Below are 57,671 nucleotides of genomic sequence, written 5' to 3'. Positions count from 1 at the left end.
TTTCGATCGATCGCGCAAGCGCCGTGCATCGTGCTTCTCGGTACCGCCGGACTCGCCGCATGCACATCCCTCTCCCGGACCTTATGCATTGCCCCCGATGGGCCGAACACCGTCTCGATTGTCGCAGACGAAAACAGCAATCGCGATCGCGCCGTTGCCGTCGACCTCGTCTTCGTCAGCGATGCCTTACTGGCAGGGGAAATCGTTAAACTGAACGCAAGCGATTACTTCGCGAAGCGGACCCAACTCGAACGCGACTATCCCGGCGCAATGCGGATCACATCGTGGGAACTGGCTCCAGGACAGACCATCTCCGACGCTGCCATCGATGCCCCCTGTGCCGTTGATGCCACGCTGGTTTTCGCGAACTACGCCAGCCCTGGGGACCATCGCCAGCGTTTGGAGGACGGGCCGTCGCGTTTGCTTCTCGAATTGGGGGAGACGGATTTTGTCGTCGACAATGACAAGATGATGCCGAACCCAGCCCAGGCAGCAGCGACGGGCAGCTAATGAACGACGTACGAGGCATTCCGGAAAGCGTTCAGTGGCACGAGGGCATGCTGCTGTCGCCGCAGCATTTTCAGCAGGCGACGCGACGAGCCGACGCGCTTCTCGCCTATCTCGTCCTCGCCGCCGCGCCCTATGGTTGGGGTATCCGGCGACTCGTCATCGACTCCCGGGTCCTGTTGGACGGCATCTTCCGCTTGGACGCCGTCGAGGCGATTTTGCCAGACGGCTTGGTTGTCGTTGAGCCACAAGCGGACTCGCCGCCGCTCCAGCTCGATTTAGGCAGCGTCGAGCACGACTTCGCCGCGACACCGGCGACGGTCCATCTGTGCGTCGCCGCATGGTCCGATACACCCGCCGACATGGGGGGTGTGCCGAGGTTTCGCTCGGTAGAATCTCGCCCCATACGCGATGAGAACACGGGCGACGGCGCGATCGCGATTCCGCGACTACGGCCCGCGACACACCTGTTTCTGACCGACGCGCCGACGCGTTCCCCCCCCAATCTCTACACGAGCATTCCAATCGCTCGTATCGCCTTTCGTGACGATGGGTTCGCACTCGATTCGTTCATACCGCCAGCCCTGACCGTCGACCGTGACGGACACCTGTTCGATCTGGTCGATAACGTCGTCCGCCGATTACGTGAAAAGACGATGGCGCTGTCCGAACGTTTGCAGGGCCCGGTCGCTGAAGCCGATCAGGCGGTAGCGAGCGAGGGTTGGACGATTGTCCGTGCGATGGCGCAGGGGCTGTTTAAGCTCGAAGGGCTTCTGAGCAGTGGCGTGGCCCATCCGTTTTCTCTCTATCTCGCGTTGTGTGATGCCGTTGGCGGTCTCGCCTGCATCGACGGCCAGCCGTGCCCGCCACACTTGCCGCCTTACGTGCACGCCCATCCCCTTCCGGCATTTCGCGCGATCGTGGACTTCATTGATGGACTTCTTTCGCGCGTGCACGAGCCGTACCGGGCCATCCGCTTCAACCGCGATGACGACCGCTTCCAACTTGTCCTGCCGGTGGACTGGCTTTCGGGACGCACGCTCGCAGTCGGCGCGCGCGCTGCAGCCGGGCAGGGCCTACCGTCGGTCGCCGAATGGATGTCCGATGCGTGGATCGGCTCGACGTCGCGCATGCGGGGCATCCGCGAGCGGCGAATCCTGGGTACGGCCCGGCGCCCGGTCGAGCGAATTGAAGAGCTTGGACTGATGCCGCCCCGCCATGTGCTGTTGTTCGCCGTCGATGTTGATCCCGCATTCATTGTCGCGGGCGAGACCCTCGAAATCGCCAGCCCACAGGGTCGCGACGCGCCGGGCCATCCCAGCGAACTCATTCTCTACGTCCCGCCCGATCGCACGCCTTCCGACAGAAGACGGGACGAGGACGCCTGACAATGGAGCCGTTGCTCGCCCCCGATCTGGTGCGCGTCGGCACGCAGTTCCGCAGGTTTTACGGCGAACTCGTGTCCGCGCAACGATTAGCCGAGACCGGAGACAGCGGCGCGAGCGATGGCATCGTCGTTGCTGTTGGCGATCGCGACGCAGAAACGGTGGCGCGGACGATCTTCGCTCGCTTGCATCGGGTGCTGGGCGAACTCGGCTACGGAGCCTATCGGATCGGCAGGCCGACCGCCCTCGACATCGATGTCGGCTACATCATGGCTGCTCTCGCTGATGAGACGCTGCTGCACCGAGTGAAATGGCCGGGACGCGACCGATGGCAGTCGATGCTGCTCGAGGATGCGCTCTATGGCAGCCGCATTGCGGGGGAGCGAATTTTTGAGGCGGCGGAAGAGTTGGCGCATGGCAGCTCCGTTTTCCGCTCGGATATTGCCCTCGCCATTCTTCTAACCCTGCAGCTCGGCTTTCGTGGCCGGTATCGCGGAATCAACGATGAGGGCGCGCCCGCCCGCTTGCGCTCGCGCCTTTACGAATTGCTCTGCCATAGGCCCTGGAATGAAACGCTTGAGTGGCGGACGAGCTTCGCCGCCGCGTACCAGCCGACCCTCGGCGAAGACCACGCCGCGGGCTTGCCAAGGTTGCGCCCCTGGCTCGCGGCGATCGCCGTGACCGTCTGCGGATTCCTTCTCGTCAACCACATGATCTGGAGAAACGCCACCCACGATATCGTCGAGCGGGCCAGCCAGGTGGTTGAAGAAGGGGCCAAGATTGAAGGTTGGGGCGATTGAACGACACCACGCACCTCGTTCGCGTACTGCTACAAGCGGCGCCGCTCGTCGCCAGCGTCCTCGCCGTCCTGCTCGTCGTCGTCCTGATCATCATCATTTGGCAATTTCACCGCCGCTCGCCCGCCGGCCCCGGCGAGGCGCCGAGCACAGCCGTACCGTCAAAGCGCGAACGCGCTTTGAACATTCGCCGCGGAATCGACATGGTAAAACATGTAATCCACCGCGTCGAAGCGATGACCGGGGCGACCGACCGACTCTACGCGCTGCCGTGGGTAGCTGTCATACCGGTCGGCGGCGCTCGAGGCGAGGACATCGTTGACGGACTCGACCCGGCTCCGGGTGAAGCGCCGGGACTATCGGCCGACTCGATACCGGCCAACGCGCGAATTGGAATTGATCTTCGGCTCTGCCGTGGCGGTGTTGTCATCGCCGTCGACGGCGATGCCACGGCAGATATAGCATGGCTGCGCAGGTGGAAGGATGCCATTCGCGCGCTGCGGGATCGGCGTCCAAACCGGCCGCTCGATGGCATCGTCCTCGCCATTCCGGCCAGCGCGCTGACCGGTGAGCGTGGGGCATTGCACGATCGGTTAGTTTTGCTGGGCGAACAGCTCTATCAGGCCCTGTGGTCGCTGCAGACACTGACCGGCCTGAGGACGCCCGTCTACCTCGTCGTTACCAGCGCTGAGACGCTTGCAGGATTTCAGCCATTCGCCAGCGCCCTTCCGGCGGATGCGCGCGACGAGATGCTCGGCTGGTCTTCACCCTACGCGCTCGATACCGCCTTCTCACCCGCGTGGGTCGACGAAGGGATCGCCACCATCGTTCATGGCCTGTCCTCCTTACAGCTACAAATGATGATGGCGGAAGAGGAGGCCGAGACCGCCGATCGACTGTTTGTTCTGCCAAGCGATGTGGCGCGTTTGGCGGACGGCGTGAAGCTGGTGCTGACCGCCATGCTGCGAACGAGCGCCTATCATGAGGCTTTTCTGTTCCGCGGCTTTTATTTGTCGGGACGTCAACCGGTCGTCGGACCAGTCTCCTCCGGCGATTCCGAAGCGGTGGGCCGTGTTCAGGGACGGCCGGACTTTGTGCGGACGCTGTTCGCTGAGAAGGTATTTCGCGAGTACCGTCTTGCGCGGCCAGCGCGCGGTGCGCTGACGCGCCGTCAGCGTCATGTGCGCTGGGCGAAAGCGGCTCTGGCCACCGCTGCCGTTCTTGGCGTGTTTTCAACGCTCAACGTCCTGGGGACAAAGCCGCGGGTCGACAGCGTGCGGGACCTCGTGGATGCACTGCGCACCGAAGTTGGCCGCGTTCGAGTCGCCCTCGAGGTGAGCACGCAGACGGCAGATGTCGAACGCGTCGTGGCGGCGCGGAATATCGCCAAGGCGATGAGCCATGTTTCCGTCAGCAGTATTGAATCAATCGCGGCGCCGACATCCCTGCTGACAGGCGCTGATGCGAAGGTCGAGCAAGCGATCGCCGACGCCTACGACGCCGTGATCCTAAGAGCGATCTGGAAAGGCCTCGAAGCCAAGCTCGATGACATCGTCACCGACGCGCGGGCCGTCGCATCGGAGTCTTCGTCGAACAGTTCCGGCGCGGCAGCCGCGGCTGCGATCGACCACTTCGCGCGGCACGTCGAAGCACTCTCTCGCTTTGATCACTTCCTCGCAGAATATCAGGCGCTACGCGAAAATCAGAACGTCGACAACCTTGCATCTTTGGTCGAATATACTTTCGATATCAGCCTGCCGGCGGGGTTTCGCAGCAATTACCATCTTTATCAACAGGCGCTTGGCCAGATCCAGAACGTCGAGATCCCTCGTGGTGAATTAAGCAACCGCGCTGCACCACACTTGGACTTCGCGGTCAGAAGTGTCTTCTCTGCGGTTTTCGAGCACAGCGCCCTCGCCTCGTCCCTGACGTCTCTTAGCCAGGAGACCCGGGAAACTGCGGCTTTCGGAGGAACCGCCTCGAGGCGTCCGGCCGACGAGCGACTCGCTCAATTGCGCGATCTGCTGGCATCGATCGATATCGAGCTTTCGTCCGGCGCGTACGAATGGCTCGGCAGAGACGATCTCGATCTCAGTCCTGCAGTCGCTTCAAATCTCGTTTCCCTCGCCCGCTTGTCTTTCATAGCTCCCGAGTTTGTCGAAACCCTTCGTGCCGAGGGGCGCGAGCGCATGGCGAACGAGCGTGCGGCGTTGCTGGACACGCGCGCGTTTGATAACGAGCCAATCATCACTCAAAACGATGGCCAGCCGGTACTTTCGAAAAGCATCGTCGCCGTCAAAAACGCGATCGACGAGTTATTCAAGCAGCCTTTCGCCCGAACCACCAGCGCCGCGGGAATCGCCTCGGATAACCCAGCCGGTGGCCGCTTGATGTGGGATTCGCAAGAGCTACGCGAAGCCTCAACCGCGGCACAAGGATATCTCGTTAGCGCAGCCACGACGGTCACGCATCTTCCGCTCGGTGCCAAACGCGCGATTCAAGCGGCACAACAAGAGCTTCTGTCACGTTACGTCGATAACCTCGTTATCAACGCGGGCCGCGCCGGTGCTGGCAATTCGGCCGAGAGCCTGCGATTCGAAGGTGGTGGGTTGCGAGCCGAGGTCGTTAACTTTGCCGCGACGTCGCCACTGATCGCAAATCTGCGGGAAACTCTAGATATTCTTGGCTTCAGCGCTCCCGCCAATCGGCTGCGTCAGGCCGCAGGTGCGCAGGCCGCCCGTTTGCTACGGGAAACCGATTCTCGCCTCGCTGTTGAGGCGCCCTATCGACCGCGCGATCCGGCGTTCTCCAACTGGAATGGCCGCGGACCTGTAGCCGAACCAGCCTACGGCGCATCGAGCATCGCTGACCTTGCGGTGGTGATGGCGCTGCGGCGCGAGTACGTCGAACAGCTTGCCCGAGACTACGCGCAACCGGCCGTCGCGTATCTCGATGGTGAGGCGCGCGCCCGTTCGACACAGGGCGACACCTTGGCGGCGAAGTGGATGCTGATAATTCGCGCCCTGCAGCGCTATGAGCAGCGGGAACCCGGAAACTCCATCGAGCGCCTGGAACAGTACATCCTGGCTGGAATGGATCAGCTTAACCTGGACAACTGCCTTGATGAGACGAAGGACGACGAATGGGGAGCGGATTTTTTCAGTGAACGACTTGCAGCGCTGAAAAAATCGATCGCGCTGCGCTGTGAGAGCTTAAAGCACGCCGATGTGCAGGCTCGTTATGGCCGTCTGCAAGCCGCTTTTCGCGATACGCTCGCGCTGCGATTTCCGTTCGTTGGCGTTGGTGGCAGCAGCGGCAGTGGATCTGCCTTCGACTTTTCCGGTTATCCCGCCGCCGATCCGAATGACGTGCGGCGATTTTTTATAAACTTCGGCGCCGATCTCCGCGCGCTTCCATCGCTGCTGCGCGATCCACGGCTGTTTGATGCCGCGGCAGGCCAGATGGCGGCGGCATTCCTTGACCAAATGGCTCGGGTGCGCGACGCGCTCGAGCCGATGCTGGCCGAACCGGGGCTGGACCGGCCGCTTGTCTATGATCTGTCAAGCGAATATCGCACCAATCCCGAGCAGTCTGTCGGTGGCAATCAGATCCTTCAGTGGTCCTTGCGCGTCGGTGATGCCCGACGCAACGTTACCGCTGACCCGCTCGCCTGGACGATTGGTGATCCAGTAACGGTCTCGCTGCGGTGGGCGATGAACGCTCCACAAGTGCCCGTCGCAGCAGAGAGTGGAGCGAGTGTCACAGGCACGACGGCGACCTTTGCCTTCAACGATCCGTGGGCGTTGTTTTCGCTGATCGCGGCACACGCCCCTCCAGCACCGGTGATGAGCACGCTTGCGGATCGGCGATCGGAAGTCCTGCGCTTTACGATCCCGTTGCGCCGCAATCCTCTGGCGGCTTTAGGTGGCGAAGATGTGGACAGCGCGGTGGTCTACATGCGGCTCGGACTGACAGCGGTCATTCGCGTCGCCGGGCAGCCGGATCGACGCGAACCGGTGGCGATGCCGTTTTTCCCGCCCTCGGCTCCGGATATCGTGCCGGCAACGCGGCTGAGCGGCGCCCCCCGGACAGGCGGTGAGGGATGACGGCGGTGCGCAACCTCGCACGCGCGCCATCGAACCCCGCATTCACCTTCGATGTGAGGCGATTGGTCGAGCCGATCCCGGGCCCCCGGGCAACTGGCATCGGCGTGCGCTACGCCGGCGATTATGACCGGATCGAAGAGGCGCGCAGCCGCGACGATCCGGCCCTGCCGCAAGGGGTCTGGCAATACGAGCTCAAGCGCGCCGACTGGCAAGAAGTCGTCCGTCTATGCGCCAAAACGCTCGAGACCCGATCGAAAGACCTTCAGGTGGCTGCTTGGCTCGTCGAAGCGCGTATGCATCAGCGTGGCTTTTCGGCACTGGCCGAGGGCCTCGTTCTGCTGGAGCTGCTGTGCGAACGCTACTGGAGCGAACTGTTCCCTGCCCTGGACGAGGAAGACCCGCAAGCGCGTTTCGCGCCATTCGACTGGCTGAACGAAAAATTGCCGCCAATTCTCTACCAGCTGCCGCTCACCGTCGATGATGACGGGCGACCCGGATATGGATGGTCTGATTACGCCAACGCGCAACGGCTCGAAACCTTGCGTCAGCGCGACGCCAAGCAAGCGGATCGCGCCGAGGCACGTGGGGCGATTAATCTTGCCGCCGTCCAGGCTCGAATCGATTCAACGGCACCGGCCTTCTATCAAGAGACCGTGCGCGCGCTTGACGATGCGGATCGGGCTCTCGCCAGCTTGGGGCGGTTGCTCAGCGCTCGCGCTGCGTTCGACGGCGCCCTGATCGCCGTGCGCGCGGCGATCGGCGCACTGCGGGGTTTTTGTCGCACCATTCTCAAGGAACGAGGCACCGGGATGCCGGATCCATCGATCGCTCCGACAGCGGAGCCTGCGGCTAACGGTGTGGACCATCCAGATGCGGCCTCCGCATTGGCGGCGGCGAGCGCCGGCGATGCCGTGGAAGCCTTCGCTAGTACGTCACCAGCATCGGCCATCCGCAGCCGTGACGAAGCATACCGAATGCTCGCCGAAATTGCCGACTTCCTGCACCACGCCGAACCACACAGCCCGACGCCCTACCTCATCCGCCGCGCTGTGAGTTGGGGAAACATGCCCTTGCATGAATTGCTCATCGAGCTTTCCCGCGGTGGGCGGGACATGTCGCTGCTCTTCGAACTGCTCGGATTCAGTGAGCCGCCAAGAAAATAGCTAGTCGGAATAGACTGCGGAAACAAACGATCACAATCGGGGTATTTAAGGCTAGTAAGAGGCAAAAAATGAGGATAATGTTTGTATAATTGCACAGCATGGCACTCTCTGCTCTAGCTATTGACATTACGTGATTTGGCGTTCACTGGCGACGCGGTTCGGGTTCTAACGCGTCGATGAAGGAGGAAGTGCAGGATGGCCGAGAGTTTGCAACACGTCCTGTCGCGCGTTCGCCCACCACGGGTGCAGATTACCTACGATGTCGAAACGGGCGGCGCGATCGAAAAGAAGGAGCTACCTTACATCGTCGGGATCATGGCCGATCTTTCAGGGGTGCCGGCCGAACCGTTGCCGAAAGTCAAAGATCGCAAGTTTGTCGAGATCGATCGCGACAACTTCAACGATGTCATGTCAGCGTGCTCCCCTCGACTGCCAATCCGCGTGAACAACCGTCTAAAACCCGAGGCTGGCGACATGTTGAATGTCGAGCTGACATTCAAGTCCATGGATGATTTCAATCCTGCCAACCTCGTCAACCAAGTCCCGGCGCTGCGCAAGCTTTACGAGGGACGACAGAGATTGCGCGATCTCTTAACTAAGCTCGATGGCAACGACGAACTTGACGCCCTCTTGCGCCAGGTTGTGGAAAATACCGAAAGCCAGAGCGCGTTACGGGAACAGGTGGGTCCCGTGGAGGACGGCGACGGCGCCACCCCCGCTACCGATGATGCCAGCCCTCAGGCTTAGCCCGCAGAACCACTCCAGTAGACAGAGCCCGATCCTCACGTCCGGCTGTGAGTGAATGATGAGAGAGACAGGAGGCCATTACCATGGCGGAAGAGACCGAAAGCGCGCAGGCAGTCGATGGCGCAGCGGAAGCGACCTTGCTCGATCGCATTATTACCGACGGTAAACTCGCCCGCGATGAATCGCAGCGCATTTACGCGCGCGATCTGATTGGCGAGTTCGTTAATGACGTGCTCGCCGACGGCAAGCGCGTCAGCCCGGACGTCGTCGCGCTGATCAACGATCGGATTGCCGAGATCGACGATCTGCTGAGTGATCAGATCAACGAAATCCTCCATCACGCCGAGTTCCAGAAGCTCGAAGCGTCCTGGCGCGGACTCAATTTCCTGGTGATGAACTCCGAGACAGGAACAAAGCTCAAGCTTCGCCTGCTCAACATCAGCAAATCCGATCTTCTCAAAGACCTCGAGCGGGCCGTCGAGTTCGACCAGAGCGCGCTGTTCAAAAAGATATACGAAGAGGAATACGGCACCTTCGGCGGGCATCCGTACAGCATGCTTGTCACCGACTACGAGTTCGGTCGGCACCCTCAGGACATCGCTCTGCTTCGCAAGCTGGCGGAGGTGGCGGCGGCGGCGCATGCACCTTGCATCGCGGCCGCAAGTCCGCGTCTGTTCGACATGGACGCCTTTACCGAAATGTCGATCCCGCGTGACCTCTCCAAGATTTTCGAAAGTGCCGAGCTGATCCAGTGGCGGTCGTTCCGGGCGAGCGAGGACAGCCGCTATATCGCGCTGGTCCTGCCGCATGTGCTGATGCGCCTGCCTTACGGCCCGGAAACGGTGCCGGTCGAGGGGATGGGCTTCGTCGAGGACGTCGACGGCCACGACCACAAAAAATATCTTTGGGGAAACGCCGCATACGCGCTGGCCGAGCGCATCACGCACGCGTTCTCTCTTTACGGCTGGACCGCGGCGATTCGCGGCGTCGAGGGGGGTGGCAAGGTCGAGGGCTTGCCGGCGCACACCTTCCAGACCGACGAAGGCGACATCGCGCTGAAGTGCCCGACGGAGCTCGCGATCACCGATCGGCGCGAAAAGGAGCTGAGCGACCTCGGCTTCATTACGCTCGTCCATTGTAAGAACACCGATTACGCGGCGTTCTTCGGCGGCCAGACGACGAATAATCCCCGCCTTTACAACACGCCGCAGGCAAACGCGAATGCCCGTTTGTCCGCCATGCTGCCCTATGTGCTCAACGCCTCGCGTTTCGCCCACTACGTCAAGGTGATGATGCGCGATAAGATCGGCAGCTTCATGACGAAGGAAAATGTTCAGACCTACCTGAACACGTGGATTATGGACTATGTCCTCGGCAAGGACGATGCCGGTCAGCCGCTGAAGGCACGCTATCCCCTTCGCGAGGCGCGCGTCGATGTCAGCGATGTCGCGGGAAAGCCCGGCTCCTATAACGCCGTCATCTTCCTTCGTCCGCACTTTCAACTCGAGGAATTGAGCGCGTCGATCCGTCTCGTCGCCGAATTGCCGGCGGCAGCCGCATAAGCACTGCTGCTGCGAAGTCCGCACCGCGAACGCAAGGAGGTCTCCGATGGCCACCAACATGTTTCTCAAGCTGGAGGAGCCCACGATCGAGGGCGAGGCCTCCGATTCCAGCCACGACAAAGAAATTCAGGTCCTCTCGTGGAGCCATTCGTTCAACCAGCCGACGTCGCCGACACGCAGTTCGGCTGGCGGCGGCACGGTCGAAATGGCCAATCACTCGGACTTCTCGTTTACAAAGTACACCGATGCAGCGACGGACGATCTTCTCAAGCAATGCTGGAGCGGCAAGACGATCGGCAAAGGGACGTTCACGTCCTACCGCTCGGACGGCAACAACACGCCCGTCAAATACCTTGAGATCATCATGGAAAACGTCATCGTTTCCAACGTCAGCCTCGGCGGTGGAACCGGCGACATTCCTACGGAGACGATCGCGTTAAGCTACGGCAAAGTGACCTATAATTACATTCCCCAAAAAGAGACGGATGGCACTGGCGAAGGCGTTCAACCCGTCTATCACGACCTGATTAAGCAGGAGGTTGGCTGATTGCTATGGCGGGTCCCCGTCCGATCACGGGTGTGCCGACTCCTCTGTTCGACCGGATGATGAATGATAAAGGATGCGACGGCGAAGACCACGGTGCGCCGAGCCGTATCCTTGACCGGCCGTCACTGCTTGCGTCCGTTGCCCGGGAGCTTGAACGCCTTCTGGGCACGCGCGCATCGGTCGATGCGGCGACGCTCGCCCGGCGTCACCCACGCAGCACGCTTGATTATGGCATTCCCGATCTGTCGTTTTTCCAACTGGCTGGGCCGGACGGGGCGGCAACGATGGCGCGGCACATCGTTGCGGCGATCGCCGCGTACGAGCCACGGCTAAAGCGGCCAAGGGTGACGATTGAGCCTTCCGTCGATCGGCGCGACGGCGCCGTCGCCCGTATCGAGGGAAGCCTCGCCATGGGCTCGGTGATCGAGCCCGTGGTCTTTCGCGTCGCCCTGGGTGTCAGCTCAATTTCCGGAGCCATCGATGACGAGTGAAGCCGCGGAAGAACACCGTCGCTATTATCTTGGCGAGTTGGAATATTTGCGCACGGCGGGCGCCGAGTTCGCCCAGCAGTACCCCCAAGTGGCCGGTCGCCTCGATCTCGGCGACGAGGGCTCCTCCGATCCGCAGATCGAGCGACTGATCGAGTCCTTCGCTTTCCTGGCCGCCCGGTTGCAGCGCAACATCGACCGGCAGTTCCCCGACATCGCCGCTGCGCTCTTGGATGTCCTTTATCCACAGCTCACGGCGCCGATCCCGTCAATGGCAATCGCCGAATTCGTCGCCGATCCGGAACAGAGTCGCTCTCTGCAGGGTCTATCCCTGCCAGCGAACCTGCCAATGTATGCCACGGCCGAAGATGGCCTCGTTTGCCGTTTTCGCACCTGTTATCCGGTCACGTTCTGGCCGGTCGAGGTCGCCGACGCCGACTTCGTCTCACCTGGGGCCTACGCGTTCCTCGACGATCGCTCTGACGTCGCCACGGTGCTTCGCCTGCGCGTGGCTTGCCTTGGCAATCGCACGTTCAGCGAGTTCGCGCCGCCGTTCCTGCGTTTTCATCTGCACGGGCAACTCGCCCGGACCGGTCCGCTCTATGAATTGCTGTTCAACGCGACGTCGCAGCTTGCCATTCTTCCCGAAGAAGCGGCATTGGTCGCGCCGGGCGAACGAGTCACCCAAAGGCCAACCCTCGTCGCCGCAGACCGCATTCGGCCCGTTGGTTTTGCAAGTGAGGAGCCGGTCCTGCCCTATCCGCCGCACGCACATCAAGGCTTTCGGCTGCTGCAGGAATACTTCACCTTCCCTGAGAAGTTCCTTTTCTTCGACATCGAACGGCCGGCCGAAGGCGGTGCGCTCGGCACCGGCGCACGCGCTGACCTGCTGTTTCTGTTCACAGAGAAGCCGCGACAGGCACTGATGTTCGATCGCACCACATTTCGTCTCGGGTGCACGCCGATCGTCAATCTGTTCCGCCGAATTGCTGAGCCCATCCGTCTCGACGAAACTCAGCTCGAATATCGGCTCGTGCCTGACGTGCGTTTCGAGCGCTCGACAGAAATCCATACCATCCTCGACGTGTCCGCCAGCCTCACGCCTGAACGCAGTTCCTGCGCCTTTCGCCCGTATTTCTCCTTTACCCACGCTGATGATCAGCAGGCGCCCCTCGCCTACTGGTCGATGCGCCGTCAGCCGACGCTGCGGGCCGGCCTGCATGGCAGCGATACGCTGATCTCGTTCCTCGATCTCGATTTCCAACCGATGAGCCCTGCCTCGAAAGTCGTGTTCGCGCACACCTTGTGCACGAATCGCGGCATCGCCGAACAGATGCCGGCGGGCACGCCATTGCACATCGAGGTTGACGCACCCGTAAGCACGATCCGCTGCCTCAGTAAGCCGACGCGGCAGCTCATCCCCCCTTACGCTGGCGAAACTCTGTGGCAGCTCGTCTCGCATCTGTCGCTCAATCACCTTTCGCTGGCAGGTGGCCCCGAGAGCCTCGCGGCACTGCGTGAAATCCTCAGCCTTTACGCGGGGTTGGGTTCAACGCGGGTGGCTGAGCAAATTGCCGGCCTGACCGCGCTGTCAACACGCCGTGTCGTCCGGCGGATCGGTGCGGATGCTTGGCGTGGCCTGTGCCGTGGAACCGAGGTCACGCTCGAATTCGACGAAACCCGCTTTGTCGGCGCCAGCGCATTCCTGCTCGGGGCCGTTCTCAGCCGCTTCTTCGCCCTTTATGCTGCGGTCAACTCGTTCACCCAGCTGGTGGTGACGAGCAGGCAGCGTGACGGAGTCTGGACCGAATGGCCGCCGTTCTGCGGAGAAACAGCCGTCCTCTGATCGAGCATCTGAATAGCGAGCCGCAAGGCTTCCATATCCTGCAGGCACTGCGATTGCTCGAACGGCTGCATCCCGGTTGCGTTCCGATCGGCAGCGGTGGCCACCCGGCGCTCGAAGCGGTTCGGTTCGTCTCTCAAATCGACATGGCGTTTCCGGCAAGCGACATCGATTCCCTTGAATTCGCGCGTGGTGCGAGCGCTTCGGCAGGCGAAATGACGCAGAGCGCCGCACCACAAACGCGTATGCGCGTCAATTTTCTCGGTCTTGCCGGCGCATTTGGTCCGCTGCCGTCGTCGATCAGTGAGCGGACGATGGCAACGGCGCGCGCGGGGAATACCGCTACGCGCGATTTTCTCGATATCTTCAACCACCGCCTCGTTTCGCTGTTCTGTCGTCTGCACCGCAGCCGGCTTGTCGCCATGCAGCCGGGACTGCCCGCCGAAGGCCACACCGCCGCGGTGCTGTTCGCCATCCTCGGTCTCGGCACCGCCGGTCTGCGGCAGACGCTGCCGCCCGTGCGTCACAGCCGGATGGGCGGCGCCGAGCGAAGCCTGCTGGCACCAGCGGGACTCCTCGCTCGACGTCCCGCCAGCCTGCACGCCCTGGAGCGCCTCGCCGCACACTATCTCGACCTGCCGGTGCGTGGCGCCCCGCTGCAGGGCCGCTGGCTCCACCTCGATCCGGGACAGCGCACGGCGATCGGGTACAGTGGACGCAACCGCGCGCTCGGCACCCAAACCGTGCTGGGCGGGCGCACCTGGGATCAGCAAGCGGCGCTCCGTCTCGACCTTGGTCCGATGCCGCTATCGCGCGCCCTTGAGTTTCTGCCTCGCGGAAGCGCCAACCGTTCGCTTCGCGCGCTGCTCGGATTTGCGGTTGGCGACAGCGTCGACGTCGAACTGCGGCTGATCGTGGCCAAAGAGGAGGTCGAGCCGGTACGGCTGTCCCACCGCCAGGGGGCACGGCTGGGCTGGACATCGTGGCTGGGCACGCGCCCACGCCAGCAACATGGCGTCGTGGCGCTACGTCTTCCGTGTACGACACTATCGAGCGCCAGCGCCGAAGTGGGGAAGACATGCCTGAGTTGAAGGCGCTGATCGGCCGGCTTAATCCGCATTGTCGGCGCTCGTTGGAGAAGGCGGCCGAGCGCTGCCTGCGGGAGACCCACTTTACGGTTGAGCTTGAGCATCTGCTGCTCGAACTCATTGCCATACCCGATACTGATGTGGTGCGGGCACTCGCGACCTACGACGTTGATAGGGACGCACTTGTCGTCGACCTGGAGCAGGCACTCGACCGGTGCAAGCGCGGCAATGTCCGCACACCGGCGTTATCACCGCACGTAAGCACGGCGCTCGCCGAAGCTTGGTCTATCGCATCGCTCGACATGAGCGAGACGCAGGTCCGTTCGGGGGCTCTGCTGTGCGCGCTGCTGGATGGCGAGGCGTTGCGCGGTCTCTTGCTCAACGCCGTCCCACTGCTTTCGCGCATCCCTCGCCACCGGTTGATCGAAGATTTACCGGAATTGATGCGCGGGAGTATCGAAGACACCGAGCGGGCAGCGTCCGATCGTGATGAACAGGCTAGATCCCGGCCTGGGAGCACGGGCGATCTCGCGCGCCGCTCGGCGACGCCGGCCCTTGATGCTTACACCCACGACCTGACCGCCGACGCCCGTGACGGACGCATCGATCCGATCGTCGGGCGCGACGCGGAAATCCGCCAGGTGATCGATATCCTGATGCGGCGCCGACAGAACAACCCGATCCTCACCGGTGATGCCGGCGTCGGCAAGACGGCGATTGTCGAAGGATTTGCCCAGCGGATCATCGCCGGCCAGGTGCCGCCGTCGCTCGCCCACGTTACCGTGCGCACGCTTGACCTCGGACTGCTCCAGGCCGGCGCCGGGGTCCGTGGCGAGTTCGAACATCGATTGAAACTGGTCATCGACGAAGTTTCGGCATCCACGCACCCGATCGTTCTGTTCATCGATGAAGCGCACACGATGATCGGTGCGGGCGGCCAGGCCGGCCAGGGAGACGCGGCCAATTTGTTGAAGCCGGCCCTTGCCCGCGGCAGTTTGCGTACGATCGCAGCGACCACCTGGGGCGAATACAAACGGTATATCGAAAAGGACCCGGCGCTTGCCCGGCGCTTTCAGGTGATCAAGGTCGCTGAGCCGCCCGAGGACGTTGCCATCGAGATGTTGCGCGGAGTCAGCGCCGCACTGGAGGCACATCATAAGGTTCGCATCCTCGACGAGGCGATCATTGACGCCGTGAGCCTGTCGCATCGCTATATCAGCGGCCGGCAACTCCCTGATAAGGCGATCGGTGTGCTGGATACGGCGGCAGCGCGGGTTGCCATCGCCCAGGCGGATTCGCCGGCGCCGTTGCAGGACGCCCGCCGGCGTGTCGCCGGCCTGCGCACTGAAATCGCCCGGCTTGAGCGCGAGGGACGCTCCGGCGCCGATCATAACGAGAGGATCGAGCACCTGACGATTGCTCTCGATTCCGCGGACGAAGCACATAACCGCCTCCAGGCACGCTGGCAGCTTGAGCGCGAGACGGTGCGACGCATTCGGGCAATCGAAACGCGGCTAGAAGACTCTCCGGCGGACAACGATGACGCTCTTCGCCGCGAACTCGCCGGACATCGCCTCGAACTTGAGGCCATTCAGGAGGAGAATGCGCTGGTACCGGCCGCCGTCGACGGGCGCGTTGTCGCCGACGTTGTCTCCAGCTGGACCGGAATCCCCGTCGGCCGCATGCTGGCCGATACGCTTGCGACAGCACGCACGCTGGCCGAGCGAATGCAGGCGCGGATCATTGGCCAGCATGCGGCACTGGATACCATCTGCCGGCGCATTCAGACCTTCTATGCCGAACTGAGCGAGCCGAACAAACCCACTGGCGTCTTTCTCCTCGTCGGACCCAGCGGTGTCGGCAAGACGGAAACGGCAATGACGCTGGCCGACCTGCTGTTCGGCGGTCAACGCGCACTCATCACCGTCAACATGTCGGAATATCAAGAGGCGCACTCGGTCTCCGGCCTGCGGGGCGCCCCGCCCGGCTACGTCGGCCATGGCAAGGGTGGCGTGCTTACGGAAGCCGTGCGCCGCAGACCCTATTGCGTGCTACTGTTGGATGAGGTGGAAAAGGCACATTCGGACGTTCTGGAAGTCTTCTATCAGGTTTTTGACCGGGGCATGCTCGAAGACTCCGACGGCCAGGTGGTCGATTTCACCAATACGGTCATTCTTCTGACTTCGAACGTGGGCTGGGAGATCCTGGAGGACAGGGCGCGAAACCGAGACGGCCCCGCAATTGACGGCGCTGTGGCCGCGATCCGGCCCGCCCTCCTGCGCTGTTTTCCTGCCGCTCTGCTCGCCCGGCTGGTGATTGTGCCGTACCGCCCGCTCGATCACGGCGATCTGCAGTCGATCGCGCGGCTCAAGCTGGCTCGCATCCAGGAACGCTTCGCCCTAACGCGGGAGGCGGAACTGACATATGACGACGCCATCGTAACCTCGATCGTCGAACGCGCGCGTGAAACCGAGAGCGGTGCGCGAACCATCGATGCGATCCTGACCCATAGCTTCCTGCCGAGCCTTTCCGGCGTTGTTCTCGACCGGTTGGCAGACGACATGGAGATCGGCGCCGTGCACGTTCGCCTCGATCCGGTCGGCGAGTTCGCCTTCGAGATGCGTTAATGCCAGAGGATTCACCGACGCGAGCGCATTCCTCGCTGCAGGTGACGACACCGCTCGGCACCGATGCGCTCTTGCTGCAGGGCCTCGATGGCGAGGAACATCTCTCGGCGCCGTTCACCTTCCTGCTTAACCTGTCCGCCAAGGACGCCGATTTTGACTTATCAACGCTGGTCGGAGCACCCTCTTCGGTCAAGCTGATAGACGGTGACGGCAACGAGCGTTTTCTTCACGGCATCGTCACCCGTGCTAACCGGTCCGGGATCGTCTGCTCTGCAGAATTGCGCCCGTGGCTTTGGTTGCTGACATTGAGCAGCGGATGCCGGATCTTCCAAAACATGAGCCTGCCCGACATCGTGTGTCAGGTCTTTACCGACCACGGCTTTACTGATTACAGCCAAAGCCTGACCACGACATACCCCTCCGTCGACTATTGCGTGCAGTACCGCGAAACGGCATTTGACTTTGTCAGCCGCCTGATGGAGGAGGCCGGAATCGCTTATTTCTTCCAGCATTCAGCCGATGCTCATCGTCTCGTGCTCGTCGACGATCCTAGCGGCCATCCCGCATGCCCCAACATCACTGCGCTGCCGTTCAAACCGCTGGGCTCGGCTCCCGGGTGGCTCGGCGATGCGCGGATTGAGAGCCTCAGCGTGGAGCGCAACGTCGGCGTTACCGCCTACCAGGCGGATGATTACAGTTTCGAGACACCGTCGACCGATCTTAAGGTCAGCACCGGTGAGGGTACACGCCAAGTCTACGAATACCCCGGCCTTTTCCTTGCGCGCGATGCTGGCGAGCAGGCGGCGAACCGCCGGATGCAGGCATTCGAGGCTGGGATCACGCTGGTTTCCGGCACCTCGCCAGTGCGCGCGCTCAGCGCCGGGTGCACGTTCACTATTAGCGAGCATCCGAGCGAGACACTCAATTCTACGTACCTGCTACGCACCGTGCGTCATACCGCGCGCCAAAACGAGTACACAAACAGCTTCGTCGCGCAGGCCGCAGATGTGGTATTCCGCCCGCCGCGCCGGACGCCGCGCCCCGTGATCGCGGGATCGCAAACCGCCGTCGTTACCGGATCGCAGGGCCAGGAAATTTGGACCGACCAATACGGCCGCATCAAGGTCCAGTTCCACTGGGATCAGGTGGGACAAAAGGACGAAAACAGCTCCTGCTGGGTGCGGATATCACAAAACTGGGCGGGTGCCTCCTGGGGCGCGTTCACCTTGCCGCGTATCGGACAGGAGGTGGTGGTGAGCTTTCTTGACGGCGATCCCGACCGGCCGTTGGTCACCGGCTGTGTTTACAACGGTGATAATCCGGTTCCCTACACCTTGCCGGACGAACAGACGAAGACAACGCTCAAGAGCAATTCCTCGGCCGGGGGCGGTGGTTCGAATGAGTTGCGTTTCGAAGACAAGGCTGGCAGCGAAGAGATCTTCGTGCACGCGCAGAAGGATCTGATGCTGACCGTTGAAAACGACCGAATCCAGACGATCAACCACGATGACACGGCAACGATCAAAAATGACCGCGCGGTAACAATCAGCGAAGGCAGCGAAAGCCTTACGGTCTCCAAGGGCGACCGGACGATCGCCGTCGAGACCGGCAAGGAGACGCACACGGTCAAGTCCACGCGCGCGTTGACGGTGACAGGGGCGGAAACCCATACCAACGACGCCGACTTCACCCACAAAGTCACCGGCAATTTCACCTTGGAGGTCGACGGCAGCATCACTATTAAGGCAGGCAGTTCGATCTTGCTCGACGCTGGCGGATCGCTGACGATGAAGTCCGGCACCAATCTGACCGCCACCGGCGGCACGTCGACCACCGTCACCGCCGGCACAGGGCTTACGCTGACTGCCGGGACGACCGCGCAGCTGACGGGAAGCGCTTCCGGTACCATCGACGGCGGAGGCATGCTCGAGCTCAAGGGTGGGTTGGTGAAGATCAACTGATGGCGCCCGAGTCGCTCGAGTCCGACGCGCGCAACGAGGGACATCTGGCGGACGGCGTGATCGAAACGCAGGGGCCGGACGGCAGGGTACTCGAGCGCGCCGGGATCAGCGGCGGACGACTGCATGGCGAGACGCTCGTATTCGACGCCGACGGCGCGCCGCGACAATCCTTTCGCTTCGCCCAGGGCTTGCTCGACGGACCGGCTGCGGTTAACGGCGACGATGGGACGGTGCTGGCCCGGCTCACCTTCGCGGCCGGCGTGCTCGACGGACCGTTGACGATCTACCGCGGTGGCCAGCCGCTGGCGGTGATGCCCTATCGCGCCGGCGCTTTACATGGCGAGATGCACAGCTATGCGCCCGATGGCGGAATCGCCGCCGTCGTTCGGTTCGAAGATGGCCGGCGCCACGGCCAAATAACGCTCTATCGCCCCGACGCTAGCGTGCTGCGAACCGAACAGTGGGTGCATGGAGCCATGGACGGAGACACCGTCGATTACGACGAGGCCGGCACCATTCGCCGTCGCACGTCGTTCCGCGCCGGGCGTAAAGACGGTGAGGCCGTCGAATACGACGCGCACGGCCGTATCACCGCCCGGACGTTCTATATCGCCGATCGGCCGATTCCCGCAACCGAGTTGCCCGCGGCAACGGGGATGACCCCGAAACCCCGGGCCAACTGGCTCTTTCGGATGTTCGGCGTTGGACGCTGACCCCCCGCCGGTTGCGCGTTCATCCTTATCTCGGCGGAAGATGTTGCCAAACTGTTGCATGGAGCCGGGCTTCAACGCGGACATATGGACCGGCGATTGCGGGCTGGCGGCGGCCCGCGCATAATCCGGGACATGCTCAGTGCTTTGTGCGCCACACGCTGTGTTGTAAAAGCTGCGTCGTGCAGTCTGCTGCTGTTCGCGACGGCGGCGTGTTCGACATGGCCTGAGCCGGTGGCGGTCTCGACGTCGGGCGGATACCCGGTCTCATCTCTTTCCGCGTTTGCTTTGCCGGTACCCCGACCGGCTGCGCCGTTGCCGGTCGCCGAAACCGCGGGCGCACCAGCTATGGCTGGCACGGAGCCAGGGGTGGGCGTCGCTGCACAAACGCGCGAGCCGGGAGTACACTGGGTCCGCGCCGGTGAAACTGTCTATACAATCGCGCGTCAGAACGGCATCGATGCCTATCGGCTGATCACGCTGAACAAGCTATCGGCACCGTTTAATCTGTTCGAAGGCCAGCGCCTGGCACTGACCGGAAGCGCCGTATCGACAGGAGAAACAACCACGATCACCGCCGCGTTGCCCGCCTCGAGTGCGACTGCGGCGAGCGATGCCGTCAATTTAACGCCATCCACACCGGACGGCGCCGTGCCGGCGGCAAGGCCCGTCTTTACGGATCGCGCAGACGAGCCCCCCGATCACCCGGTTGTTGCTCATTCATCGATGCAGGTTTCGCCGCCGGCAAGTGCCGGAGGTTTCGTCTGGCCGGTACAAGGCCGCATCCTCTCGGAGTTTGGGCCAAAGGGCGGCGGACGCTATAACGACGGCATCAACATCGCCGCCCGTTCCGGGTCGGCCGTGCGAGCGGCTGATAGCGGCGTTGTCGCTTACGCCGGCAACGAGCTGCGCGGTTTCGGCAATGTTTTACTGATCAAGCACGCCGGCGGCTGGATGACCGCTTACGCGCATAACGACGCGGTTCTCGTCGCGCGCGGCGAGCGTGTGCAGCGCGGGCAGGTGGTCGCCCGGGTCGGCGACAGCGGAAATGTCGATCGTCCGCAGCTTCATTTCGAGATTCGTAAGGGCAAGCAGGCAATTGACCCGCTCTCGCAGTTGCCGCGGCCGAGCGCCGCGGCAACGACACGGCGCGACGCCGGATAATCCGTCTGCGCCCGATTCCAATCATCGGCTCGCCTTGCCCACGAGGTGGGGGTGATCAGATGCAGGGGAAAATTAACCGTTTTCTGCTAGCCTCGTGGTCCGGGTGATGCGGCGAGCAACCGATCCCGCGAGCGAAAGGCGAGCCGGATGCGTGGCGATAGCGAAGATCCGTTCATCAATACGTTTTTTTCCCGCATTTCGGCAGAAGTCGCGGCGAGTTTCGATGCGCCACAGCTTGATGCGATCAAGCGCGCGTTCTCCGCGCGCGCGCGCGGTGTGCACGCCATCGACGTGCGGCTTTCCGTGCCCCTTGGACACCGTTCGTGGTACGTCGTTTTCCTCGCCGGGCGTGAACGGCGAACGATTGAACGATCGCTGCTGGAGCAAATCGTGCGCCCACTCGGAGCGCTTGCCTCCGCGATCATCGTGGTGCTGTTCCTGTTGACGTTCGCCGCCGGTACCGCCGCCATCCTTTACACCGGCAAGCGGGCGCTGGGGATTGATGTCTTCCCGGGCATCGACATGCTGCCCGACAGAACCATAGAGCGCCTTTTACGCTAAACAGGCGCGACTCGAGCTCTGCACCCGCATCACATTATGTGACAACACGTTGCAAACACGCTGGAAGGCTGGCGCCGATCCTACATGTTCTGATAGTGGCAATTCGACTTCCACGCGCCGCAACGGAACACGAGGCTCGCACATGGACATCAATCTCGCAGAAAAGCCCCTCAGCGACATCATGCTGCGGCCCCTGTCGGCCGCGCTGGGAGCGGAGGTCGTGGATCTAGACACATCCCGTCCAGCCAGCGACGCGGCAATCGCGCATTTGAGGAGCGCGCTTGATACGTATGGTATACTGCTGTTTCGCGCTCAGCGCCTCGATGCCGATTCGCATCTAACCTTCGCCCGTCGTTTCGGCGCGCTGCAAGAGGTGGCGCAAAAGCAGTATCAGATGCGCGGCAAGCCGGAGATCTACATCATCGGCAACGTCGAAGAGAACGGGCGACCGATAGGCGATCCGTCGGTTGGGCGGCTGTGGCACTCCGATCAGTCATTTTTGCCGTATCCGGCCATCGGCTCGCTGCTGTACGGCGTCGAGTGCCCGCCGCAAGGGGCCGATACACTGTTCGCCAACATGTATGCCGCCTATGACGCACTATCGGCGGATATGCGCGCGCGGATCCAGACACTGCATGCCGTTCACAGTTTTTCCGAATATTATGAAGCGCTGCGCGACCGTGATCCAACCCAGCCCGAGCTGACCGAAACCCGCCGCGCGCTCTTTCCCGACGTTCACCATCCGCTCGTGCGCCGCAATCCCCGCACCGGTCGCCGAGCGCTGTATATCAATCCCGGTTATGCGACCGGCATCGTCGGACTACCTAGCGCCGAAGGCAATGCGTTGTTGCACGAACTGTTCGCGCATGCAGCAGACGCGCGCTTCGTCTACGCTCATCAGTGGCTCAACGGCGATCTCGTCATGTGGGACAACCTCGCCGTTAACCACAAGGGCACGGCTTTCGATACCGGGCAGTATGTTCGTCGCATGCATCGGGCCACGGTCGCAGGCAACGCCGAGCTTTATCGTGCTTCGCTGCTGAACTGAGAAGTCGGCCGCTGCATGACGCGCCTGTTCGGCATGCGTTGCCGAGGAACGGGATCGAGCATCGCCTGACCAAGGTAATGAGATGGACCCCTTTGGTGGGATCACTGGAGCATCGTTCCTGATTGGAAGGCTGGCCGGCTCTGTCCTTGTCGATCACGCCACGCAAGGCGTTTGTTGCTGTTGTCGCGGTGGGCATGTGGGCGACGCGGCAGCGTCGTCCAAGCGCAGCGTCATGTCCACGGCGTTGCCGGGCAGGGAGCCGTGGATGCCATCGCGCCACACCGCCATCGGGGTCCGGCCGGCCAGCGCCCGATGCGGCCGGCGGGTGTTGTAGAAGCCGATCCACGCGGCGATCCCGTCACGTGCATCGCGGCCGTCGGCGTAGCCCTTCAGATAGACGTCCTCGTCCTTCAGCGACCGCCACAGCCGTTCGATGAAGACGTTGCATCCATCGGCCGTCCATCGAGATCCGGAATGTCGGCGCTCGCCAGCCGGCCGGTGAAGGCGGCGCTGATGGACTGGCTGCCCTGGTCGGTATCGAAGATATCGCGCCGGCCGAAGCGCGCCAGCGCCTCGTCGAGGGCGTCGCCGCAGAACGCGACGTCCATCGTGTTCGACAGCCGCCAGGCCAGTACCGCCCGGCTCACCCAGTCGATGATCGCCACCAGGTAGAGGAAGCCACGGCCGATCGGGATGTAGGTGATATCCGCCGCCCACACCTGGTTCGGCCGGTCGATCACCAGGTCGCGCAGCAGATATGGGAAGATCTTGTGCCCCGGCGCCGGCTTGGTCGTCCGCGGCTTCGGCCCCAGGGCTACGATCCCCATCCGCCGCATCAGCCGCTGCACCCGCTTGCGGTTGACCGAGAGACCTTCCGCCCGCAGCATCCCCGTCATCCGCCGCGAGCCGAGGAACGGCCAAGCGGTGAACAGCCCGTCGATCCGTAGCATCAGCGCCAGATCGGCGTCGTCGTTCGCCGGCGCTGGCCGGTACACGCCCGACCTCCTGGCTAAAAAAATCCCGCTCGACCGTCAGCTGCCCGATCTTGGCGTGCGGCGTCTCGATCTCCCGCTCGCGCGCCTCGTCCGCGTCGATGCCGACGCCCGGATCGAAGGCCGGCGCCGCGGTGTCCAAGAGCTGCTTCTTCCAGGCATAGCTCTGGTTCGGATGAACCTCATAACGCACCGCCAAGCCCGTCACCGTCGCCTGCTCCCGCAGCGCCTCCAGGGCGATCTTCGCCTTCAGCGCCGCATCGAGCTTCCGTCTCGGCTTCTTCATCATCATCTCCGTCTACCACGACGGAGCCGACCCCGCTCCAATCAAGCCCCTGGTCCCAAATTCGGGGTCCACTTCAGGGGCATCGCTCCCTCCAAAAGCACGGCAGCCACATCGGATCAGAGACATACCGGTAAATCCAGCGCCACCCGCGCACAGGTCCCCTAGGTCGGTGCTCAACTTTCGAGCTCGGTATCCCAATAGAGGTAATCGCGCCAGCTCTCGTGTAAGTAGTTAGGTGGGAATGCACGGCCGTTTTCCTGCAATTCGTACGTGCTCGGTTCGTGCGGCGGATGCAGTGGCCAAATACCGCAGTCCCGCGGGAGACGGTGGCCCTTCTTCAGGTTGCAGGGCTCGCAGGCGGTCAGCACATTCGTCCATTCCGTGCGTCCGCCACGCACGCGGGGGATTACATGATCGAATGTCAATCGCTCCGTCGGCAGTGACAGGCCGCAATATTGACAGGCGAAACTGTCACGCAGGAAAACGTTGAAGCGCGTGAACGCTGGCCGGCGCGCGACAGGAATATACTGCTTAAGGACGATCACGCTCGGCAGGCGCATCTCCTTCGTCGGCGATCGCACGGCGCGATCGTACTCAGACAAGACATTGACGCGTCTGAGGAAAACGGCCTTCACCGCTTCCTGCCACGACCACAAGGACAACGGAAAATAGCTAAGCGGGCGGAAATCCGCATTGAGGACAAGGGCTGGATAATCTTGGGTGCCCATAAGATCGCTCTCTCACCCGCTGGAGCGCGCGCAGCGTACAACAAGGAGTGGCCAAACGCCAAATCCCAGGTGCGTGAATCTTTGGTGAATTGCCGCGCAATTCTCAGACCTGCCAGTAGCTCAGGCTGTCGCAGCGAAAACGCGCGCTAGAAACGCGAGGTCAAACCGCAGCGTCGTCTCGTCGATGCCGTGTCCCAAACCCGGCACGAGGTGAGATTCAACAGTGATTCCCGCCGCCTTGAGACCCGCCTCCGCGGCGGGAAGGCAGGCCGCGGGTAAAACTTCATCGGCGGCGCCGTGTGTCAGCATCACCGGCGGTCGACAGGTGATTTCGCTGGAGAAACGCTGGTCGGCAACCAGCATTCCGGAATGCGCGATAATGCCGGCGATCGGCCGGGCGCGTCTCAGGCCGACATGCAAGGCCATCATTGCTCCTTGCGAAAAGCCGAGCAAGACGAGGTTCGCGTCTTTCAGCTGATGTCGAGAAAGTTCGGCATCAAGGAAGGCATTTAGCATCGGTGCGGCGGCGCGCACTCCGTTCATCCGCGTATCGGGACGCATGTCTCCAAGGCTGAACCACATATACCCAAAAGGAGCCATATCAAATGGGAACGGCGCGTTCGGCGCAACCACGTATGCTTGCGGTAGAACTGATTGCAAATACCCCGCAAGACTAATGAGATCCTTGCCATCGGCGCCAACACCGTGAAGCAGAACAATGAGTTGCTTTGCGGTGCCGCCGCCGATCGGTGGCACCGACGGACCATTTAGCAGCCGATCGCTAGCCATGTCGTTTCCCTGTCCTGCGCCGTCGTTTACGGCGGCATACGTAACGGAAAAGACTGGCCGTGGCGAGGAGAACCACCGACCGCCCCACGGAGCGAGATCAGATCAGCGAGGGGCGTGCAGGCCGTGAACGATGGCCAGATAGTCGGCTTCATCGTCCGGCGAAAGCACCCCATGTCGGATAAGAAAATCAATCACGACGAGCGCGCAGTTGAATTTGAAGGCCTCCGTATCGCGAACCATTTCACGGACACGATCGACAGGCCACAGCATAAACTCGGCAATTTCGCCATCGCGATTTACCGGAACAAAGTCTGGGGGAAGCTCAAGATCAAACAGATAAAGGACGTCCCGGCGCAGACCTTCTGGCCGCTCTGTACAGTATGATAAAGCCCCAACGGGACGTGCGTAGCGAATGAGTCCCGTTTCAATCCCGGCTTCCTCCTCGCTTTCCTTGATAACTGTCTCGAAAATACTGTACGCGGCTGAGCGGCCCCCAGCGACAATTTGGTCAAGCTTATTCGGCGCCGTCTGCTTATCCGGGCTACGTCTGCCGACCCACATCAGTAGTTCTGATCCGTCGCGTACGAAACCGTTGATATGCACTCCCGACGCCCAGACGCCAAATAATGGCACGGCGGCTCGCTCCAGAGTCATGAGCGGCCGCATCTCCGGCCTTGGCGCAACCGGATAGACCTCTTCCCGCCAACCGCTCAGCACGCCCCGTGTCGCCAGCAGGCGGAGCACATCATCCACTGCCTGTGTTCGAACGTCCGGATGATCAAGAGCCGGCTGCAGCCGAACGAAATCGGCATCGACATCGAAAACCGCGGGAAATTCCGCCAGATGAGCAGCAAATTCCGGCCGCATCAGCCCGACATCCGCCCCCTCAATCGAGAACGGCAGATATCCTGCCGGGTCAAACACGGCACACGCCTGAAGCCTTTCGACGAAGCTCATCAACCCTCCTTCACGCCGGACCTAGGATGATTATCTCCGACGGGAAGGTTGACTATACGCTGGCGCCGCAATTCCGCGGAAGCAGGGACGAGGGCGATGGCCAAGCTTGTGATCAGGCAACCGAAGACGCCCCACCACGGTCACGATTCGTCCGGATATAGGCGACGGCGCAGTGCTTCGCACAGTAAGGCTTGCCTGAAGCCGCCGGCTCACCACAAAAATGGAAGTCGGATTCACCGGGATTGCCAACTGGCCAACTGCACATGCTGGCGTTCAGCATGTCGAGGCGGACAACATCCGCGGGCGTCGGCTCATCCTTCAAATTTGGCCGGCGTTGCGGCAGTCCGAGACGATGCACTTTTCCGATCACCGCATTCTTAGTGATGCTAAGCCGGCGACCGATTTCGCTCGTGGGAAGCTCCTCGTTCCACAAAGCAATCAGTGCGGCAATCCGTTCGGGCGTCCAGTCGGCGGTCGACATCTCTCTGCCAGTACCTGCGTCCAGAGAAATTAGGGATATCCAGAGTTCTTCGGCGAACGTCGTTCGCGCTAACGCCCTGGTGATAGCCCACATTCTTGCGAATTATATGCGCGCTGTCCACAATATATTGAGTTTTCCACAAGATTTTGAGATCTTGACGGAAATGAGCACTATCGTCGCCATCTCTCGCCGTTTGCCTTCGACTTCAGGCAACGTCAAGCCGATTCGCAATCCGTCGTTACTCGAGGCTCGGCCCCGTCGTCATCTTGACCTCCCTCCGCCTCCTCCTCAGAGTAGAAAAGGAAGGATCCGATCCAAGCTCGTGGGTTCAACGATCGTGACCAGGCCGGACTGATACCAATCGCGTGAAACCGCGTCGCTCCACACGTCGGATCGCGCAGGGCACCGCTAAGCGCACGCCTCGCTATTCGCCGGCAAGACGCGAAGACAGCATCGTCATCATGTGATTGAACGCCCGCGGTCGCCCCGAGACGGTCGAGACAGTGCACGAAGGCAAGCCCTCTCAAAGCCTCGACTCGCCAGGGTCCACGAAGTTCGTCTCCGCTTGATCCGAGCAGTTGGTCGACCTGATTGGAGATCGTCGCCGCAAGAGCCTCGCGCGCGCGAACAGATTCGCCACCAGCTTCAGCGTACAAAAAGTGCGCAAGCAAACGTATGGCTTCACGAACGCCGTCGTCGCCCGCGAGCAATTCAGTTCCAGCGTCCACGGTAGGTCTCCACGAGTTTTGTCGATTGATACGACGGTGCGTGCGGTTATCCAGCGCTGGCGGCACTCGCCCCAAAGCGGCCTTCTCAAAGATCGAAGTCGGCCCGCTCGCTGTGCACGCCAGCAATTCCAGGTCGCCAATTACGAAAGGCTGGCTGTGTGTTGGTCTGGGACCGCGGCAAGCGCACAGGCTCACTGGCAAGGCAACCGGCAACGGCATCAAGGCCATCGTCTCGCCCTCGCCGCCCAGGCGACCACTCACGCATCTCTTCGATAAAGGGACTCGACCACACGCTCCGATGCGCAGAGAGGCGACTCGCCGCTAGCACGGCGTCGAACGCGTCAACGATCCGCAGGTCTTTGTTCCGCGTCGTGCACTTCTCTACGACTGCACAGGCAAGGCCGCTGACCCGCAATTCGTTACGCAGCAACCCAGGAAGGAACCGTCCGAGACCGTTGGTCTCGAGCGCAATTGCTGGCAGATGGAGGGCACGGACAAATTCAGCAACCTGACGACAAAGCTGCGTCGCTTCGTCAACATCCTCCAACTGTCGAGGATCATGCTGCAGATAGCGAATTCGATGGAGCCAGTAACTCCCTCGATCATCAACGAACACGGCGGCAATGACGCTGGCGTCGCCCTTAAAGGGTGACCCGTACGAAGGGTCCCACCAGCACGAGGCGGAGACGAGTCGTCGTCCCTGCAGCGTTAGCATCGCCTCCTGATTGCCTTCGGTGTAACATAACTCATCGTCATAAACGCCCAAGTGGTCTGCGTTCAGGCGGCCCTCGGTCACGCTTCGAGGACGTAGCAACATCTGGCTCTCGAACTTTGCCGGACCAGTCCGCCTGCGGATTGCTTCGATGCGCTCGGCGGTAAAGCGCTCCGGCCAACGGCTTTGCTGGCATTCATCGAACAATGGAAGCTCGAGCCTTTGAAATCCATCGAGAACCGGCCGCAGCTCACCAAGATCAGAGTGGGCACATCTCGAATAAATAGAGTAATATGTATGCGGCGTTCCAACAAATAGCTGTAATCCACCTGGAACAAGAACATATTCTAGTTCATGCAGTCGATTGCGCAATTCTGTACGTTTTAGTGATGAATCGCATGTATTTGGAACCTCGACGTCGTCGCATATGACGACGTCTGCTCGCAGGCCAGTTATGTTTGCAGAAACTCCCTTAGCCAGCATAGATGGATCACGCAGCTCTACACGTCGACGCACAGTAAACTGATCGGATGCCCAATGCTCGGAGTGTGCTGGCTTCAAAGCCACTGTCAGGGGATGACGCTCAACGATGCGCTTGACGTTACGCACCATTTTCTTTGCCAGCGCGAAGTCGCCAGCAAACACAAGGATGCGAAGTGCCGGATTTCGATGCAACAGCCACGCGCAGAAGAGGCCGACAAGGCTTGATTTTCCGGAGTTTCGAAACGCGAGCAAAAGAAGCTCACGATCACCATCGTGCCACCGCTCGGCAAGCCAACGGGCGATTTCCAAGTGCAGCTTTGGAGTATTCTGATTTTGACGTTTGTTCCAGATCCATACGAACTCCGCGAAACCAACGTCTATCATTGTTCAGCCAAGCCCTCTTTACTCTAGCGACGCCATTTTTTTCGTCATGGGGTATCGGTTGTCGCCGTGAGAGCATTCGTCTGCCCCACAACCGTAGGCACGGCGGACGGCGCCAGAATCCCGGCTGATACCGCCCGTCGGAACGTCAACTCTGAGAGAAACGCGGCGAAGTCGGGGCAATCCCGCAGCAATTCGTCGATCCAGGCGGAACCGAGACGCTGATCGACCGCAGCCCCGCTCAGGGTTGCTGGAGTAATCAATGGACTAAAGCACCGAGCGCGACGTACGCGCTGCCGTTCGATGTTCGCCTGGACGAGAGTTTCGATCGTTGCGCGCTGTGATACGCCAACCGCCGTATCAGTAATGGTCCGAACTTTTTCGATGTAGCTGCAGTTGGCGAGCACGGGCAAGAGCGCAAAAAGGACTGTATTTGCGACGTATGAAGCGCGCGGGACGCGCGCGGATGAGCAACTTAGATCGAGTGCGGACTCGCCACGGTTTTCTTTTTTTCCTAATGACATACGCACACGGAAAATGCCCCGCGCTCGCGAGCGAGCGCGGCAAATGACACCGATCATGACAAACTCTCATAGTAGGGGTTGATGCGTTGAACAGATCGATGATGGAATGAACCATCGCGCATCAGATGAGCGAGGACGATCCCGTCACTGGTCGTCGATCGTTTCGTTTCTCAGCGCGTCCTCAGCCTCGCGGATTAGGCCATCAAGGCGATCGGCATCAAATTCGGGCGGTTCGTCGAGCCCATTCGCTCGAGCCCAGTGTGCCAACTTGACAAGAAGCTGGACGTGAGAAAGCGCCGCCCGACAACCAGCTTGATAGGCAACAAATCCCTTTGGATCATCGGGAGGACAACCCGCTGCAAACCGGCTGTAGCCCTGCATTGCGCGGTTGAGCAGACGCGGCAGAGTTAATAATAGTTCGGATCGTAGGTTAGCGAGCCCCTCCTGCGGAGGAAGAACACCCGCCGTGTCGTCGGTTCGCCTTTGCCCGACGGTCATTATCCGGCCTCCCTGCTGTGCGTTGGCGTCATTGTTTTCTTGATGCGCTTTCGATTGCTGCGATCCAAACGCGCGCGCGTATAGGGTGCCTATCGCAATGGCTTAAGGTGTTTCGGGCGCGGACTGCTCCTTCACCGCCGATTTTGTCGCCGATGCTTCACGAAATGACATGGCCTTTATGTCAACTCCCAAGGTCAGCCGCTTTTGGGCCAATGCACGTCCGGCCATCGCCGTGATCACACCTGAGAACTCGGCGAACTGGTAGATCACACCCAGTGCCGTATCCGCATCGACATCGACAATACCGAGATTACGCAAGGAAAAGAGGATCGCAGTGACCAGCGGCCCGACGAATCCCTTCGAAAGGTACCACGGCTTACTGTTCTCGTTCATTGCCCGTTCCTCGGTCGGTTGCCATGCGCCTCTTGGTCAAATGGCAAACCTTCGGGGCCTGCACCCATCGCCTTGGCTCTACTCGCGGCTATCGAGCAACGGCACGGAGCGAAGGCCGCGTTGAACAAGGGAAAATGCCGAACGATACGTTGGCGAAGACGCGTCGAGAAGATTGCGTCGCCGCTGCCAGTCAGCGTCTTGCTGAATTTTTCCGATTCTCAGGTTGCTCAAAGCCTGAGAATCTGCCTCTTCCTGAGCGGCGTCCGCTTCGATACCCGACAGCACGGCCTGCGAGGAAGCACCACCTGTGATTCCTTGGGCCCCAAACCGGGCGCGTTGTGTCGCGAGTGCGCGGCGGAGTTGATCGCGTCTCTGCTGAGAGTCAATCTGCTGAGTCTGACGAATTTGTTGGACTTGTGCGTCGGCTTCAGCCTGGGCTTGAGCACTCGCAGCGCCCTGCTGGGCCGATTCGAGGCCCATCTGCATGACACTCATCGCGGCGGTGGGCAACATTCCTCCCATGCGATCATACTCCATACAAAACAAGGTATTTACCGCGTATCATCAGTTCACACCGAGTTCGGTCGAAACCGACAGAAGTGAAAACGGTAGCGGCGTGTTTTGTTCAATCCGCCATAAGGGCTGCAGCCCCCCTTCGCGCCAGCCGAGGGTGCGAATACTGACATCACCGCTGAACGGCGGCGGCGGGGTATCAAGGATATTGGCGCCAAACCGCCTGAACGGAACATGCACGGCGCCTTGGCCGGTATCGAGGTAAAGGGCGCTCGTTTCCCAGACGCGGAACGTTAGAGACACGGGACGCAACCGGCTCCATTGTCCATTGGCGATCGTCTGAGTGGCCGGTGGCAGCGGCTCGACAATATGGGTGAAGGCAAGACCTATCTGGACCGCTTTCGCCGGTTCAGGCAAGGTCACTGCGCCGCTCTCGACGATCAGATCGGGCAAGACGGCACCATCGGCGACAACAGCGACGACCTGACCTTCGAGGTGTCCAGCCCCCGTCCAAACCGTTTTGGCAGCCGCCGCCGTGCCAGAGAGACCGCAGTCGACCTGTAGCGTATCGTCAAAGGCCTCAATTGAGATGCCGGCGTCGCGCTCGACGAGCACGTAGGTCGTTTCACCGACAGTGGCGACCGAAAGGAAGCGCCCGACGGTCTGTTGCAACGTCCAGGCGCTCACCTCTTCGTCGCGATAGGCAGTCAGCGTCGCCATCGAACCATTGGTCATGACGATGTGCAGCAAGCGACGCGCTAGGTCGTAAGCCATATCAACCGGACGATCGACGAGATGATGCGCCAGCATCGCGAGGTCCGCCGCCTGATAGGCTTGCTCAGTATCCGCGAAAAGGAATTCGCGAAGCTGCGGGCCGGAGCGCGGCACGAATATGGTGGCGCCATCGATGTCTCGCACAGGAACGGTGCGATCAATTGGCGATCCGACACGCGTCTGACGGAAGAGCTGGATGCTCGTGGGTGTCAACGGCTCGCCGGTTACCATCCACTCGGCGCCTGAGGTAAATATTTGTAGGTGCCGCCCGGAAAATACGTGGCGGATCGCGTTAACCTGATCGGAGAGAATGGCGAAGTCTATTGCCTCGTCATCAAGCCCATCACCAAGATCAAAATTAAATAAATCTCCAGATTTTGAAAGTAATAGGCGATTTGGCAGATCTCTGGAGCCTCCGATGACGAGCCGATCTTGATGGAAACAGACGCAAGTCGGCCACCCATGGACAGGTGAGAATGCTTGTTCAGACCAGTCTTCAGTCGCCGTTGTACTCGCGAGTGTTTCCTTTACCGAAGCCTGCGCCTGAATTGGTGAGGTAACACTCAGAATCTCAAGCTCTTTATCTTCGATTCTCATTCGCACACCGACGTGTGCCGCGACAAACGTCGCCGCAGAAGCAGTCAAGGTGACGTTCCCGCTCGTACCGCTCGCTTTCATAGTTACTGCGGGCGCGGCAAACTTGTTATGCGGAGCGTAAATTCGGCTATCCTTCGACTGGAATGTCCAGTTGGCAATATCCCAGGCCGTATCGCTCGTTCGCGTAATCTTTTTCGGAGGAACGTCAGGATGCACGACGAGCAACGTGTCTGCGCTCTGTGTCCAATAAATCTGAGACAGTTGTTCAAATGTCCATGGAGCATCAAAAGCGGTCATTTGCTGACCGTCGCGGTAGACATCAACGCGACGATCACTAAATATTAAAAGATAGACTTGTTCTGTGTTGAACTCGAACGAGACGAGACGCCCGGGGCCAAATGCCATGTCGACGTAACGCAGTCCATCGCGTCGGGCAAGTCCACCCGTCGGATGAATGAAGACGTTGCGCAGCTTTGCCGCGCCATTGTCGTATGCGCGCAAATCGCCGCGACCAAGCAGCTCCGGGCCAATTTCACCACCAGCAAAGCTCGTCTTAACCGAGCGAATCCGACTCATTACTGCCGTCCTTCGAGCAGGGTAAAATCTTCAATTGCCGAGGGGGTATCCTCTTGTGCATCGATCAGTTTGGCGCGCCGGAGCTCGGCTTCGGCAAGCTTCTGCAGGTTGTCCCAGCGGCTAGTGCTATCGGTCAGCGGAATACAGAATTCCGCTGCTAGCTGAGCGATCAATGCGATGTCGAAAAACGGCGGAAAATCTGCCTCGTCAGGGCGATAGATATAGGTAAGGACAACGTCGTCCTCGTCAGCGTGAAGTTGTCGGCGTGAAACACGATAGCGAATCCCCTGGCCACGGCCTCCGGTGCCGGCTGAAAGCACGCGAATGCATTCGCTTGGCAGTTGAAACGCGTTCGCATAATCCGCGATCGGCACGTCGGAGAGCTTTGCGAGTACGGTTTGAACTATGGCGAAATTCCACGGATGCGCCGATAGCACGGCATCGCGTACCGGCGGATAAAGACTGGCGGCCACTTCGGCTTCCATCGTTCCCTCGTCGAACGAGGTGATGGTCTGTGCGCCAATCTTGAGCAGTGCGCGGGAGCACAATCCGATCGCAGAAAGGGCCATTCACGAGACCTCCTGGTGAGCGCCCGCGCCTCTGAGCGCGGATGAAATCAACCAAATGACGACACGTCGCCGTCCTGCCGGCAAAGTGCGTCGGCGGCACCGCAGAGCTCATCTGCAGGGCCGCCGAAAACAGGAGAAAAAACGAAGGTCAGTCGGTATCGGCCGTGCCGACCGGCGTAATGTTGGCAATATCGACGATGCCGCCGGAATTTGAATTGACGAGAAAGATGCCCGCGCCAGGCGTCCCGGCGGTATCAACATTTGCCATAATCATGTCACCAACACGCAGCATATCTGCAGCGGAATTGAAATACCCCACTGTATCTGCCGTGGTTGCTGTATCCGTTGTCACGTAATGCCAAAGCGTAAAGCCGTTGGCGTAAGCGAGAACACTGAGATTGTGTGGATTGTACGCCATTGATCTTTCCCCCCTTAGCTCTCGAGACAGCGCATCGTGACGATACCTGTCACGTCGATCAGGCAGGCGCCCTGGCTCATCATGTTGTTGACGAAATGCGCGGCTCGGTCACCGTGCCAAGTGATGTCGGTTTTCACATCGGCACCGATCGCGTGTCCCACGGCCGTCTTGTGGAACCAGAAACACTTGCGAACGGAACCTGTCTTCGGAAGACCGGAGTGCGGTAACCACATGGCACCAAGCCAACGCTTCGCCTGCGTACCCTTCCACGGCAATTCATCATCGCCAATGTAATCGGCATTGCCGAATTCTTCGATGTTGAGCAGATCGCTCCACTGCTTCCAGCCAACGACGGCAAACCGCTGGCCATCGTCCGGCACATCGGCCGCGCCAAGCATCTCGAATGCGGTAAGGACTTTAGCCTTGGTCAGACCGTCCGTGTCAGCACCGGCGAACTGGGCGGAAGAGGCAAGCTGACTGATGATCAGATCATCCGTCTTACGGCCCAGTGCGTATGCGCCTGCCTTGGCGACGACCTGCTGTTCGTTAATATTCGTCTTCAGCTCATCGAGCTGATCGACCCAGTCGCCAGCATAGTAGTCCTGTAGCGTGCATTCGACCGGAACGTGATCGACATTCATTACCGGCACCTTGCCGTGCCGCGCCTTCGTCGACGCCGTACCTTTACCGACTTTCTGAAATGTCGTTGTTGCTCCAATGACACTATTTTTGATCCTTACGGTGTTCCGCAGTTTTGATCCCATCTGCTGATATTGGAGATGAACTTCGGCTTCAAAATTTTTTACGAACGACAGTTCGACCGATGTCGACATCCGTTTGCGCTCCTGTTGCGCTCATTGAAGATTGACGGTTGAACAAACGGCCGGTTGTGGACTTTCCGCCGGCGGGGCGCGTTTCGAAGGGCCTCGCCGCGGGCGTCGTCCGCAGCAGGTTGTCCATTTTCGAAGAGACGCGGATAGAACACTTTGATCTGAAGGAGACGTAACGCCGTACCGCTCAGATCAATGCGGAGCGCTGGCCGAGGAAACTGACGTCCCCCAAGCGGCACAGCACATGTAAAAAGGGCGCTTATGCCTTCTGTTGATAGAGACGCCGAAAACCGTCCCTGACCTTCTCAACGACGGCAGGGTCCTGTTGACGCCAGTAACGAGGATCGCGCATCAATTGCTTCAGCCCTGCTTCAGTCACCATCCCGTCGCCGCCCTGGCCATCGCGCGTGAGGCCCGGCTCTTCGCCCTCCATCATGCGTTGCATGGCGATGACGCCTTCGAAGGTCGTCGAGAGCGCCTCGAATACGCGTGCGGGCAAACGCGAGCGACCCCAGGCGTCAAGTTGACGCGCAACCTCTCGCCACCGCTCCTCGCCGCCGAAGTGCTGAACGAGATGATCGATTTGGTTCTCCGCCTCGAACATCGAGGCGAGTTCCGCAATCATCGGCATCATGCGTTCGGAGGCAAGGTCGTAAACGAGCTGTGCTTGGTCCTGGGTAAATCCAGCAGCATGAAGCCGCTTATTGATATCGGCATCAGAACTCATAAGGTCATTTTTGACGATTAACTTATAATTGTCCGGACCGAGCGGGATTTCTCGATTACCAAGAGTACCTAATTTACGTTCAAGTTCCAGGTATGACTTTATGAGTGCGTCAATTCGAACCTGACCTGATTTATCGTCCCAGAACTTGTCGGGAAGCCCCGCTGGACGATCGCCGCGTGCAGCGGCCGCTTGCGCGGTTACCTGCGAGTCGGAGCCGCCTGGATTGGGCGCATCCGCCAAGCTGGATTCAAGCAGGTTCTCGGTCATCTTAGCTCTCCGTTGTTTAGCGAAACGAATGGGCTTGCGGTGAGGGAGCGCTGATTATTCATTGCTCATGCCCTTGGCAACGAGCCCGAGGATGTGGACAACCAATTGCCTTTGACCTTCTATGTGACGCAAAAGCTGGTCGGGCGCGTTCGGGCCAAGGGAACGGTCAAGCGTTAATCGGCGTAAGTAGCCGAGAACACGTTCTCCATCGGGGGTTCCGAAGCACCGGGCAAACGACACGCTGACGCTCGGCGAAGCATCTTGATGCGCGGCGAGATCATCCCCGCTCATGGATAACGGCTCGAACCACGTCCAATCATTGGTGGTGGTCGTCATCTCAAGACTCGAGAGAGCAGGGCCGCGATGTCCTCTGTCGTCGGCAGACCCGGGTTGTTCCCACCCTCATGGCTCGCCGTCCGGCCGATCTCGGCGACAGGAGGTTCGCCCACTGGAACGTCGCGCATCAGTTCTCCGGGTACGCCGAGAGTGCGGCCAAGCCAGCGCGTCGTCGCCGCCAGATCCACGGCACTTATGGCCACGTCGCCAAGGGAGCGGACCGAGTCAAGCCAGATCAGCGTGTTCTGTACGTCCTGCTGCGCCTGAAAGCGTGCCTGCGGTGATTTATATTCCAGGGCGACGATACGATGATCTAGCGGCAAGTCTGGAATTTCGCCCCGACGCGCAAGTATGCTGCGTCCGCGCGAGACCAGTGGCGAGAGCAACTCTGTCTGCAGACGCCCGTACGTGGCTCCGAGCACACGAGCCATCTGCGCGGCTCGCTCCAGAACCTCCGTCGCCGTCATTTTCGGACCGTTCACTTGGCCAAGAAAATCAACGAATAGGGCTTTGCGGATGCGCTCCCGCAACTGATCGAGAACGAGTTCAGAGACGTCGAAACGGCCTGGCGTTGCGAGCGGAGTCAAGCCTGCGGATCCGACTGCTTTGGGAATAATCGTGCCGGGAACGAGCTTTATTGTCGCCGGATTGATCACACCGTCGTCGTCGGCCTGCCAGATGCCGGTGACCGCAATCGATGCGTTCTTCAATACGAGCTCAACGACTTTGTTCGCCGTTTTAATGTCCGGCAGCGCCTTCATCACGGGGGATCGCCCATAAATTTCCCCCGGCGCTTTCAGCCAGCGGAAATTAATGAACGGTGATGAGGAAAAGCGACCTTGCGCCAGAACCGTAGGCTCGCCGGTACCGGCAATGTCGGACTCGGTAACGGCAAGGTAACTGTAGACTCCGCCATCGGGAACGACAGCTTCGAGCACGGACACCCGCACATCAGCGTCCCCAGAGCGATCCTTCTTGACCAGTTGCGCTATGCCCCGTGCCGCAGGAAAGCGCGCCAATAATTGCGCCACGGTAAAATCGTTCCGACGGAAACTCACGTCCAGACGTCCCGTCGGACCTTCCTCTAGAACGATCTGCGACAGCGGAACTGCGGTGAAGCGAAAGGCCGATGCATCGCCAGAGGCCGCCTCTTCAAAAAGCAAAGAAGCCGTTCCGGCGGTCACCAGATCGAGATAACACTGGTGCATCTCGACAGCAAAATTTGAACGGTCGAAGTGCGACTGCATTACGCTGTTCGTGCGTTCAAGCCCGGCCCCAACTGCGGCGCGCTCCTCCGCATTGATGTCCGGGCCGGCGGCAAAACCGAACCAGCGCGCCCAAGGCGGGGTGAGGTTCGCCATCATGCTGGCAGCAAGCTGATCTACGGCATCAGGCGCAGTCCCGTCAAAGATCCGGTCCCAACGCCGCGCTCCGGCGGTGCTGCTGGATATTGCAGTATCACGAGACGGCAGCGCGAAGTCGTAGCACTCCTGCCACAAGCCCTCCCAGACCGAACGTCGTTCTCGCGCGCGCTGGTAACGCGACCATGCGTTTTGTGGTGTCAGGTCGGTCACGTTTATTCTCCGAGGAGGGACTTGCGCTGCGGAACCCATTCCGCAGTCACGAGCATGCCGCGCGGTGACGTCGTAATCGTTCCGGCCCGTCCGGCCCGCGCCCGTTCCAGAGCATCGAGACGTCGCTGACGTTCTTCACTTGCGGTATCGACCGCGGTGCTCGTTGCAACCGATTGCACCTTAGGCGGCGTTGCCGCCTTGATCAGCCCACCCATGCGTGGGACCCTCCTGAATTCGGTTGCGAGGATGCGGTAAAAACGCACGAATGGCGTTCGCAGATAGGTATATATACCTACTCTGTTGTTCCTGTCAAGCGCTACTTTCCGGCCAGCATCCTCTTCGAGGACACGGTAAAGTTGCCATGGCGTCAAGATCCAGGGACCACGCAGACCGAGGACGCGTTTGACTGCCTCGACGCAAGTTAGAGGACGGATAGGTGCGAGGCGTATAGGTGCCTGGCGGATCCACGTGTACACCACATGCAGACCAAACTGGCGATACTAGCTTGCAAGCTCCTTGCAGCCAATCCCTTTTACAAGACTAAAATGCGTTTGATGAGATAGAGGATCATAAATAATCCAGCAATCATCAATACATACAGCAACAAAGCAATGCCGGAATCCACGACGAAACCATTTCAAAAAAAACAATTCCGTATCATCAGAAAATACTACAATAGCGTTCACGAAATTTTTATTTTCGCCGTCTATGGTGTTTAAATATTTTGTTAAAAATATGTTTCCCGCATTAATTTCCAATTTGCCTGGCGGATGGATACTTACACTCCTTCTCATGCGATGATACCCTTTTCGCGCAGGACCGTTGACAACCGATCAAGAGCTTCATTCCACAACCGCGATGCCTGGGCTTCATTGGCGCAGCGCGCGTCGGGCGGTCTTCCAGTCAAGCCAAAGGTTCCGAGAACGCAAAGATGCTCCTTCCCGATGACTCCCTTACGAGACAGCTTCATAGCAATGCGATAGACGTCATCAGGATCGCAGGGACGTTGAAACGACCCTCCCCCGCCCCCGAGTTGCGCTCCCTCGCGGCGGACCAACTGGCAGCGAACAAACCAGAACCATGCTTCCTCCGCGGTGGAGAATTCGGCTGCAGGCACTTCGGCCGACCTTTTAGGGATGTAGCGCGGAGCTGACACGGCAATCTCCGATGGAACATTATAAGAACTCCGCAACATAATCGGATAATTGTCCTTAGTCAATAATTTCTAGCAATATGTTCCTACTGCACGATCGTTCGAGATGAGGGACCATGTTCCCATGCTCAGGCATTCAGACATCTGGAACGCTATTGACCGACTCGCTCGTAAGAACGAGCTGTCCCCGTCCGGGCTTGCCCGTCGCGCGGGACTCGACCCCACCACTTTCAACAAAAGCAAGCGAAAATCGCGTGACGGAAAGGAGCGGTGGCCGAGCACCGAAAGTATCTCGAAGATCCTTTCAGCGACAAATGCGAGTTTGGCGGATTTTGTTTCCCAAATCGGCGAAAGCGGTGGAGCTACTGCCTACCAGAATATCCCCGTAATCGGCTTCGCCCAGGCTGGAACAGCCGGCTATTTCGACGATGCCGGATATCCGTCAGGTGGAAGCTGGGAAGAAATTCCGTTTCTAAATGTGGGCGACCCACACGCGTACGCGCTGGAAATTAGCGGGGATAGCATGGAGCCAGTCTATCGCGATGGCGACATGATTATCGTCTCGCCTAGCGCCGAATTGCGTCGCGGCGACCGCGTTGTCTTAAGGTCCCGTGAGGGAGAGGTAATGGCCAAGGCGCTTCGTCGGCGCACCGCCTATAAGGTCGAATTAAGCTCGCTTAATACCGAACACCCCGATCGATGGCTGGCGGCGGAAGATGTTGATTGGATCGCCCGCATCGTCTGGGCGAGTCAATAACCAGCGCTTAACCATGATCCGAGAAAAGCAAAGGGCGAACCGCGCGCCCTTTATGTATCGTCGTCCTTCAGGTTCTGCCCGGCGATCGCGGATCGGACGAGTGATATGGTCTCTGCAACTCCATAGAGAGCGATGAACGAGCCAATGCGTGGGCCTTCCGACTGGCCGAGTAAAATCTCGTAGAGCGCTCGAAACCACGCCTTGAGATCCGAAAAGCAAGCATGCCGCTTGCCTATCTCAAAAACCAGTGACTGAAGGCTTCCCGCGTCAGTCGCGCCATCGATCGCGCTCAACTCATTCGCCAAGTCCTCGAGGGCTTGTGTCTCGTCGAGAGTCGGTCGCCGATAGCATTGGGCCGGCTTGACAAAATCACGGTAGAACGCGATGGCGTATTCGATCAGGCGGTCCACCATTGGGGCGGTTTGTGGCGTTGCCGCTGGCCAAGAGCGTGATACAAAATGCCAGATCACGAGCTTATCTTCACTGTGGCAAACACCAACCAGGTTGAGCAGAGCCGCGAAACTGAGGTCAATGTCGGCATGCGGTGGGTCACCCGCGTGAATGTGCCAGACAGGATTATCGAGACGCGCGGCTGGCGCTTGCCCCTCATAGCGGCGCAAATGATCTCTATAATCATCGACAGACTTTGGGATAATTCCAAAATAAAGTCGCTTAGCTGACTTAGGTTTTTGAAACATAAAATAGGACAGGCTCTCAGCTGGGGAGTATTTTAACCAATCCTCTACGGCCAACCCATTTCCTCGCGACTTAGATATCTTTTCTCCGTTCTCATCGAGAAAAAGTTCATAGATAAAGTTGTGAGGTGGACGACCACCCATCAGCGAACAAATTCGACTCGACAAACGGACGGAGTCGATCAGATCCTTGCCCGCCATCTCATAGTCGACGCCGAGCGCCGTCCATCGCATCGCCCAGTCGGCCTTCCATTGCAACTTGCAACACCCACCGGTGACCGGCGTTTCAACGGCCTTACCAGACTCGTCTCGGTAAACGATCGTTCCGGCATCTACGTCGCGAGCGATAACCGGAACCTGGAGGACGCATCCGTTTTTGACCGAAATCGGCAAGAACGGACTGTAGGTTGCACGACGCTCGGCGCCCAGTGTCGGCAGAATAACATCCATAATTTGGTCATAGTGTTGTAGTGCCAAGCGAAGAGCCGCGTCAAAATGGCCGCCGCGATAGCACGCTGTGGCACTCATGAATTCATATTCGAATCCGAACTGATCGAGAAAAGCGCGCAGGCGTGCATTGTTGTGCTCGCCGAAACTCGTGTGCGTACCAAATGGATCAGGAATGTCTGTAAGCGGACGGCCAAGGAATTCGCGCAGCATCCCTTGGTTCGGAACGTTATCCGGCACCTTGCGCAATGCGTCCATATCGTCTGAGAATGCGAAAAGCCGCGTCGGGATGTCCGAAAGTAGCGAGAAAGCGCGACGCACCATTGTCGTGCGCACCACTTCGCCAAACGTGCCGATATGCGGCAAGCCTGAGGGCCCATATCCCGTCTCGAACAGCACGTATTCCTTATTGCCTGCGCCGTCGCGATGTCGGTCAAGAAGTGCGCGCGCCTCGACAAAGGGCCATGAGCGGGCGACGAGGCCCTCATTTCGTATCGTGCGATCAGACATATCATTCATCGAGCGTTTCTTGACCTCGTATCGGGCACGGCCGGACCTCCATGCGATTAATTCTTACTTCCAGATTGGGTGCCCGCGTCCCGGCAGGCCATACTTCACCCATTTTTGAGTGACGAGGTCCACAATATCCTCGCTCATGCGAATTGACCGCCCCCATTCGCGATCGGTCTCGGGCGAGATCTTTGCCGTCGCATCAATGCCCAGTTTGCTGCCAAGACCGGACACGGGAGAGGCGAAGTCGAGATAGTCGATCGGCGTGTTCTCGATCACCGTGATATCGCGTGCCGGATCGACGTTCGTCGATAGTGCCCAAATTACATCCTTCCAATCGCGCGCCGATATATGCGCGTCAACAACGATAACGAACTTGGTGTACATGAACTGGCGCAGATAGGACCAGACCGCGAGCATGACGCGCTTGGCATGACCAGGATAAGATTTTTTCATTGCGACGACGGCCAGCCGGTATGAGCAGGCCTCCGGCGGCAGCCAAAAATCGACGATCTCGGGAAACTGCTGAGTAAGGAGCGGGACGAAAACATCGTTCAGCGCTTCCCCCAGAACCGATGGCTCATCGGGCGGACGACCGGTGAACGTCGACAGATAAATTGGCTTTTTCCGCATAGTGATCGCGGTAATGCGGAAAACCGGAAAGGGCTCTATGGCGTTGTAATAGCCGGTATGATCGCCGTAGGGTCCCTCATCTTCGTATTCGTCAAGCGAAACCAAGCCTTCGAGAACGATCTCAGCCTCTGCAGGCACTTTCAGTGGTATCGTCTTGCAATCGACAAGTTCAAGCTTGCTACCTCGCAAGAGACCGGCAAATTGATACTCCGAGAGCGTGTCCGGCACGGGGGTGACTGCGGCGAGAATCGTTCCCGGATCAGCACCGATAACCGCTGCGGCTGGAAGTGGGTCCGGCCGCTCAGCCTTCCAGCGTGCATGGTGCTGGGCGCCTCCGCGATGCTTAAGCCAGCGCATGAGCGAAGTGTTGCGGCCGGTGACCTGCATCCGATAGATGCCGAGGTTAAAAACGTCCCGTCGGTCTCCGCCAGACTTACCGGAACTCGGCCCTTGGGTTACCACAAGCGGCCACGTAATCAGCGGCGCCGGTTCCCCTGGCCAGCACGACTGGATCGGCAGGCGGGCAAGATCGATCTCGTCTCCTTCCAGCACGATCTCTTGGCACGGCGCCGAGCGCACGACCTTCGGACGCATCGCCATCACCGTTCGAAGCAACGGCAGCATATCGAGGGCCTCCCGCCAGCCCCCCGGCGGCTCGGGTTGGCGAAGGAAGGCGAGCATTTCGCCCACTTCGCGCAATTGATGCGGTTCCCGACTCATTCCCCAGGCCACACGCTCAACCGTGCCAAACAGATTGACGAGAACAGGCATTCCGTAACTGCTGCCATCCTGGCGCACGACGTTTTCGAACAGGACCGCCGGCCCCCGTTCCGCCAGCAGTCGCGTCTGAATCTCTGTCATCTCCAACACAGGTGAGACAGGTTCGCGAACCCTTACCAATCGACCATCCTTTTCCAGGCGTTCGATGAAGTCGCGCAAGGACCGATAGGGCATGGCGTTTACCTTGGTAGACGCGCCGTCAATTCGGCAGATAGGCTCGGACACGTAAAAGCTCTGGGGCCCGTGCGCCGGCTCGATAAAAGTCACAAACGGATCGCATGCCCACAAGCTCTAGCCCAATGGCACACGACGGAAACACGACAAGAACGCGGCATCCGTTCAGTCAGACAATTCGGATTCTCTCACTGAGGACGGGGGCGACTTCACAGCAGACACGCGCCACAAATACCAACTCGCGATGGAGCGGTATGGCTGCCAAGTTTGGGCGTCGGTCTGTGCTTGCCGCTTCGTCGGCATCGCATCAAAACCGTAGGCAAGGCGCATGCCGTTCCGCACCCCGAAATCATCAGCCGGAAAGACATCGAGTCGTCCCAGCGTAAATATCAACATCATCTCCACGGTCCATCGCCCGACTCCACGGATGGCCGTCAAACTAAACACCAGTTCAGCGTCGTCCATCGATTCGGCCTCAACGCGGGTTGGCAATTTTCCCTCGATCGCATGCCGGGCGATGTCGCGCAACGAAGCGATTTTATTTGCGGACAGGCCTGCCCCGCGCAGCGCTGCCTCATCGGCGGCCTCGATATCCTCGGGTCTGGGAAATGCTTGGCTGGGAAACAGAGCAATAAGGCGGCCAAGAATCTTTTCGGCAACGCTGCCGCGAAGCTGTTGATGCGTGACCGAGCGAACGAGACTCTCATAAGGAGAACGATCCCATGCAGGCGCGAGTGAGCATGCACCGAACATATGAATGAGCCGCTCCATAACAGGATCAACGAGCGACAACGCACCGAGCGCTTCATTTACGCCTTGGGAAAACAAAACATCTTTGTGCACCGGACTTAACCTCGGGCGGGCTCGGGCGCGAATCGCTCGCACAGCACTCTAATGCGCGCGCCCCGCCGCGCAAAGGCGCATCGCCGCTCGACCGGAGAGAACGGCCACGCTATCGTGCCCGTATCCCGACAGAATGACGAAAATAGGGGACTACGCTTATGTCCGATCCAATCCGCCGCGCCCTCATTTCCGTGTCCGACAAGACCGGGCTAATCGAGCTCGGTCATTTCCTGGCCACGCGCGACGTTGAGATCCTCTCGACAGGCGGATCGGCGAAGGCTCTTTCGGCGGCAGGAATACCGGTGACGGAGGTCGCTTCGTACACAGGCTTTCCTGAGATCATGGACGGCAGGGTCAAAACCCTCCAGCCGCGTATCCACGGCGGACTGCTGGCTGTACGCGGCAATTCAGAGCATGAGCGAGCGATGATCGAGCACGACATCCGCCCGATCGACCTGCTCGTCGTCAATCTTTATCCCTTCGAGGCAACCGTCGCGAAAGGCGCCGCGTTCGATGATTGTATCGAAAACATCGACATCGGTGGCCCGGCACTCATTCGCGCGGCATCCAAAAACCACGCCTTTGTCACTGTCGTCGTCGACCCAGCCGACTATGCGACCGTAATCGAAACGATGATCGCCGCGAACGGTGCAACCACCGCCGAGTTGCGCCGGAAACTGGCCGCAAAATCTTACGCACGCACGGCGGCATATGATGCAGCCATCGCCGCCTGGTTCGCGAACGTAGAAGGCGAACGATTCCCCAATCAGCTAACCCTCGCGGCAACCTTGCGACAGACGATGCGCTACGGGGAAAATCCACACCAAGCGGCGGCATTTTACGCAACCACCGGCAGTAGGCCGGGCGTTGCTACTGCCCAACAAATCCAGGGCAAGGAACTGAGCTACAACAACCTCAATGACACCGATGCCGCCTTCGAATTGGTCGCCGAGTTTTCCCCTCCGGCGGTCGCCATCATTAAGCACGCCAATCCCTGCGGCGTCGCAATTGGCCCAACGCTGACCGATGCCTGGCGAAAGGCGTTGGCTTGCGATCCAATCAGCGCCTTCGGTGGCATTGTCGCGGTCAACCGGGTTCTCGACGGAATTACGGCTCAAGAAATCGGCAAGTTGTTTGTTGAAGTGGTGATCGCACCCGCCATTGACGACGAGGCGAGAACAATCCTTGCGGCGAAGAAAAATCTCCGCGTTCTCGTTGCGGGAGCGGTGCCGGACGCGGCGTTGCCGGGATTTACTCTGCGGTCGCTGACTGGTGGGCTCCTGATTCAGGAGCGCGATACGGCAACGCTCGGCACAGAACTGAAGGTCGCAACGGAACGGGCTCCGTCACACTCTGAACGAACTGATCTCGATCTCGCTTTCGTCGTCGCCAAGCACGTCAAATCGAATGCCATCGTCTTTGTGAAGAATGGAGCCACAGTCGGAATCGGTGCTGGACAGATGAGCCGGGTTGACGCCGCCCGCATTGCCGCCTGGAAGGCGGAGGAGGTTCGCCAAGCCGCTGGCGAGCCTCAGTCTCGCACCCTGGGTTCGGTCGTGGGATCGGATGCCTTTTTCCCCTTCCCCGATGGTCTTCTCGTCTGTGCCGATGCGGGCGCAACCGCTGTAGTCCAACCCGGCGGTTCTGTGCGTGACGCCGAGGTTATCGGCGCGGCGAACGAGCGGGGAATGGCGATGCTGTTCACGGGTCTTAGACATTTTCGCCATTAACCCTGCGAGGATATAGCTAAGATCCTCGAACAGGACATTTCGCGCCCTACATGCATCGTAGCCGCGCTTGGGCAGTCTGGTCTTCATATCCCGTTCGGCGGCATCCGGACGTATCACGTTGCGCAACACAAAAACAGGTGACTCAATGTCGAGTGAAAGTCTTCATGCCCCACGAGAACGACTCTCGCGGGCCACGATCACCCATCATCAGGCAATCGTATCGCTGATCGAAGAACTAGAGGCGGTCGACTGGTATCGTCAACGCGCAGACGACTGCGAAGATGTCGCATTGAAAGAAATTCTCCTGCACAACATGCGTGAGGAGATGGAACACGCCTCAATGGTCCTGGAATGGCTCCGCCGGTCCGATCCGAACTGGGGCGAGATGATGAAGACGTATTTATTTACAGAAGTGCCGATCCTTGAGGTCGAAGAGACGGAAACCAGTGGTGACGCAGCAACGTCTTCCAGCGACGCTTCGGACGCGAAACCAGTGAATAAGTTTACCATTGGCACGCTGAAAGATGGGGGGAACTGACTAATGAACTACTTAAATAGGCAGCAGGCCCCGTTCGGCGAGGCCGTTTGGAAGATGATTGACGATGCTGCCGTGGGGGCCGCTCGTGATCGGCTGACAGCGCGACGCTTCCTCGATATCGACGGCCCCTACGGTCCGGGTTTGACGACGATCGAGGTCGGCAATGACGGATATTGCCGCCAACCGGCTAGCGATGAGGCGGGCTCGGTCATCGGTCGGGCCATTTCGGTGCCGATGATTCGTAAGAGCTTTCGATTGAGCATCCGCCGCCTCGCGGGATATCTGGAGAACGGCATGCCGTTCGATTTAGCGCCAGCGGAGGAAGCAGCCGAGGCTGTTGCCGCCCGTGAAGAGGAAACGATCTACCAGGGTCAACCGGATTTTGGTCTGGAAGGTTTACTGACCGCCAAGGGACGCAACCACGTCGATGGCGGCAATTGGTCCGATCTCGATCAGGTTCTAACCGATGTCATCGCCGCTGTCGGCAAACTTGATGAATGTGGTCTGCGCGGCCCCTACGCGCTAGCGCTGTCGCCCACTCTTTACAATGGACTGTTCCGTCGATATCCCGGCACCGATCTACTACAACTTGAACACTTGCGCCGGCTATTCCTCCGGGGAATTCACAAAGCGTCGATCGAAGGTGGCGTAATCGTCGATCCGCGAGTAGGCCCGTTCATTGTTGGTCAAGACATGCAGGCTGGCTACATCGGTCAGGACGGCATCCACTACGACCTCTATTTTTCGGAGAGCGTCGTTCTCCGTCTCGACGACGCGCAAGCGATCTGTACGATCATGCCAAAATCGGAGAATCCCGCGTAGCAGCTGGTAGCAAGTATGAGATTCGTGCGCGAGAACTGCTGGACTCTCTGGGATGTTTCCGATTCGATGTGCCTATCGTTGTGCGCGTTTATAAGCAAAACGCAGCGATTGGCGATTTGATCGAGATGCTGCCGTTGCGGGTTCGGCGGAGTTGGCGGCCGACGGCGGTTCTGAGGACCGCAACGAGTTGCGCAGGCGGGATGCGGTCCCAGAGGGTTCGAACGTGCTCCCGTCCACGGGTGACCGGCGGGTGGTCTGGCCCGCGACGCGCGCTGTGACCACCGGACCCCGGAGTGAGGTCGGCTGCTCCGGCTGTATGTGGAACACGCCGGCGACGGTACGGCGGACGGGGAACCCTCGACGGATGGCGTGACCGTGCCGCGCGCTTTCGCGCTTGGCTGCTGAACCGTTCGCCTGGGCCGCCGCGGCTGTCCCGCTCGCTCTCAGTGGGTCGCGGCCACCTCTCGGCCCTTCGTCTCGACGGCAGAGGTCGACCACCACCGAGGCCCGTGCGCCCCTGCCCCGGATTTGGGACCAGTGGCTTGATTGGAGCGGGGGGGTGGCCCTGGTCGTAGAAGAGGGAGATGATGAAGAAGACGGGAGGAGACGCAGCTCGATGCGGCGCTGAAGGCGAGGATCGCCCTGGAGGCGCTGCGGGAGCATGCGACGGTGGCGGGCCTGGCGGTGCGTTATGAGGTTCATCCGAACCAGGGCTATGCCTGGAAGAAGCAGCTGCTGGACACCGCGGCGCCGGCCTTCGATCCGGGCGTCGGCATCGACGCGGACGAGGCGCGCGAGCGGGAGATCGAGACGCCGCACGCCAAGATCGGGCAGCTGACGGTCGAGCGGGATTTTTTAGCCAGGAGGTCCGGGCGTGTACCGGCCAGCGCCGGCGAACGACGACGCCGATCTGGCGCTGATGCTACGGATCGACGGGCTGTTCACCGCTTGGCCGTTCCTCGGCTCGCGGTGGATGACGGTCATGCTGCGGGCGGAAGGTCTCTCGGTCAACTGTCAACGGCGGAGCGATTCCGGGCCACGGTGGCGGAGTAAAAGCAGGCCATTTGGGCGAAAGTGGCGCGACATGGCAAGGGGCCCGATCGGGCCCCTTGCCATGTCGTCGGCTTTGCCTCGAGGCTCAGGGTTTGCTGATTTCGCCGGTCTCGGGATCGACGGTCTCGACGGTGGTCTGGTTTTGCTCCGCCCGATCAGCCGGGGTGGAGGGACGACGGCGTCCGGCGGATTGCTTCAGGCGGTAGCTGTCGCCGTTCATGGTGAGGATATGGACGTGGTGGGTCAGCCGGTCGAGCAGCGCGCCGGTGAGCCGTTCCGATCCCAGCACCGAGGTCCAGTCCTCGAACGGCAGATTGGAGGTGACGAGGGTCGAGCCGCGCTCGTAGCGCTGGGAGAACACCTCGAACAAAAGTTCCGCCCCGGTCGGGGACAGCGGCACGTAACCGAGTTCGTCGATGATCAGGAGCTTCACCGCCTGTAGATCACGCTGCAGCTTCAGGAGTCGTCGTTCGTCGCGCGCTTCCATCAGCTGATGCACGAGGGCGGCCGCGGTGGTGAAGGCGACGCTGAACCCCTTCTGGCAGGCGGCAAGACCGAGAGCCAGGGCTGCATGCGTCTTGCCGGTGCCGGAATTGCCGAGCGCGATGACGTTCTCGCGGCGCAGGACGAACTCACATCGAGCGAGCTCGAGCACCAGCATCTTGTTGAGGCTCGGTGGCGGTGAAGTCGAAGGTGTCGAGGCTTTTGACCGCCGGGAAGCGTGCCGCCTTGATCCGCCGCTCGACCATTCGGCGTTCCCGGTCGATCAGCTCCAGCTCCACCAGGCGCAGCAGGTAGCGGGGATGATCGACGCCGTCGCCGGCGCATTCGCGCGCGACCTTGTCATATTCCCGCAGAATGGTCGGCAGCTTCAACTGCTTGAGATGATGAGCGAGCAGAACTTGCGGGGTGCCGCTCGTCGTTCCCGCCGGCATCGCATCGGCGCCCGCCTTGCCGGTCATGCCGTTGTCCCGGGAACGAGAACGGCGTAGTCGGCCGCCACCGTCATCCTGACGTCCGTTTTCGGCAGATGTGGATAGGCCGTCAGGTCGAGCCGGGCCGGTCGCCGCTCGACGCGTGCCAGCGCGATCTGCTTGACCGCATCAAAGCCGATGGCGCCGAGCCGGATCGCTTCGCTGACCGCGCTCGCCACCATCTCCATCGGGATCGCCTCCATCAGCCGCAGGACCTGGATGAACTCCCGCCTGCCGCGGTTGCCCATGCGCACCTCAAGAAGATGGCGCAGGTGCTGGAACGCCTCCGGCAGATCCCAGTCTTTCAGCGCCGCCGCCTGGTCGAGGGCATTCGGCTTCGTCTCGATCAGCGCGAGGTAGTGCAGCGGCTCGAACACGAAGGTCCCGGTGCCGTAGGCGCGGCGATGTCGGGCGATCTGCTCGCCTGCGCACAGGATCACCACCGCGTCGACGAAGCCCTTCACCACAACATCCCGGAAGCCGTATGCCGTCGGCACCGAGTAGTCGTTGCCGCGGTAGCGGACCAGGGCGGTCGACGAGACCCGCGCCCCCCGCTTCTCGCACGCCTCCAGCGGCACGGCGGGCAGATCCCGGAAGGCTTCGAGGTCGGCGACGAGACGCTCGCCAATGGTCTCGCCGTGGCGACCGGCGCGTTCGCCTCGTCGGCGCTGGCAGCGCTCTTCCAGCATGGCATTGAGATCGTCGAAGCTTGCCGCTTGGGGGATCGGCGTCATGAAGTTCGATCGGGCATACTTCACCAGCCCCTCGACCTTGCCCTTGTCGTTGCCCTTGCCGGGACGGCCAAAGCGGTCGCGGAACAGGTAGTGGCTCTGAAGCTCGGTGAAGGCCCGGGTCCGCTCGCGCCTGCCGTCGCCGCAGATCTTCGCCACCGCGAGCGTCGTGTTGTCGTACAGCACCGACAACGGCACGCCGCCAAAGAAGGCGAACGCCGACACATGCCCGTCGAGAAACGCTTCCGTCGTCTCCGCCGGGTAGGCCCTCACGAACGGCGCGTCCGACTGCGGCACGTCCATGCAGAAGAAGTGGATCTTCTGCCGGACGCCGCCGATCACGCCGATCGCCTCGCCGAAGTCGACCTGCGCCTGCCCGGGGGGATGGGCCAGCGGCACGAAGGTCTCCCGCAATCGCCCCCGAGCAACCCGGACGTAGTCCCTCACCACCGTCAGACCGCCGGCATAGCCGTGCTCGTCGCGCAGGCGCTCGAAAATCCGCTTGGCAGAATGCCGCTGCTTCGAAGGCGCCGTCCTGTCGGCCTCCAAAATGGCGTCGATCGCCGGCAGCAGCGTTCCAAGCTTCGGCTTCTTCACCGGCTTCGTTCGCATGTAGCCGGGCGGCTACGAGAACCGGTACATCTTCGAAACCGTCTCACGGCTCAGCCCAAACACCCGGGCCGCCTCGCGCCGGCTGTTACCCTCGATGAAAACAAAATGCCGAACGGCGGCGTAGACTTCCACGGCAAACATCCCCGGCCGCCCCCCTGGCAAAGGAGACAGCCTAACCACTGGCCGGATTTTGCTCCGCCGCGGCAGCACCAACCGCCGCCGCTACGTGGCCTACTTTGTCACCGCCCTACACACGTCAGAGTGGGTGCGCGCGTTCTTCGCGTACGGCCGCAGCCGCGCGACGGGCCACTGCTCGATCTGCTCGGGCAGGAAAGGCAACGAGGTCAAGGGCCATGTCCTTGAAGGGAAAACGGCGAAAGGCCGGTTTCGTGGCTGGATGCCGGCGCTGGATCCACCTATTTTGGATCCAAAGTGGACTCCGAAATCCACCTGGAGGCCAGCGCGGAGTCCAGCTTGTGCGCTGATTTTATGAGATTATTGTAGAAGAGAGGGTGGCTTCTGGCTCAGGTGGCTTCCCCGATTTCGGGGCTGACGCTATCGAACTTCCGGGCCACGCCCACCAGCATAGGTTGCGTTCCGGGAAGGAACCGTCTGGTTCGCCCTATCGCGCTCTGGCCTCTCGCTCCGAAGCACCCTGCCGGCGGGCGGCTTCAGCATCAATTCACATCATGAGAGCAGCATACATGTTGAGAGCTCTCGTGTCAATAGCTCAATATGTTGTGCGCAGAAACGCGCGCAGGTTTGCCGCGGTTCGCGAGAACGCTCAGCGCTGCGATGAGAATGGCTTGCGTCTGCTTCCATTGATCGGCCGCCACCGCCCTGCCCCATGGGCCGCACCCGCTCGATGCTATTGTTGTTTTTTTAGATGACGCGGGTCGCCATTTGGAGACGCAAGAGTTCAGTCAGCCGCGAGCGCTTTGCCTTCGTGAGCGTCCATCGCGGCGAAGCTCTCGAGCGACGCTGATAGCCTGGAGCCGACATCGCATGGCATGAACCCAGACGCCCCACGCCCGTGCCGGAGCGTCACCTTGCAACCCCTGTTGTAATCCGCCGTGCTTGACGCGGGTCGGTCCGCCCCTCAGTTCGAGACAGGCTCGATTTCGCCGGGTCGCCAAGTCTGGTCGAACCAGGGTTCGAGCGGGCCGTAGAGCCGTAGGATCATGAACCAGCCCTTGCCCGGAATGGTCTGCACCCAGTTGTGTTCCATGCCCTGCGGCGCCTTCGGGCCAAACACCACGTCGACCGACCCGTCGGCATTGACTTTGACGTCTCTGTCCTGGCTACTCACGCTTGGAAACTGCTGGTCCGTCTGAAGCATCGAGCGCGTCTGTGTGTCGTAGACGATGACCGACCAGAAGTCCTTCGCCGGGATGTTTGGCGGCAGATGCAGCTTGTACGTCTTGCCCCCCTCAAACGGATGACCGTGCGCATCGAGAGCGGCCCACGGATACTGCGATCCTTCGCCGACCATCTTCTCGGCCATCGCCGGCGTCACGCCGGTGGCGAGGAAATAGAAGAAGATCGCGCCATCAAGATTGCTCACCCCCGGCGATACCTCAAACTTGTAACCGCCGAAGAACGGTTTGCGCCAATAGCTGTCCGGGTAAATGTAGCCGTCCTTGTCGCGGAGCTTGTAGCCAATGGCGCGGGCGGCGACGGCGCCGATTTTTCCGGCGTCGGTGAGGATAGTCTTCATCCGCTCGTCTGGAGCGAAGTCCTTGCCCTTCTCGATGCCGATGGACGCGAACAGGCCGAGCGTCGTCGGGTCGGACCCTTCCGGCGGCTCTTCCTGGATCGCTTCGTTCAGCAGCCCCCAAAAGGAATAGTCCGCCGGCGCGACGAAGTTCGACGGAATGCCGGAGAGATTGACGTACTTGATGGGCTGCGGATGGGCAGCGTCGCCGAGCGGATAAATCTTTAGGGACTTCTTGACGAGGTCAACGCCGGGCTTGGGCGAGCCGTCCACCAGGAATGAGCGGAACGGCATCCAGTTGCCGTAGGTGCTCGGCCGCACTACGAAATAATCGCCCGGCACCTCGCCCTCATAGCCGGGTGGCAGGATCAGGTACTTGCCGCCCTCGCCGCGATCGGCGCCGGTGATGCCGATATCGGCCACCCAGCGGTACCACACGTCGTCGATAGTCCCGAGCACCTTGGGCGGAATTTCGACAACCAACGGCCCTTTGCGCGTATCGATCCAGATGAAGCTGTAGACCGTGTTGTCGTTGGCCGTCAGCTCGACGGTCTTGGAATCGACGAGGTTCTCCCACATGACGTCGGTCGTATTGTCCGGACCGTACTCGAGCAAAGCGTTGCGCATGGCCATCTGGTTGACGATTGGAATACCGAGAAGATAAGCCTGAAGCGCCCGCGACCGGTCGAGATGGTCGTAGATCGCTTGGGCGGTCTCAGCCGAGGGAACGCCATCTTGCAGTCTCAGCGTGCCGATGGAGGTCTCGACGTCGTCCGGGGTTGCGATGCCCGGTGCGATAGGCGTCGTCATCTTGTAGGTTTCGGCTGCCGCCGATGCCCCGATCGCACCGCCGGCGATTAGTGTCAGCGCGATCAAGGTTGGTAACTTCCTCATCAGTCTCAGTCCCCTTCTCTTTGGGACACTGTAACGCCAAGGGGCATCTGCGTCGAATCTAAGCAGGATTCCCTTGGGCGATCCACATATGGCAGGCTCTGGTGGAGGGATCACTGGATTTTGGTGTTGTCATGGCGGGTCGTCCTCGGGTAGTGGCGACGGCGGAGCAGTGCGAGGAGTTGCGTGCGCTGGCCGGTTCGCCGGATCGGGCGTAAGCGGATCGGGCGCGGTCGATTTTGTTGTCGCTGCAGGGTTGGTCGAGCGCTCGGATTGCCGAAGCGTTTTCGGTCGAGCCGAACAGCGTGCGCCATTGGCGCTGGACGTTCGGTCGCGAGGGGGTGGCGGGCCTGCGCGCCCGCAAGGCACCGGGGCCGGAGCCGGTGAAGGCGCGGGCGGCGCTGGCGGTGGTCTCGGCAGTGCTGACGGACGAGGTTGCCGATCGGCGGAACTGGACGCTGCCGCGGTTGCAGAACGAGATCGAGCGGCGCACCGGCGAGCGGATTTCCAAGTCGCGGCTGAGCGTGGTGATGCGCAAAAGGGGCTTTCGCTGGCGGCGACCCCGGCACACGCTGAAGGGGCGGCAGGACGCCCAGGCCGTCGATCGCTCCGGCCTGCGGCTTCGTCTGCTGAAGCAGCAGGCCCAGGCCGGCGACCTCGTGCTGCTGTTCGAAGACGAGTCCGAGGCGCTCACCCATCCTTATCTCGCGCATGTGTGGGCCGGGCGCGGCGCCGACCTGCGCGTCGCAGCGCCCGGCCAGGCGCGCAAGGTGGCGATGATCGGCGCGCTCGACTTCGCGGCCGGCACGCTGGTCGTCGAGACCAGCCGGAGCAAGCGAAGCAGCGATTTCATCGCTCTGCTGACGCGGCTCGACGAGCTCCATGGCCCGCGCCCCGGCCGACCGACGAAGCCGGTCGTGCTCGTCATCGACAACGGTCCCATTCATACCAGCAAGGCGTCGCGTGCCGCCCTCGCCGCGCGGCCATGGCTGTGCGTCGAATGGCTGCCGAGGTACGCCCCCGAGTTGAACGACATCGAACATGCTTGGCGTGACCTGAAGCGGCATTTCCTCGCCCATCAGACCTTCCGAGACCTCGACCATCTCGACCGCGCCATCCATGCTGCCGTCACTGACCTCAACAACGAACGCCAATCCAAAACGTGTGCAAACCTACGAATCGCTGCTTAGGCTCCCAGCAGCACCGCTAGCGCCATCGACGGGCGCTCCGCCTTGCGTGCCGCGGCGACGAACGCCGCGATCTGCGCGTTGCTCCAGATCCCCTGGCGTGGCGGACGCGATCTCATGCCCGGCTTCTTCGCCGGATTTTCGTCGAGGAACCCTTCGTCCACGGCGAGTTCAGGAGAACCCGCAGGACCCGCATGACAGCGTTGGCCTGGGCGGGGGGGTCAGCCATGGAGCGGTAAAAGGCCCGAACGATTGTCCGGCGACGACTTTTCACCGGAGGATGCCCGGCCCGAGCGGACCAGTTCTCAATGACGCCGAGGCACTGGTCGTAGCCACGGCGGGTCGAGGCCGCCAAACGTTGGTAGCGTTCGTCCGCTCGATAGAGGCGAATCAGCCAGGGAATCGTCTCCGGCTTGAACGGGCTTTCCTCAATCCCGTCCGTACCCATCCGGCGAGGGCCGCGGCTGGAGTGGGTTGCCGGACCGGCGCAGTTGTGAGCGGCTATGCGGCGGTGCTGATTGGCTCTGGTGCCTGCCAGTTCCAGGGCAGCAGCTCGTGGATGCGGCTGGTGGGGTGGCCGGGAAGGCGGGCGAGGACGGAGGCCAACCAGGCGCGGGGATCGATGCCGTTCAACTTCGCCGTCTCGATCAGGGTGTACATCGCCGCCGCGCGACGACCGCCTTCGTCCGAGCCGGCGAAGGTCCAATTCCGTCTGCCGACGGCGATGCCACGCAACGCGCGTTCCGCGGCGTTGTTCGAGAGGCAAACCCTGCCGTCGTCGAGGAAGCGGGTGAAGGCGGTCCAGCGCTTCAGCAGGTAGTCGATGGCTTTGGCGGTCTTCGACTTCGCCGACAGCCTCGCGTACTGGTCGCGCAGCCAGGCTTCGAGGTCGAGGATCAGCGGGCGGGATCGCTCGCCGCGCGCGGCCACGCGCTGCTCGGCCGAGGCGCCGTTGATCTCGCGCTCGATCGCGAACAGCGCGTCGATCCGCTTGACCGCCTCGATGGCGATCGGCCCCTGCTGCAGCTCCGCCAGCTCAAAGAAGCCGCGGCGGCCATGTGCCCAACAGCCGGCCTCGGTGATCGGGCCAGGCCGGCGATCGGTCTTGTACAGCCGGCCGAAGCCGGAGAAGGCGTCCGCCTGCATGATACCGGTCCAGCCCGCGAGGAAGCGTTCGGCGTGCACGCCGCTGCGGTCGGGCGAATAAAAGAAGACGGCGGCCGGCGGGCCTGTTCCGTCCAGGTGGGGACCGCCGAACGGCCGGTCGTCGCGGACGACGGTCCACAGCCGGCCTTCCTTCGTCTTGCCCTTCGCCAGCACCGGCACCGGCGTCTCGTCGGCGTGGATGCGGGCGGCGGCGCGGACATGCGCCTCGATCGCCGCGGTCAGCGGCTGCAGGGGACACGTCGCCGGCGCGGGATACACGACGCGGGTGCGCGGCAAGTGTTCCGGCAACCGCCGGCGTGCCGGCTTGCGTGGCGTCGCGGCGCTGCGCGCCGGGGTCGGGCTGCGCTCCGCCGCCCGCAGTTCGACCGCGGCGTCGGCCTGGGCGACGGTCTCCTGCAGCTCGGTCAGCGCCAGCTCCAGCTGCTCCAGCCGGGCGCTGCGCTCGGACGACGTGCCGAACCGTTGCCGGCGCAGCCGGGCGATCTCCAGCTTCAGCCGCTCGAGTTCCAGGTCGAGAACCCGCTTCGTCTGTTTCGCGATCGCCGCCTCGGCCTCGGCAGCGAGCCGGCCTGCGCGCTCGGCGAGGATCATCGCGTGCGCTTCGGCGAGGTCGGCGGGCAGCGGCTCGGGCGTCGTCATCACGACCCGAACTGAATCAGATTCGCGCACCTTTGTAAGCTGTTATCTCATCCGGCGGCGATCGGACGCCAAGTTCGCCGCGGCATCCTCCAGTCTATGCCCTCGAGCAGATACGCGAGCTGCGCCGGCGTGATCGTCACCGTTCCATCGGCCGCCGACGGCCACAGAAACCGACCGCGTTCGAGACGTTTGGCGAACAGGCACAGGCCCTGGCCGTCGTGCCAAAGGATCTTCAAAGGTCACCGCGTCTTCCGCGGAAGACGAACAAATGACCACAGTGCGGGTCCTGCTTCAGCCTTTCCTGCACCTGCAGCGCCAGCCCATCGAAGCCGCGCCGCATGTCGGTGTGTCCGGTCGCCAGCCACACCCGGGCGCCGGTCGGAACGGCAATCATCGCCGATCCAGCACGTCCAGAACCCGCCGCAGCGCCTCGGCGTCGAAATCGCCAACCACGCGGACACAGCGACCCGCGCCGAGTTCGATCTCGATCACCCCCGACCGACCTTGCCCAGGCTTCGCGGGCGGCATCATCGCCGGCACACCCGCAGCCCTGCCCGCAGGCCCCGCCGCGACGGCCTCCGTCGCCGCCACCTCGTTCGCGGCCGCGTCTTCCGCGACCTCGACGGCGACGAACGATGGCAATTCCGAAGCACCGGGGATGTCGATCACGACCAGCGCCGCCAGACGCCGCCATTTGAACACCTGTGCCGGCAGCAGCCCATGCCGCCGCGCCACCGCCGAGATCACCACTCCCGGCGCCGACGCCTCCGCCAGAACCGCAAGCTTCTGCCCGAGCGAGAACCGACGCCGCCGCTCGACCCGTCCCAGTACCTCACCCTGACGATAAGACATCGATCTTGCGCTGCCGCTAGCTCCAAATCCGAGCCAAATGCCGCACAAAATCCCGCCTCACCACAAGGCGGCCATCACCGGATGCGTACGTTCAAAGCTCGCCATCGCACGTACACCACGTACAAGCGGTACGCGCGTCAGATTATCATGTTTCGCGTAAACCGGGAAGAGTGTATTAGAACTGTGCTAGCGCTTTTTGGTGTTTCGGGCATCAAAAAGGCGTCAGCCAAGTTACTAACGCCTTGATATTATGTGGGAATTTTGGTTGCGGGGGCAGGATTTGAACCTGCGACCTTCAGGTTATGAGCCTGACGAGCTACCGGGCTGCTCCACCCCGCGGAGGATGGGTGGACGGGAGCCATGGGCCGGGTTTGGTCCGGCGTGGCTCGGGCGCGTTTGGAGGGTTTTGTACGGGATATTTGCTGTAACCGGCTGGGAGGACCGGGCGGCGACCTACTCTCCCACGTCTTAAGACGCAGTACCATTGGCGCTGAGGGGTTTCACGGTCGAGTTCGGGATGGGATCGGGTGGTTCACCCTCGCCATAGCCACCCGGTCTTCGCAGCCGGCGTATTGTGTGTTGTGTGTGTATTGGCGTATGGGGATTGTTGGGCTTTTCGAGCGCGATCGAGCGATTAGGACCGGTTAGCTGCACGCATTGCTGCGCGTCCACATCCGGCCTATCGACGTGCTGGTCTTGCACGGCTCTCATGCGAGACCTGGTTTTGAGGGGAGTTTCCCGCTTAGATGCTTTCAGCGGTTATCTCGTCCGAACTTAGCTACCCGGCTGTGCCGCTGGCGCGACAACCGGTCCACCAGAGGTTCGTCCACCCCGGTCCTCTCGTACTAGGGGCAGCTCCTCTCAAGTCTCGTACACCCACGGCAGATAGGGACCGAACTGTCTCACGACGTTCTAAACCCAGCTCACGTACCACTTTAATCGGCGAACAGCCGAACCCTTGGGACCTGCTCCAGCCCCAGGATGTGATGAGCCGACATCGAGGTGCCAAACCTCCCCGTCGATGTGGACTCTTGGGGGAGATCAGCCTGTTATCCCCGGCGTACCTTTTATCCGTTGAGCGATGGCCCTTCCACGCGGGACCACCGGATCACTATGGCCGACTTTCGTCTCTGCTCGACGTGTCAGTCTCGCAGTCAGGCGGGCTTGTGCCATTGCACTCGACAGCTGATGTCCGACCAGCTTGAGCCCACCATCGCGCGCCTCCGTTACTCTTTGGGAGGCGACCGCCCCAGTCAAACTACCCGCCATGCAGGGTCCCGGCCGTGGATGACACGGCGCGGTTAGATACCAGAGACCGGAAGGGTGGTATTT

General features: G+C 61.0%; 48 protein-coding genes, 1 tRNA gene, 2 rRNA genes and 4 pseudogenes (2 of these 55 cut by a window edge). 23 read left to right on the top strand and 32 right to left on the bottom strand.

All coding sequences use genetic code 11. The annotated features are described in order from the left end of the window. From IPK66_02905 to IPK66_02825, 17 genes are all read left to right on the top strand, one after another. Window positions 1-510 carry the 3' portion of a hypothetical protein gene (locus tag IPK66_02905; GenBank protein ID MBK8174259.1) on the top strand. The gene continues 15 nt to the left of window position 1, outside the view, so the window shows 510 of its 525 coding nt (coding positions 16-525); its start codon lies off the left edge, out of view; the stop codon is at window positions 508-510. Next, the gene (tssK, locus tag IPK66_02900) at window positions 510-1,895 is read left to right on the top strand and encodes a type VI secretion system baseplate subunit TssK (protein ID MBK8174258.1); all 1,386 of its coding nucleotides are present in this window, start codon (window positions 510-512) and stop codon (window positions 1,893-1,895) included. The genes IPK66_02905 and tssK overlap by 1 nt, the downstream gene beginning before the upstream one ends. A gap of 2 nt (window positions 1,896-1,897) precedes the next feature. Next, window positions 1,898-2,692, top strand: a complete 795-nt coding sequence (locus tag IPK66_02895; protein MBK8174257.1) for a DotU family type IV/VI secretion system protein — start codon at window positions 1,898-1,900, stop codon at window positions 2,690-2,692. Further along, window positions 2,689-6,795, top strand: a complete 4,107-nt coding sequence (locus tag IPK66_02890; GenBank protein MBK8174256.1) for a hypothetical protein — start codon at window positions 2,689-2,691, stop codon at window positions 6,793-6,795. Before IPK66_02895 ends, IPK66_02890 begins: the two co-directional genes overlap by 4 nt. A 5-nt stretch (window positions 6,796-6,800) precedes the next feature. After that, entirely contained in the window at window positions 6,801-7,958 is a 1,158-nt protein-coding gene (tssA, locus tag IPK66_02885) for a type VI secretion system protein TssA (protein ID MBK8174255.1), read from the top strand. A gap of 195 nt (window positions 7,959-8,153) precedes the next feature. Further along, complete coding sequence (tssB, locus tag IPK66_02880) at window positions 8,154-8,705, top strand: type VI secretion system contractile sheath small subunit (GenBank protein ID MBK8174254.1); 552 nt, start codon at window positions 8,154-8,156, stop codon at window positions 8,703-8,705. A gap of 83 nt (window positions 8,706-8,788) precedes the next feature. Beyond that, complete coding sequence (gene tssC / locus IPK66_02875) at window positions 8,789-10,267, top strand: type VI secretion system contractile sheath large subunit (protein MBK8174253.1); 1,479 nt, start codon at window positions 8,789-8,791, stop codon at window positions 10,265-10,267. A gap of 46 nt (window positions 10,268-10,313) precedes the next feature. Then, entirely contained in the window at window positions 10,314-10,814 is a 501-nt protein-coding gene (locus IPK66_02870) for a type VI secretion system tube protein Hcp (protein ID MBK8174252.1), read from the top strand. Between the two features lie 5 nt (window positions 10,815-10,819). Continuing rightward, window positions 10,820-11,305 (top strand): type VI secretion system baseplate subunit TssE, encoded by a 486-nt coding sequence (tssE, locus tag IPK66_02865; protein MBK8174251.1) that lies wholly within the window; start codon window positions 10,820-10,822, stop codon window positions 11,303-11,305. Continuing rightward, window positions 11,295-13,148, top strand: a complete 1,854-nt coding sequence (gene tssF, locus IPK66_02860; GenBank protein MBK8174250.1) for a type VI secretion system baseplate subunit TssF — start codon at window positions 11,295-11,297, stop codon at window positions 13,146-13,148. The genes tssE and tssF overlap by 11 nt, the downstream gene beginning before the upstream one ends. Continuing rightward, window positions 13,112-14,236 carry a type VI secretion system baseplate subunit TssG gene (gene tssG, locus IPK66_02855; protein MBK8174249.1) on the top strand — a complete coding sequence of 375 codons (1,125 nt, stop codon included), beginning with the start codon at window positions 13,112-13,114 and terminating at the stop codon, window positions 14,234-14,236. The genes tssF and tssG overlap by 37 nt, the downstream gene beginning before the upstream one ends. Beyond that, window positions 14,224-16,860, top strand: coding sequence for a type VI secretion system ATPase TssH (gene tssH / locus IPK66_02850; GenBank protein ID MBK8174248.1), 2,637 nt, complete (start codon window positions 14,224-14,226; stop codon window positions 16,858-16,860). The genes tssG and tssH overlap by 13 nt, the downstream gene beginning before the upstream one ends. Continuing rightward, complete coding sequence (tssI, locus tag IPK66_02845) at window positions 16,860-18,821, top strand: type VI secretion system tip protein VgrG (protein ID MBK8174247.1); 1,962 nt, start codon at window positions 16,860-16,862, stop codon at window positions 18,819-18,821. Before tssH ends, tssI begins: the two co-directional genes overlap by 1 nt. After that, window positions 18,821-19,534 carry a hypothetical protein gene (locus IPK66_02840; protein ID MBK8174246.1) on the top strand — a complete coding sequence of 238 codons (714 nt, stop codon included), beginning with the start codon at window positions 18,821-18,823 and terminating at the stop codon, window positions 19,532-19,534. The genes tssI and IPK66_02840 overlap by 1 nt, the downstream gene beginning before the upstream one ends. Before the next feature lie 366 nt (window positions 19,535-19,900). Further along, complete coding sequence (locus tag IPK66_02835) at window positions 19,901-20,695, top strand: M23 family metallopeptidase (GenBank protein MBK8174245.1); 795 nt, start codon at window positions 19,901-19,903, stop codon at window positions 20,693-20,695. Window positions 20,696-20,842: 147 nt separating this feature from the next. After that, window positions 20,843-21,256 (top strand): 3-phosphoshikimate 1-carboxyvinyltransferase, encoded by a 414-nt coding sequence (locus tag IPK66_02830; protein ID MBK8174244.1) that lies wholly within the window; start codon window positions 20,843-20,845, stop codon window positions 21,254-21,256. A 142-nt stretch (window positions 21,257-21,398) separates the two neighbouring features. Continuing rightward, complete coding sequence (locus tag IPK66_02825) at window positions 21,399-22,304, top strand: TauD/TfdA family dioxygenase (GenBank protein MBK8174243.1); 906 nt, start codon at window positions 21,399-21,401, stop codon at window positions 22,302-22,304. A 288-nt stretch (window positions 22,305-22,592) separates the two neighbouring features. Here IPK66_02825 and IPK66_02820 read toward each other — a convergent pair. The 20 genes and pseudogenes from IPK66_02820 to IPK66_02725 form a co-directional block, all read right to left on the bottom strand. Continuing rightward, a pseudogene (locus IPK66_02820) lies at window positions 22,593-23,585 on the bottom strand (IS3 family transposase). A 170-nt stretch (window positions 23,586-23,755) separates the two neighbouring features. Then, window positions 23,756-24,310 carry an HNH endonuclease gene (locus tag IPK66_02815; GenBank protein MBK8174242.1) on the bottom strand — a complete coding sequence of 185 codons (555 nt, stop codon included), beginning with the start codon at window positions 24,308-24,310 and terminating at the stop codon, window positions 23,756-23,758. A 120-nt stretch (window positions 24,311-24,430) separates the two neighbouring features. Further along, the gene (locus tag IPK66_02810) at window positions 24,431-25,099 is read right to left on the bottom strand and encodes a dienelactone hydrolase family protein (protein ID MBK8174241.1); all 669 of its coding nucleotides are present in this window, start codon (window positions 25,097-25,099) and stop codon (window positions 24,431-24,433) included. Window positions 25,100-25,201: 102 nt separating this feature from the next. Further along, window positions 25,202-26,056 carry a DUF4743 domain-containing protein gene (locus IPK66_02805; protein ID MBK8174240.1) on the bottom strand — a complete coding sequence of 285 codons (855 nt, stop codon included), beginning with the start codon at window positions 26,054-26,056 and terminating at the stop codon, window positions 25,202-25,204. A 112-nt stretch (window positions 26,057-26,168) separates the two neighbouring features. After that, window positions 26,169-26,537, bottom strand: a complete 369-nt coding sequence (locus IPK66_02800) for a global cell cycle regulator GcrA-like protein (GenBank protein MBK8174239.1) — start codon at window positions 26,535-26,537, stop codon at window positions 26,169-26,171. Window positions 26,538-26,752: 215 nt separating this feature from the next. Then, window positions 26,753-27,265, bottom strand: coding sequence for a cell wall hydrolase (locus tag IPK66_02795; protein MBK8174238.1), 513 nt, complete (start codon window positions 27,263-27,265; stop codon window positions 26,753-26,755). Window positions 27,266-27,350: 85 nt separating this feature from the next. Continuing rightward, a complete protein-coding gene (gene terL / locus IPK66_02790; GenBank protein ID MBK8174237.1) occupies window positions 27,351-28,844 on the bottom strand; it encodes a phage terminase large subunit in 1,494 nt (497 codons plus the stop codon). 44 nt (window positions 28,845-28,888) lie between these two features. Next, window positions 28,889-29,422 carry a hypothetical protein gene (locus IPK66_02785; protein MBK8174236.1) on the bottom strand — a complete coding sequence of 178 codons (534 nt, stop codon included), beginning with the start codon at window positions 29,420-29,422 and terminating at the stop codon, window positions 28,889-28,891. A gap of 87 nt (window positions 29,423-29,509) precedes the next feature. Next, entirely contained in the window at window positions 29,510-29,863 is a 354-nt protein-coding gene (locus IPK66_02780; GenBank protein MBK8174235.1) for a hypothetical protein, read from the bottom strand. A 102-nt stretch (window positions 29,864-29,965) separates the two neighbouring features. Next, window positions 29,966-30,256, bottom strand: a complete 291-nt coding sequence (locus IPK66_02775; GenBank protein ID MBK8174234.1) for a hypothetical protein — start codon at window positions 30,254-30,256, stop codon at window positions 29,966-29,968. Between the two features lie 78 nt (window positions 30,257-30,334). Then, window positions 30,335-30,778, bottom strand: a complete 444-nt coding sequence (locus tag IPK66_02770) for a hypothetical protein (protein MBK8174233.1) — start codon at window positions 30,776-30,778, stop codon at window positions 30,335-30,337. 42 nt (window positions 30,779-30,820) lie between these two features. Then, window positions 30,821-32,716, bottom strand: coding sequence for a hypothetical protein (locus IPK66_02765; protein ID MBK8174232.1), 1,896 nt, complete (start codon window positions 32,714-32,716; stop codon window positions 30,821-30,823). Continuing rightward, on the bottom strand, window positions 32,716-33,285 hold the full coding sequence (locus tag IPK66_02760) for a hypothetical protein (GenBank protein ID MBK8174231.1): 570 nt from the start codon (window positions 33,283-33,285) through the stop codon (window positions 32,716-32,718). Before IPK66_02760 ends, IPK66_02765 begins: the two co-directional genes overlap by 1 nt. A 148-nt stretch (window positions 33,286-33,433) precedes the next feature. After that, on the bottom strand, window positions 33,434-33,703 hold the full coding sequence (locus IPK66_02755) for a hypothetical protein (protein MBK8174230.1): 270 nt from the start codon (window positions 33,701-33,703) through the stop codon (window positions 33,434-33,436). 14 nt (window positions 33,704-33,717) lie between these two features. Then, window positions 33,718-34,536, bottom strand: coding sequence for a hypothetical protein (locus IPK66_02750; protein MBK8174229.1), 819 nt, complete (start codon window positions 34,534-34,536; stop codon window positions 33,718-33,720). 256 nt (window positions 34,537-34,792) lie between these two features. Further along, on the bottom strand, window positions 34,793-35,527 hold the full coding sequence (locus IPK66_02745; protein MBK8174228.1) for a hypothetical protein: 735 nt from the start codon (window positions 35,525-35,527) through the stop codon (window positions 34,793-34,795). A 54-nt stretch (window positions 35,528-35,581) separates the two neighbouring features. Beyond that, window positions 35,582-35,863: a hypothetical protein gene (locus tag IPK66_02740; protein ID MBK8174227.1), complete on the bottom strand. Its 282-nt coding sequence runs from the start codon at window positions 35,861-35,863 to the stop codon at window positions 35,582-35,584. After that, window positions 35,860-37,476, bottom strand: a complete 1,617-nt coding sequence (locus tag IPK66_02735) for a head-tail connector protein (protein ID MBK8174226.1) — start codon at window positions 37,474-37,476, stop codon at window positions 35,860-35,862. Before IPK66_02735 ends, IPK66_02740 begins: the two co-directional genes overlap by 4 nt. After that, the gene (locus IPK66_02730) at window positions 37,440-37,652 is read right to left on the bottom strand and encodes a hypothetical protein (protein MBK8174225.1); all 213 of its coding nucleotides are present in this window, start codon (window positions 37,650-37,652) and stop codon (window positions 37,440-37,442) included. Before IPK66_02730 ends, IPK66_02735 begins: the two co-directional genes overlap by 37 nt. 285 nt (window positions 37,653-37,937) lie before the next feature. Next, a complete protein-coding gene (locus tag IPK66_02725) occupies window positions 37,938-38,231 on the bottom strand; it encodes a hypothetical protein (GenBank protein ID MBK8174224.1) in 294 nt (97 codons plus the stop codon). A 483-nt stretch (window positions 38,232-38,714) separates the two neighbouring features. On the opposite strand from IPK66_02725, the gene IPK66_02720 reads away from it, so the two are divergent. Continuing rightward, a complete protein-coding gene (locus IPK66_02720) occupies window positions 38,715-39,347 on the top strand; it encodes a helix-turn-helix transcriptional regulator (GenBank protein MBK8174223.1) in 633 nt (210 codons plus the stop codon). A gap of 50 nt (window positions 39,348-39,397) precedes the next feature. On the opposite strand, the gene IPK66_02715 is transcribed toward IPK66_02720, so the two are convergent. From IPK66_02715 to IPK66_02705, 3 genes are all read right to left on the bottom strand, one after another. Beyond that, on the bottom strand, window positions 39,398-40,999 hold the full coding sequence (locus IPK66_02715) for a lysine--tRNA ligase (protein ID MBK8174222.1): 1,602 nt from the start codon (window positions 40,997-40,999) through the stop codon (window positions 39,398-39,400). Window positions 41,000-41,062: 63 nt separating this feature from the next. Then, window positions 41,063-42,586, bottom strand: coding sequence for a UbiD family decarboxylase (locus tag IPK66_02710; GenBank protein MBK8174221.1), 1,524 nt, complete (start codon window positions 42,584-42,586; stop codon window positions 41,063-41,065). Between the two features lie 165 nt (window positions 42,587-42,751). Beyond that, on the bottom strand, window positions 42,752-43,357 hold the full coding sequence (locus tag IPK66_02705) for a DNA-3-methyladenine glycosylase 2 family protein (protein MBK8174220.1): 606 nt from the start codon (window positions 43,355-43,357) through the stop codon (window positions 42,752-42,754). Between the two features lie 230 nt (window positions 43,358-43,587). On the opposite strand from IPK66_02705, the gene purH reads away from it, so the two are divergent. The 4 genes from purH (at window position 43,588) to IPK66_02685 (ending at window position 47,572) form a co-directional block, all read left to right on the top strand. Continuing rightward, window positions 43,588-45,159, top strand: a complete 1,572-nt coding sequence (purH, locus tag IPK66_02700) for a bifunctional phosphoribosylaminoimidazolecarboxamide formyltransferase/IMP cyclohydrolase (protein ID MBK8174219.1) — start codon at window positions 43,588-43,590, stop codon at window positions 45,157-45,159. A gap of 145 nt (window positions 45,160-45,304) precedes the next feature. Then, window positions 45,305-45,697, top strand: coding sequence for a ferritin (locus tag IPK66_02695; GenBank protein ID MBK8174218.1), 393 nt, complete (start codon window positions 45,305-45,307; stop codon window positions 45,695-45,697). A gap of 3 nt (window positions 45,698-45,700) precedes the next feature. Further along, window positions 45,701-46,519, top strand: coding sequence for a bacteriocin family protein (locus IPK66_02690; protein MBK8174217.1), 819 nt, complete (start codon window positions 45,701-45,703; stop codon window positions 46,517-46,519). Window positions 46,520-47,143: 624 nt separating this feature from the next. Further along, window positions 47,144-47,572, top strand: a complete 429-nt coding sequence (locus tag IPK66_02685) for a hypothetical protein (protein ID MBK8174216.1) — start codon at window positions 47,144-47,146, stop codon at window positions 47,570-47,572. 85 nt (window positions 47,573-47,657) lie between these two features. On the opposite strand, the pseudogene IPK66_02680 reads toward IPK66_02685, so the two are convergent. From IPK66_02680 to IPK66_02670, 3 genes and pseudogenes are all read right to left on the bottom strand, one after another. Then, window positions 47,658-48,507: pseudogene (locus IPK66_02680) on the bottom strand (ATP-binding protein). Between the two features lie 23 nt (window positions 48,508-48,530). Further along, window positions 48,531-50,030 (bottom strand): annotated as a pseudogene (locus IPK66_02675) (IS21 family transposase). A 958-nt stretch (window positions 50,031-50,988) separates the two neighbouring features. Further along, window positions 50,989-52,497 carry a DUF1254 domain-containing protein gene (locus IPK66_02670; GenBank protein MBK8174215.1) on the bottom strand — a complete coding sequence of 503 codons (1,509 nt, stop codon included), beginning with the start codon at window positions 52,495-52,497 and terminating at the stop codon, window positions 50,989-50,991. Between the two features lie 239 nt (window positions 52,498-52,736). Here IPK66_02670 and IPK66_02665 point away from each other — a divergent pair, with 239 nt between their 5' ends. Then, window positions 52,737-53,684 (top strand): IS630 family transposase, encoded by a 948-nt coding sequence (locus IPK66_02665; GenBank protein MBK8174214.1) that lies wholly within the window; start codon window positions 52,737-52,739, stop codon window positions 53,682-53,684. Window positions 53,685-54,182: 498 nt separating this feature from the next. On the opposite strand, the gene IPK66_02660 is transcribed toward IPK66_02665, so the two are convergent. From IPK66_02660 to IPK66_02635, 6 genes and pseudogenes are all read right to left on the bottom strand, one after another. Further along, window positions 54,183-55,490, bottom strand: a complete 1,308-nt coding sequence (locus IPK66_02660) for an IS66 family transposase (protein MBK8174213.1) — start codon at window positions 55,488-55,490, stop codon at window positions 54,183-54,185. Between the two features lie 44 nt (window positions 55,491-55,534). Further along, window positions 55,535-55,881, bottom strand: a pseudogene (gene tnpB, locus IPK66_02655) (IS66 family insertion sequence element accessory protein TnpB). Then, a complete protein-coding gene (locus IPK66_02650; GenBank protein MBK8174212.1) occupies window positions 55,878-56,339 on the bottom strand; it encodes a transposase in 462 nt (153 codons plus the stop codon). The pseudogene tnpB and the gene IPK66_02650 overlap by 4 nt, the downstream one beginning before the upstream one ends. A 262-nt stretch (window positions 56,340-56,601) precedes the next feature. After that, window positions 56,602-56,678, bottom strand: a tRNA-Met gene (locus IPK66_02645). A 101-nt stretch (window positions 56,679-56,779) separates the two neighbouring features. Next, a 5S ribosomal RNA gene (rrf, locus tag IPK66_02640) occupies window positions 56,780-56,894 on the bottom strand. Between the two features lie 58 nt (window positions 56,895-56,952). Continuing rightward, a 23S ribosomal RNA gene (locus IPK66_02635) occupies window positions 56,953-57,671 on the bottom strand (it continues 2,010 nt past the right edge of the window).

It is taken from the genome of Rhodospirillales bacterium (genome assembly GCA_016712595.1).
GTDB lineage: Bacteria > Pseudomonadota > Alphaproteobacteria > Rhodospirillales > Defluviicoccaceae > Defluviicoccus.
Note: the sequence above shows the minus strand (reverse complement) of the source record. Positions and strands in the feature narration are given on the sequence as shown.

What these genes read in the sequence shown, in the direction of transcription:
- tssK (MBK8174258.1), top strand. Translation starts at nt 510, where the DNA reads ATGAACGACGTACGAGGCATTCCGGAAAGCGTTCAGTGGCACGAGGGC.
- IPK66_02895 (MBK8174257.1), top strand. Translation starts at nt 1,898, where the DNA reads ATGGAGCCGTTGCTCGCCCCCGATCTGGTGCGCGTCGGCACGCAGTTC.
- tssB (MBK8174254.1), top strand. Translation starts at nt 8,154, where the DNA reads ATGGCCGAGAGTTTGCAACACGTCCTGTCGCGCGTTCGCCCACCACGG.
- tssC (MBK8174253.1), top strand. Translation starts at nt 8,789, where the DNA reads ATGGCGGAAGAGACCGAAAGCGCGCAGGCAGTCGATGGCGCAGCGGAA.
- IPK66_02870 (MBK8174252.1), top strand. Translation starts at nt 10,314, where the DNA reads ATGGCCACCAACATGTTTCTCAAGCTGGAGGAGCCCACGATCGAGGGC.
- tssE (MBK8174251.1), top strand. Translation starts at nt 10,820, where the DNA reads ATGGCGGGTCCCCGTCCGATCACGGGTGTGCCGACTCCTCTGTTCGAC.
- tssF (MBK8174250.1), top strand. Translation starts at nt 11,295, where the DNA reads ATGACGAGTGAAGCCGCGGAAGAACACCGTCGCTATTATCTTGGCGAG.
- tssG (MBK8174249.1), top strand. Translation starts at nt 13,112, where the DNA reads ATGGCCGCCGTTCTGCGGAGAAACAGCCGTCCTCTGATCGAGCATCTG.
- tssH (MBK8174248.1), top strand. Translation starts at nt 14,224, where the DNA reads ATGCCTGAGTTGAAGGCGCTGATCGGCCGGCTTAATCCGCATTGTCGG.
- tssI (MBK8174247.1), top strand. Translation starts at nt 16,860, where the DNA reads ATGCCAGAGGATTCACCGACGCGAGCGCATTCCTCGCTGCAGGTGACG.
- IPK66_02840 (MBK8174246.1), top strand. Translation starts at nt 18,821, where the DNA reads ATGGCGCCCGAGTCGCTCGAGTCCGACGCGCGCAACGAGGGACATCTG.
- IPK66_02830 (MBK8174244.1), top strand. Translation starts at nt 20,843, where the DNA reads ATGCGTGGCGATAGCGAAGATCCGTTCATCAATACGTTTTTTTCCCGC.
- IPK66_02825 (MBK8174243.1), top strand. Translation starts at nt 21,399, where the DNA reads ATGGACATCAATCTCGCAGAAAAGCCCCTCAGCGACATCATGCTGCGG.
- IPK66_02815 (MBK8174242.1), bottom strand. Translation starts at nt 24,310, where the DNA reads ATGGGCACCCAAGATTATCCAGCCCTTGTCCTCAATGCGGATTTCCGC.
- IPK66_02810 (MBK8174241.1), bottom strand. Translation starts at nt 25,099, where the DNA reads ATGGCTAGCGATCGGCTGCTAAATGGTCCGTCGGTGCCACCGATCGGC.
- IPK66_02805 (MBK8174240.1), bottom strand. Translation starts at nt 26,056, where the DNA reads ATGAGCTTCGTCGAAAGGCTTCAGGCGTGTGCCGTGTTTGACCCGGCA.
- IPK66_02800 (MBK8174239.1), bottom strand. Translation starts at nt 26,537, where the DNA reads ATGTCGACCGCCGACTGGACGCCCGAACGGATTGCCGCACTGATTGCT.
- terL (MBK8174237.1), bottom strand. Translation starts at nt 28,844, where the DNA reads ATGATAGACGTTGGTTTCGCGGAGTTCGTATGGATCTGGAACAAACGT.
- IPK66_02785 (MBK8174236.1), bottom strand. Translation starts at nt 29,422, where the DNA reads ATGATCGGTGTCATTTGCCGCGCTCGCTCGCGAGCGCGGGGCATTTTC.
- IPK66_02780 (MBK8174235.1), bottom strand. Translation starts at nt 29,863, where the DNA reads ATGACCGTCGGGCAAAGGCGAACCGACGACACGGCGGGTGTTCTTCCT.
- IPK66_02775 (MBK8174234.1), bottom strand. Translation starts at nt 30,256, where the DNA reads ATGAACGAGAACAGTAAGCCGTGGTACCTTTCGAAGGGATTCGTCGGG.
- IPK66_02770 (MBK8174233.1), bottom strand. Translation starts at nt 30,778, where the DNA reads ATGGGAGGAATGTTGCCCACCGCCGCGATGAGTGTCATGCAGATGGGC.
- IPK66_02765 (MBK8174232.1), bottom strand. Translation starts at nt 32,716, where the DNA reads ATGAGTCGGATTCGCTCGGTTAAGACGAGCTTTGCTGGTGGTGAAATT.
- IPK66_02760 (MBK8174231.1), bottom strand. Translation starts at nt 33,285, where the DNA reads ATGGCCCTTTCTGCGATCGGATTGTGCTCCCGCGCACTGCTCAAGATT.
- IPK66_02755 (MBK8174230.1), bottom strand. Translation starts at nt 33,703, where the DNA reads ATGGCGTACAATCCACACAATCTCAGTGTTCTCGCTTACGCCAACGGC.
- IPK66_02750 (MBK8174229.1), bottom strand. Translation starts at nt 34,536, where the DNA reads ATGTCGACATCGGTCGAACTGTCGTTCGTAAAAAATTTTGAAGCCGAA.
- IPK66_02745 (MBK8174228.1), bottom strand. Translation starts at nt 35,527, where the DNA reads ATGACCGAGAACCTGCTTGAATCCAGCTTGGCGGATGCGCCCAATCCA.
- IPK66_02740 (MBK8174227.1), bottom strand. Translation starts at nt 35,863, where the DNA reads ATGACGACCACCACCAATGATTGGACGTGGTTCGAGCCGTTATCCATG.
- IPK66_02735 (MBK8174226.1), bottom strand. Translation starts at nt 37,476, where the DNA reads ATGGGTTCCGCAGCGCAAGTCCCTCCTCGGAGAATAAACGTGACCGAC.
- IPK66_02730 (MBK8174225.1), bottom strand. Translation starts at nt 37,652, where the DNA reads ATGGGTGGGCTGATCAAGGCGGCAACGCCGCCTAAGGTGCAATCGGTT.
- IPK66_02725 (MBK8174224.1), bottom strand. Translation starts at nt 38,231, where the DNA reads ATGAGAAGGAGTGTAAGTATCCATCCGCCAGGCAAATTGGAAATTAAT.
- IPK66_02720 (MBK8174223.1), top strand. Translation starts at nt 38,715, where the DNA reads ATGCTCAGGCATTCAGACATCTGGAACGCTATTGACCGACTCGCTCGT.
- IPK66_02715 (MBK8174222.1), bottom strand. Translation starts at nt 40,999, where the DNA reads ATGTCTGATCGCACGATACGAAATGAGGGCCTCGTCGCCCGCTCATGG.
- IPK66_02710 (MBK8174221.1), bottom strand. Translation starts at nt 42,586, where the DNA reads ATGCCCTATCGGTCCTTGCGCGACTTCATCGAACGCCTGGAAAAGGAT.
- IPK66_02705 (MBK8174220.1), bottom strand. Translation starts at nt 43,357, where the DNA reads ATGGAGCGGCTCATTCATATGTTCGGTGCATGCTCACTCGCGCCTGCA.
- purH (MBK8174219.1), top strand. Translation starts at nt 43,588, where the DNA reads ATGTCCGATCCAATCCGCCGCGCCCTCATTTCCGTGTCCGACAAGACC.
- IPK66_02695 (MBK8174218.1), top strand. Translation starts at nt 45,305, where the DNA reads ATGTCGAGTGAAAGTCTTCATGCCCCACGAGAACGACTCTCGCGGGCC.
- IPK66_02690 (MBK8174217.1), top strand. Translation starts at nt 45,701, where the DNA reads ATGAACTACTTAAATAGGCAGCAGGCCCCGTTCGGCGAGGCCGTTTGG.
- IPK66_02670 (MBK8174215.1), bottom strand. Translation starts at nt 52,497, where the DNA reads ATGAGGAAGTTACCAACCTTGATCGCGCTGACACTAATCGCCGGCGGT.
- IPK66_02650 (MBK8174212.1), bottom strand. Translation starts at nt 56,339, where the DNA reads ATGTCTTATCGTCAGGGTGAGGTACTGGGACGGGTCGAGCGGCGGCGT.